This is a genomic window from Methanobrevibacter sp. (genome assembly GCF_045646045.1).
Lineage (GTDB): Archaea > Methanobacteriota > Methanobacteria > Methanobacteriales > Methanobacteriaceae > Methanocatella.
The window spans coordinates 1-57,449 of sequence record NZ_JAZRJY010000026.1 but is presented as its reverse complement, the minus strand read 5'-3'; the positions used below and the strand labels follow the sequence as shown (position 1 = coordinate 57,449).

General features: G+C 31.1%; 61 protein-coding genes (1 of these 61 running past the window's edge). 47 read left to right on the top strand and 14 right to left on the bottom strand.

Annotation, left to right across the window (positions count from 1 at the left end):
* Window positions 1-853 carry the 5' end (the start) of a DEAD/DEAH box helicase gene (locus tag ACKI5C_RS01825; RefSeq protein WP_407431445.1) on the bottom strand. The gene continues 1,229 nt to the left of window position 1, outside the view, so 853 of the gene's 2,082 nt are visible here — the first part of the coding sequence; the start codon lies at window positions 851-853; its stop codon lies beyond the left edge, outside the window.
* Window positions 854-975: 122 nt separating this feature from the next.
* Between ACKI5C_RS01825 and ACKI5C_RS01820 the strand changes: the two genes are divergently transcribed.
* The 11 genes from ACKI5C_RS01820 to ACKI5C_RS01770 all read left to right on the top strand — a co-directional run bounded on the left by ACKI5C_RS01820 (window position 976) and on the right by ACKI5C_RS01770 (window position 10,487).
* A complete protein-coding gene (locus ACKI5C_RS01820) occupies window positions 976-1,236 on the top strand; it encodes a thioredoxin family protein (RefSeq protein ID WP_296795613.1) in 261 nt (86 codons plus the stop codon).
* Between the two features lie 25 nt (window positions 1,237-1,261).
* A complete protein-coding gene (gene cbiD, locus ACKI5C_RS01815; protein ID WP_407431443.1) occupies window positions 1,262-2,338 on the top strand; it encodes a cobalt-precorrin-5B (C(1))-methyltransferase CbiD in 1,077 nt (358 codons plus the stop codon).
* Window positions 2,335-3,408: a glycosyltransferase family 4 protein gene (locus ACKI5C_RS01810; RefSeq protein WP_407431441.1), complete on the top strand. Its 1,074-nt coding sequence runs from the start codon at window positions 2,335-2,337 to the stop codon at window positions 3,406-3,408. The genes cbiD and ACKI5C_RS01810 overlap by 4 nt, the downstream gene beginning before the upstream one ends.
* Window positions 3,405-4,271 (top strand): shikimate kinase, encoded by an 867-nt coding sequence (locus tag ACKI5C_RS01805; protein ID WP_407431439.1) that lies wholly within the window; start codon window positions 3,405-3,407, stop codon window positions 4,269-4,271. Before ACKI5C_RS01810 ends, ACKI5C_RS01805 begins: the two co-directional genes overlap by 4 nt.
* Before the next feature lie 118 nt (window positions 4,272-4,389).
* Window positions 4,390-4,725: a chorismate mutase gene (locus tag ACKI5C_RS01800; protein WP_407431437.1), complete on the top strand. Its 336-nt coding sequence runs from the start codon at window positions 4,390-4,392 to the stop codon at window positions 4,723-4,725.
* Entirely contained in the window at window positions 4,718-4,915 is a 198-nt protein-coding gene (locus tag ACKI5C_RS01795) for a 30S ribosomal protein S17e (protein WP_296795628.1), read from the top strand. Before ACKI5C_RS01800 ends, ACKI5C_RS01795 begins: the two co-directional genes overlap by 8 nt.
* Before the next feature lie 180 nt (window positions 4,916-5,095).
* The gene (locus ACKI5C_RS01790; protein WP_407431435.1) at window positions 5,096-6,319 is read left to right on the top strand and encodes an aspartate kinase; all 1,224 of its coding nucleotides are present in this window, start codon (window positions 5,096-5,098) and stop codon (window positions 6,317-6,319) included.
* Window positions 6,316-7,209 (top strand): 4-hydroxy-tetrahydrodipicolinate synthase, encoded by an 894-nt coding sequence (gene dapA, locus ACKI5C_RS01785; protein WP_407431433.1) that lies wholly within the window; start codon window positions 6,316-6,318, stop codon window positions 7,207-7,209. Before ACKI5C_RS01790 ends, dapA begins: the two co-directional genes overlap by 4 nt.
* A 9-nt stretch (window positions 7,210-7,218) precedes the next feature.
* Window positions 7,219-8,040, top strand: coding sequence for a 4-hydroxy-tetrahydrodipicolinate reductase (gene dapB / locus ACKI5C_RS01780; RefSeq protein ID WP_407431431.1), 822 nt, complete (start codon window positions 7,219-7,221; stop codon window positions 8,038-8,040).
* An 8-nt stretch (window positions 8,041-8,048) separates the two neighbouring features.
* Window positions 8,049-9,098, top strand: a complete 1,050-nt coding sequence (gene asd, locus ACKI5C_RS01775; RefSeq protein WP_407431429.1) for an aspartate-semialdehyde dehydrogenase — start codon at window positions 8,049-8,051, stop codon at window positions 9,096-9,098.
* Window positions 9,099-9,329: 231 nt separating this feature from the next.
* The gene (locus ACKI5C_RS01770; RefSeq protein ID WP_407431427.1) at window positions 9,330-10,487 is read left to right on the top strand and encodes a hypothetical protein; all 1,158 of its coding nucleotides are present in this window, start codon (window positions 9,330-9,332) and stop codon (window positions 10,485-10,487) included.
* 65 nt (window positions 10,488-10,552) lie between these two features.
* Here the strand turns inward: ACKI5C_RS01770 and ACKI5C_RS01765 are convergent, their stop codons facing one another.
* Window positions 10,553-11,842, bottom strand: a complete 1,290-nt coding sequence (locus tag ACKI5C_RS01765; protein ID WP_407431425.1) for a dicarboxylate/amino acid:cation symporter — start codon at window positions 11,840-11,842, stop codon at window positions 10,553-10,555.
* Between the two features lie 466 nt (window positions 11,843-12,308).
* Between ACKI5C_RS01765 and thsA the strand changes: the two genes are divergently transcribed.
* From thsA to ACKI5C_RS01740, 5 genes are read left to right on the top strand one after another with little or no spacing between them, the layout of a single operon-like run.
* Window positions 12,309-13,919 (top strand): thermosome subunit alpha, encoded by a 1,611-nt coding sequence (gene thsA, locus ACKI5C_RS01760; protein WP_407431423.1) that lies wholly within the window; start codon window positions 12,309-12,311, stop codon window positions 13,917-13,919.
* A 31-nt stretch (window positions 13,920-13,950) separates the two neighbouring features.
* Complete coding sequence (locus ACKI5C_RS01755) at window positions 13,951-14,967, top strand: adenosylcobinamide amidohydrolase (RefSeq protein ID WP_407431421.1); 1,017 nt, start codon at window positions 13,951-13,953, stop codon at window positions 14,965-14,967.
* 46 nt (window positions 14,968-15,013) lie between these two features.
* Window positions 15,014-15,241, top strand: coding sequence for a PRC-barrel domain-containing protein (locus ACKI5C_RS01750; protein ID WP_296795661.1), 228 nt, complete (start codon window positions 15,014-15,016; stop codon window positions 15,239-15,241).
* Window positions 15,241-15,762 (top strand): orotate phosphoribosyltransferase, encoded by a 522-nt coding sequence (gene pyrE / locus ACKI5C_RS01745; protein ID WP_407431419.1) that lies wholly within the window; start codon window positions 15,241-15,243, stop codon window positions 15,760-15,762. The genes ACKI5C_RS01750 and pyrE overlap by 1 nt, the downstream gene beginning before the upstream one ends.
* On the top strand, window positions 15,762-16,367 hold the full coding sequence (locus tag ACKI5C_RS01740) for a stage II sporulation protein M (protein ID WP_407431417.1): 606 nt from the start codon (window positions 15,762-15,764) through the stop codon (window positions 16,365-16,367). Before pyrE ends, ACKI5C_RS01740 begins: the two co-directional genes overlap by 1 nt.
* 40 nt (window positions 16,368-16,407) lie before the next feature.
* Here ACKI5C_RS01740 and ACKI5C_RS01735 read toward each other — a convergent pair whose 3' ends face one another.
* Genes ACKI5C_RS01735 through ACKI5C_RS01720 form a run of 4 tightly spaced genes read right to left on the bottom strand, consistent with a single transcriptional unit; the run spans window position 16,408 to window position 18,847 of the window.
* Window positions 16,408-16,911, bottom strand: coding sequence for a molybdenum cofactor biosynthesis protein B (locus tag ACKI5C_RS01735; RefSeq protein ID WP_407431415.1), 504 nt, complete (start codon window positions 16,909-16,911; stop codon window positions 16,408-16,410).
* Window positions 16,912-16,959: 48 nt separating this feature from the next.
* A complete protein-coding gene (locus tag ACKI5C_RS01730) occupies window positions 16,960-17,250 on the bottom strand; it encodes a winged helix-turn-helix domain-containing protein (protein WP_407431413.1) in 291 nt (96 codons plus the stop codon).
* Window positions 17,234-18,055, bottom strand: a complete 822-nt coding sequence (locus ACKI5C_RS01725; RefSeq protein WP_407431411.1) for a helix-turn-helix transcriptional regulator — start codon at window positions 18,053-18,055, stop codon at window positions 17,234-17,236. Before ACKI5C_RS01725 ends, ACKI5C_RS01730 begins: the two co-directional genes overlap by 17 nt.
* Window positions 18,056-18,847 (bottom strand): helix-turn-helix transcriptional regulator, encoded by a 792-nt coding sequence (locus ACKI5C_RS01720; RefSeq protein WP_407431409.1) that lies wholly within the window; start codon window positions 18,845-18,847, stop codon window positions 18,056-18,058.
* A gap of 360 nt (window positions 18,848-19,207) precedes the next feature.
* Here ACKI5C_RS01720 and ACKI5C_RS01715 point away from each other — a divergent pair, with 360 nt between their 5' ends.
* The 9 genes from ACKI5C_RS01715 (at window position 19,208) to ACKI5C_RS01675 (ending at window position 27,225) form a co-directional block, all read left to right on the top strand.
* Window positions 19,208-19,714 (top strand): type II toxin-antitoxin system VapC family toxin, encoded by a 507-nt coding sequence (locus ACKI5C_RS01715; RefSeq protein ID WP_407431407.1) that lies wholly within the window; start codon window positions 19,208-19,210, stop codon window positions 19,712-19,714.
* Complete coding sequence (locus tag ACKI5C_RS01710; protein ID WP_407431405.1) at window positions 19,711-20,832, top strand: DUF2117 domain-containing protein; 1,122 nt, start codon at window positions 19,711-19,713, stop codon at window positions 20,830-20,832. The genes ACKI5C_RS01715 and ACKI5C_RS01710 overlap by 4 nt, the downstream gene beginning before the upstream one ends.
* Window positions 20,833-20,866: 34 nt before the next feature.
* Complete coding sequence (locus ACKI5C_RS01705; RefSeq protein WP_407431403.1) at window positions 20,867-21,820, top strand: methanogenesis marker 2 protein; 954 nt, start codon at window positions 20,867-20,869, stop codon at window positions 21,818-21,820.
* Window positions 21,821-22,023: 203 nt separating this feature from the next.
* Complete coding sequence (locus ACKI5C_RS01700; protein WP_407431401.1) at window positions 22,024-23,565, top strand: methanogenesis marker 3 protein; 1,542 nt, start codon at window positions 22,024-22,026, stop codon at window positions 23,563-23,565.
* Window positions 23,543-24,010, top strand: a complete 468-nt coding sequence (locus tag ACKI5C_RS01695; RefSeq protein ID WP_407431399.1) for a methanogenesis marker 6 protein — start codon at window positions 23,543-23,545, stop codon at window positions 24,008-24,010. The genes ACKI5C_RS01700 and ACKI5C_RS01695 overlap by 23 nt, the downstream gene beginning before the upstream one ends.
* Window positions 24,011-24,025: 15 nt before the next feature.
* Complete coding sequence (locus ACKI5C_RS01690) at window positions 24,026-24,481, top strand: methanogenesis marker 5 protein (protein WP_407431397.1); 456 nt, start codon at window positions 24,026-24,028, stop codon at window positions 24,479-24,481.
* A gap of 3 nt (window positions 24,482-24,484) precedes the next feature.
* Window positions 24,485-25,726 carry a methanogenesis marker 15 protein gene (locus ACKI5C_RS01685; RefSeq protein WP_407431395.1) on the top strand — a complete coding sequence of 414 codons (1,242 nt, stop codon included), beginning with the start codon at window positions 24,485-24,487 and terminating at the stop codon, window positions 25,724-25,726.
* A gap of 11 nt (window positions 25,727-25,737) precedes the next feature.
* Window positions 25,738-26,298 carry a methanogenesis marker 17 protein gene (locus ACKI5C_RS01680; RefSeq protein ID WP_407431393.1) on the top strand — a complete coding sequence of 187 codons (561 nt, stop codon included), beginning with the start codon at window positions 25,738-25,740 and terminating at the stop codon, window positions 26,296-26,298.
* A 60-nt stretch (window positions 26,299-26,358) separates the two neighbouring features.
* Entirely contained in the window at window positions 26,359-27,225 is an 867-nt protein-coding gene (locus ACKI5C_RS01675) for a radical SAM protein (RefSeq protein ID WP_407431391.1), read from the top strand.
* An 11-nt stretch (window positions 27,226-27,236) separates the two neighbouring features.
* Here ACKI5C_RS01675 and ACKI5C_RS01670 read toward each other — a convergent pair whose 3' ends face one another.
* The 5 genes from ACKI5C_RS01670 to ACKI5C_RS01650 form a co-directional block, all read right to left on the bottom strand.
* Window positions 27,237-28,679: a DUF6056 family protein gene (locus ACKI5C_RS01670; protein WP_407431389.1), complete on the bottom strand. Its 1,443-nt coding sequence runs from the start codon at window positions 28,677-28,679 to the stop codon at window positions 27,237-27,239.
* Window positions 28,680-29,127: 448 nt separating this feature from the next.
* Window positions 29,128-29,607, bottom strand: a complete 480-nt coding sequence (locus ACKI5C_RS01665; RefSeq protein WP_407431387.1) for a hypothetical protein — start codon at window positions 29,605-29,607, stop codon at window positions 29,128-29,130.
* A 174-nt stretch (window positions 29,608-29,781) separates the two neighbouring features.
* On the bottom strand, window positions 29,782-30,375 hold the full coding sequence (locus tag ACKI5C_RS01660; protein ID WP_407431385.1) for a TetR/AcrR family transcriptional regulator: 594 nt from the start codon (window positions 30,373-30,375) through the stop codon (window positions 29,782-29,784).
* Window positions 30,376-30,483: 108 nt separating this feature from the next.
* Complete coding sequence (locus tag ACKI5C_RS01655; protein ID WP_407431383.1) at window positions 30,484-31,893, bottom strand: radical SAM protein; 1,410 nt, start codon at window positions 31,891-31,893, stop codon at window positions 30,484-30,486.
* Between the two features lie 61 nt (window positions 31,894-31,954).
* Window positions 31,955-32,605: a hypothetical protein gene (locus ACKI5C_RS01650; RefSeq protein ID WP_407431381.1), complete on the bottom strand. Its 651-nt coding sequence runs from the start codon at window positions 32,603-32,605 to the stop codon at window positions 31,955-31,957.
* 128 nt (window positions 32,606-32,733) lie between these two features.
* Between ACKI5C_RS01650 and xseA the strand changes: the two genes are divergently transcribed.
* The 3 genes from xseA (at window position 32,734) to ACKI5C_RS01635 (ending at window position 35,548) form a co-directional block, all read left to right on the top strand.
* Window positions 32,734-33,984: an exodeoxyribonuclease VII large subunit gene (xseA, locus tag ACKI5C_RS01645; protein WP_407431379.1), complete on the top strand. Its 1,251-nt coding sequence runs from the start codon at window positions 32,734-32,736 to the stop codon at window positions 33,982-33,984.
* Window position 33,985: 1 nt separating this feature from the next.
* Window positions 33,986-34,207, top strand: coding sequence for an exodeoxyribonuclease VII small subunit (locus ACKI5C_RS01640; RefSeq protein WP_407431377.1), 222 nt, complete (start codon window positions 33,986-33,988; stop codon window positions 34,205-34,207).
* A 351-nt stretch (window positions 34,208-34,558) separates the two neighbouring features.
* Window positions 34,559-35,548 (top strand): beta-ribofuranosylaminobenzene 5'-phosphate synthase, encoded by a 990-nt coding sequence (locus tag ACKI5C_RS01635; protein ID WP_407431375.1) that lies wholly within the window; start codon window positions 34,559-34,561, stop codon window positions 35,546-35,548.
* A 22-nt stretch (window positions 35,549-35,570) separates the two neighbouring features.
* Here ACKI5C_RS01635 and ACKI5C_RS01630 read toward each other — a convergent pair whose 3' ends face one another.
* Complete coding sequence (locus ACKI5C_RS01630; protein ID WP_407431373.1) at window positions 35,571-36,284, bottom strand: PD-(D/E)XK nuclease family protein; 714 nt, start codon at window positions 36,282-36,284, stop codon at window positions 35,571-35,573.
* Window positions 36,285-36,371: 87 nt separating this feature from the next.
* Here ACKI5C_RS01630 and mtnA point away from each other — a divergent pair, with 87 nt between their 5' ends.
* The 7 genes from mtnA (at window position 36,372) to ACKI5C_RS01595 (ending at window position 46,202) form a co-directional block, all read left to right on the top strand.
* Complete coding sequence (mtnA, locus tag ACKI5C_RS01625; RefSeq protein WP_407431371.1) at window positions 36,372-37,301, top strand: S-methyl-5-thioribose-1-phosphate isomerase; 930 nt, start codon at window positions 36,372-36,374, stop codon at window positions 37,299-37,301.
* 369 nt (window positions 37,302-37,670) lie between these two features.
* Window positions 37,671-39,008, top strand: a complete 1,338-nt coding sequence (gene glnA, locus ACKI5C_RS01620; RefSeq protein WP_407431369.1) for a type I glutamate--ammonia ligase — start codon at window positions 37,671-37,673, stop codon at window positions 39,006-39,008.
* Between the two features lie 303 nt (window positions 39,009-39,311).
* Complete coding sequence (locus ACKI5C_RS01615) at window positions 39,312-40,229, top strand: glutamine amidotransferase (protein WP_407431367.1); 918 nt, start codon at window positions 39,312-39,314, stop codon at window positions 40,227-40,229.
* 15 nt (window positions 40,230-40,244) lie between these two features.
* The gene (locus ACKI5C_RS01610) at window positions 40,245-40,898 is read left to right on the top strand and encodes a tributyrin esterase (RefSeq protein ID WP_407431365.1); all 654 of its coding nucleotides are present in this window, start codon (window positions 40,245-40,247) and stop codon (window positions 40,896-40,898) included.
* Window positions 40,899-40,909: 11 nt separating this feature from the next.
* Window positions 40,910-41,983 (top strand): Coenzyme F420 hydrogenase/dehydrogenase, beta subunit C-terminal domain, encoded by a 1,074-nt coding sequence (locus ACKI5C_RS01605; protein ID WP_407431363.1) that lies wholly within the window; start codon window positions 40,910-40,912, stop codon window positions 41,981-41,983.
* Window positions 41,984-43,471: a glutamate synthase-related protein gene (locus ACKI5C_RS01600; RefSeq protein ID WP_407431361.1), complete on the top strand. Its 1,488-nt coding sequence runs from the start codon at window positions 41,984-41,986 to the stop codon at window positions 43,469-43,471.
* An 85-nt stretch (window positions 43,472-43,556) separates the two neighbouring features.
* A complete protein-coding gene (locus ACKI5C_RS01595) occupies window positions 43,557-46,202 on the top strand; it encodes a PEP/pyruvate-binding domain-containing protein (protein ID WP_407431359.1) in 2,646 nt (881 codons plus the stop codon).
* A 220-nt stretch (window positions 46,203-46,422) separates the two neighbouring features.
* On the opposite strand, the gene ACKI5C_RS01590 is transcribed toward ACKI5C_RS01595, so the two are convergent.
* The gene (locus tag ACKI5C_RS01590; protein WP_407431357.1) at window positions 46,423-47,424 is read right to left on the bottom strand and encodes a class I SAM-dependent methyltransferase; all 1,002 of its coding nucleotides are present in this window, start codon (window positions 47,422-47,424) and stop codon (window positions 46,423-46,425) included.
* Window positions 47,425-47,462: 38 nt separating this feature from the next.
* Here ACKI5C_RS01590 and dph5 point away from each other — a divergent pair, with 38 nt between their 5' ends.
* From dph5 to ACKI5C_RS01565, 5 genes are all read left to right on the top strand, one after another.
* Window positions 47,463-48,254 (top strand): diphthine synthase, encoded by a 792-nt coding sequence (gene dph5, locus ACKI5C_RS01585; protein ID WP_407431355.1) that lies wholly within the window; start codon window positions 47,463-47,465, stop codon window positions 48,252-48,254.
* Between the two features lie 571 nt (window positions 48,255-48,825).
* On the top strand, window positions 48,826-48,990 hold the full coding sequence (locus tag ACKI5C_RS01580; protein ID WP_407431353.1) for a hypothetical protein: 165 nt from the start codon (window positions 48,826-48,828) through the stop codon (window positions 48,988-48,990).
* 8 nt (window positions 48,991-48,998) lie between these two features.
* Window positions 48,999-49,592 (top strand): zinc ribbon domain-containing protein, encoded by a 594-nt coding sequence (locus tag ACKI5C_RS01575; RefSeq protein WP_407431351.1) that lies wholly within the window; start codon window positions 48,999-49,001, stop codon window positions 49,590-49,592.
* Between the two features lie 392 nt (window positions 49,593-49,984).
* Window positions 49,985-50,944: a hypothetical protein gene (locus tag ACKI5C_RS01570; RefSeq protein ID WP_407431349.1), complete on the top strand. Its 960-nt coding sequence runs from the start codon at window positions 49,985-49,987 to the stop codon at window positions 50,942-50,944.
* Window positions 50,945-51,370, top strand: coding sequence for a hypothetical protein (locus ACKI5C_RS01565; protein WP_407431347.1), 426 nt, complete (start codon window positions 50,945-50,947; stop codon window positions 51,368-51,370).
* Here the strand turns inward: ACKI5C_RS01565 and ACKI5C_RS01560 are convergent.
* Window positions 51,362-52,105: an archaeosine tRNA-ribosyltransferase gene (locus ACKI5C_RS01560; protein WP_407431345.1), complete on the bottom strand. Its 744-nt coding sequence runs from the start codon at window positions 52,103-52,105 to the stop codon at window positions 51,362-51,364. The genes ACKI5C_RS01565 and ACKI5C_RS01560 overlap by 9 nt on opposite strands.
* A gap of 208 nt (window positions 52,106-52,313) precedes the next feature.
* Here ACKI5C_RS01560 and hdrC point away from each other — a divergent pair, with 208 nt between their 5' ends.
* The 7 genes from hdrC (at window position 52,314) to ACKI5C_RS01525 (ending at window position 57,305) form a co-directional block, all read left to right on the top strand.
* The gene (hdrC, locus tag ACKI5C_RS01555; protein ID WP_407431343.1) at window positions 52,314-53,318 is read left to right on the top strand and encodes a CoB--CoM heterodisulfide reductase subunit C; all 1,005 of its coding nucleotides are present in this window, start codon (window positions 52,314-52,316) and stop codon (window positions 53,316-53,318) included.
* A 22-nt stretch (window positions 53,319-53,340) separates the two neighbouring features.
* Window positions 53,341-54,237: a CoB--CoM heterodisulfide reductase subunit B gene (gene hdrB, locus ACKI5C_RS01550; protein WP_407431341.1), complete on the top strand. Its 897-nt coding sequence runs from the start codon at window positions 53,341-53,343 to the stop codon at window positions 54,235-54,237.
* 196 nt (window positions 54,238-54,433) lie between these two features.
* Window positions 54,434-54,700 carry a DUF749 domain-containing protein gene (locus ACKI5C_RS01545; protein ID WP_296798340.1) on the top strand — a complete coding sequence of 89 codons (267 nt, stop codon included), beginning with the start codon at window positions 54,434-54,436 and terminating at the stop codon, window positions 54,698-54,700.
* Entirely contained in the window at window positions 54,697-55,224 is a 528-nt protein-coding gene (locus tag ACKI5C_RS01540) for a DUF2096 domain-containing protein (RefSeq protein ID WP_407431339.1), read from the top strand. The genes ACKI5C_RS01545 and ACKI5C_RS01540 overlap by 4 nt, the downstream gene beginning before the upstream one ends.
* A 12-nt stretch (window positions 55,225-55,236) precedes the next feature.
* Complete coding sequence (locus ACKI5C_RS01535; protein WP_407431337.1) at window positions 55,237-55,926, top strand: metallophosphoesterase; 690 nt, start codon at window positions 55,237-55,239, stop codon at window positions 55,924-55,926.
* 97 nt (window positions 55,927-56,023) lie between these two features.
* Window positions 56,024-56,914: a 2-phosphoglycerate kinase gene (locus ACKI5C_RS01530; protein WP_407431335.1), complete on the top strand. Its 891-nt coding sequence runs from the start codon at window positions 56,024-56,026 to the stop codon at window positions 56,912-56,914.
* 1 nt (window position 56,915) lies between these two features.
* Window positions 56,916-57,305: a CBS domain-containing protein gene (locus ACKI5C_RS01525; protein WP_407431333.1), complete on the top strand. Its 390-nt coding sequence runs from the start codon at window positions 56,916-56,918 to the stop codon at window positions 57,303-57,305.
* Window positions 57,306-57,449 lie beyond the last annotated feature (144 nt).

Genomic DNA, 57,449 nt, shown 5'->3' with positions numbered 1-57,449 from the left:
AGGTTGTTGTTGGGAGTGATCCTTTATTTTTAGGAACTTCAAGTAATTTATTTGCAACTTCTTTAAAATCTTGTTTTTGTTGTTTAGAAAGTTTTTTGTTGATTTTTTTTGCAACATATGTGGCTAAACTTTCTGTGAATCTTCTTGTTGATACAAATGACAGTGCCTGTGAGTTGTCTTTCATTGCTTTTTCAACAATCTTGACAATTATGTCATTTTTATTTTTTGTATTGAACATTTCACCATCTAAAACTTCTTTATTCAATGGAACTGGTCTGTAATCATGTTCAATACATGTTCCTTCAAGCCATCCTTCTATTTCTTCAATATTTCGAAGTGTAGCGGATAATGCTATTATTCTCATTGAGGGGTTAATGATTTTTGCTCTTGTAATAGCTGCTTCAAGTGTAGGTCCTCTGCTATATTCTCCAATCATGTGAAATTCATCGATAATTAATGTATCAACATCACGTAGAGTATCCCAGGAAAAACGTGTAAGGGCATCAAATGATTCAAAAACCATAACGGATAAATCTGCACTTGATGGATGTTTTCCAACACTGATTCCATGTTCTTCAAATGCTTTGAACTCTTGCACTTTTTCGTTTTGAATTGATAATAGAGGTGCTGCATAAACAGCTTTTCCCTTATTCAAAATGGTTTTAAGGGCAGGCAATACTCCCAAAACGGTTTTACCACTTGCTGTTGGAATACAAATAATGTAATTTGATTTATCTTCCAAATACCCTGATTCAATTACTGCTTTTTGTGCCGGGTTAAACTCTTTAATGTATGGGTATGCACTATTAATTATTTTTTTGATATCTTCAGGTAAATTTTCCATTTTAATCAATTAAATATTGATTTTTTATATATTAATATATTTGTAGAGAGCATTTGAATAGTAACCTTAACAATTTATATAGTATAATTAATATAATAGTTACAAAATACAATTTTTTAGGTGTTATGATTATGGTAATTAAAGTTGAAGTATTCAAAACTGATTCATGTCCTCACTGTCCTGCAGCAGTAAGTGCTGCTGAAAGTGCTAAAGCCAAATTAGGTGACCAAATCGATGTTGAAATAGTTAATGCAAATGACCCTGCAAACATTGATAGGGCTAGAGAATACCAAATTATGGCTGTTCCAACTGTTGTTATTGATGGTAACGTTGAATTTATCGGTGCACCTAGCGATAGTGATTTAATTGAAAAACTAGAATCTTTATTATAGATTCTCTCTTTTTTTTATTATAGAAATGTCTGATGAAAATTATACTGGTGTTACTACAGGTACTGTAGCTACAGCTTGTTCTCTTGCAGCTATTGATGCAATTATAGATTCACCAGATATTGTTTGTGTTAATGTTGAAACTCCTAAAAAAACTTTAGGTATTCTTATAGATGATTGTCGTAAGTTATCTGCTGATTCTGCTTGTGCTGTAGCTCATAAAAATCCATATAATGATCCTGATGTTACGGTTAATTTAGATATTGTTGCCCATGTAGAATTAATAAATTTTACAGGTGATAAAGTAATTATATTTGGTGGAGAAGGGGTTGGCGTTATAACAAAACCGGGTCTTCAAATTCCTGTTGGCGATTATGCAATCAATCCTGTTCCTCGAAAGATGATTAAAAAGAATTTGGAAGATAAAGTTCCAGAGGGCAAATCAGCAAAAGTTACTATTTCCATTCCTAAAGGGCGCGAAATTGCCAAAAAAACAATGAATCCTAAATTAGGTATTATTGATGGAATTTCAATATTGGGAACAACCGGAATTGCCCGATCAATGTCCAGTGAAGCCTATAAAAATTCCATAGTTACTCAGATTGATGTTGCAATTGCGTCTGATTTAAAGGATTTGCTTTTTGTTCCAGGTAATATAGGTGAAAAATTGGCCTTAAAAAGACTGAATGTTACAAAAGAACAGATTATTCAAACAGGCAATTATGTTGGATTCATGTTTGAAGAAGCTAAAAAACGTGGAATAGATAAATTTACATATTTTGGCCATATTGGAAAATTAATAAAAGTGGCTGGTGGGATATTCAATACAAAACATGCTGTTGCAGATGGCAGGCGTGAAATAATGATTACTCATGCTGCGATTTGCGGAGCTGAAAAAGAAATATTGGAAAAATTATATGATTCAGCTACAACTGATGATATGCTGGATATTTTAAAGGAAATAAGTCTTCAAAAGGATGTAGCAAACAGCATTGCGGCAGCTATTAAACAAAGATGTATGCAGCGTTTTGAACTGGATATTGATGTAATTTTAGTTGACATGGAAGGTAACTATTTAAACGATAATATGGAAGGATTTTTATGAAAATAGCTATGGTTGGCCAATTTCCCCCGCATTTTGGTGGAGTCGGTGTTCATATTCATACATTATCAAAAGAACTTGTAAAACAGGGTCATGAAGTTTATGTAATAACATACCCCCATTCTGATTTGAAGGATATTGATGGAATTCATGTTATTGGAACTACTGGAATTAACATTCCCGGAATCAGGGGTTTGATGTTTGAAAGAAATGCAAAAAAGGCTTTAAATCAATTATTAAAAGAAGTTGATATTGATATAATTCATGGCCATTATTTATTCCCTGCAGGTGCTGCTGCATGTGATGTAGGTTCAAAGCATAATATAAAAACATATGTTACTGCTCACGGATCAGACATGTTTGAAATGTATAAAAAACAGTCATTTATGAGGCCTTTCATTAAAAATGTATTAAAAAAGGCCGATGTTGTATTTGCAGTAAGTAATGCTTTAAAAGAGGAGATACTTGCTACTGGTGTAGACGGAATTGAAGCTAAAACCAGATTATACTGGAATTCTGTCGATATAAATAAATTTTCTAAGGATAATAAAAATCTGCTTGAAAATCATGGAAAACCTATTGTTTTATTTGTAGGAAATCTTATAAAACGTAAAAATGTAAATTTGATTTTAGAAGCTAAAAAACAGTCAAAGGTTGATTATGAACTGGTTATCGTCGGTGACGGTCCCCTTAAAAAAGACCTGGAGAATAAAGTGAAAAGCGAAAATATTTCTGATGTAAGATTTTTAGGCTCCAGAAATGATGTTGAAAATATAATTCCTGGCTGTGATGTTTTGGTACTGCCGTCATTTTCCGAAAGTTTTGGCCTGGTGTTAATTGAAGCGCTGGCATGTGAAAAACCTGTTATTGGAAGCAATGTGGGAGGAATAACTGAAATCATTACAAATGACGTCGGGTTATTGATTAATCCTTATGATTCTTCAAGCTTAACCAGTGCAATTGATAAAATGATTGGTGATGATAAGTTTAGGCAAGTTTTAGCTTCAAATGCAAGAAAAAGAGCTATTGATTTTAGTAAAGTTGAAATTCCATATGATGAGATGAAACAATGATTAAAAAAATTAAATGTCCCGGTTCTGCAACAATAATTAATGCTATAGCAACAGGCTTCGGATCTGCTTTTGGAATTGGCCTTAATATTAAATGCGAGGCTAAAAGTATTGATTCAGGAATTAAATGTTATAATGATGTTGGAGCAAGTACAGATTTGATGGATTTATGTGTTGATAAGGTTTTTGAAAGATATTCTGTTGATAAAAATGATTTCGGTCTTGAAATAAAAACGGAATCAACATTGCCTATGGCATCCGGTCTTTCAAGCAGCAGTGCTTCTTCCAATGCTATTGTGGCAATTTCTTCTAATATAATCAGTGAAGAATTCAATTTATCTCCATTAACTGATTTGGAAATTATCAATTTAGCTATTGATGCATCTATTGAAGCGGGTGTTACTATAACAGGTTCATTTGATGATGCAACAGCATCCTATTTTGGTGGGGTTGTTGTAACAGATAATAAGAACCGTGAATTTATAATTAAAGAAAAAATGGATGATTATAAGATATTGGTATATATGCCAAATTTCCATGCCAAATCTGGAGACAGTGATGTTAATCGTATGAAAGTCTTAGCACCTCTTGTAGAGACAGCATTTGATTTTGCAAAAAGTAAAGATTATTTTAAAGCTCTTAACTTAAATGGTTTGATTTATGCATCCACATTGGGCTTTGATTCTTCTATTGCAATTGATGCAATTCAATCTGGAGCTATTGCTTCAGGTCTTTCAGGAACAGGTTCTTCATTCGTTGCAGTCTGCGATGATGGCTCTATTGATGATATAAAAGATGTTTGGAGCTCTCGCGAGGGTCGTGTTATTGAAACTGCTGTAGATAATGAAGGATGTGTCTTCTTATAATTTAAATTTTTAATTATTTTTTAAAATTTCTATTTTAGGCTAATTTATGCCATAGTTTATATACTATGATTATTATAAATTATATTATTATCATTATTATCAAATTTTGGTGATTTTTTTGAATGATGAAAATAGTGTAAAAACTTTCAAAAATAAAGAAGAAGCTGAAAATCTTCTTAAAGAATCTAGAAATCGCATTGATGAGATTGATAATGAGTTATTTGATTTAATTTGCCAGAGAACTTTTCTTGCAAAGGATATTGCCCTTGCAAAAGAATATTTGGGTATGCCAATTTATGATAAAAATAGGGAAGAGGTAGTCCATGCAAAAATTGAAGAGTTATCTGAGAAAAACGGTATTGATGCTGAAATAATTGATCAAATCGTTAATATGCTAACTATATTAAGTAAAAATGAACAGAAAGAAATATTGAGGAGGAATGTTGATGGGTAATATTAGAACTTCATTTGTTAAACGTTTAGCAAGAGAACTTATTGATACTCACAAAGGTGTTTTCACTACTGATTTTGAAGAAAACAAAAAATTGGTATCTGAATATTCAACCGTAAGTACTAAACATTTAAGAAATAAAATTGCTGGATATGTTACAAGACTTGTTAAATTAGAACAAGCTCAAGAATAAATTTAATAAATTTTATTCTTTTTTTATATACTTTTTTTTAAAATTATATTTTTTTTTAATAAAATCCTTTTTTTTTAAAAGTTTATTAATATCTTTAAATAAAAATATATATCGTATTTTTATATAATTAAAAATTTTATAAAAACTATTGAATAGTTTTTAGAAATAGGTGTGAATTTGATGGATTTAATAGTAGCAAAATTCGGGGGTACGTCGGTTGGAGATGGCTCTAGAATTAAAAAAGCGGCGCAGTCCGTAGTAAATGAGTATATGAAAGGCAAACAAATAGTAGTTGTAGTTTCTGCAGTTAACAAGACTACTGATGATCTCATTGGTTTATCTAATGAAGCGATTGGTGGAAATTTAACTGATAATCAGAAGGCGGAAATTATGGCTATGGGTGAATTAACTAGTGCTAGATTATTCTCCGCAACTGTTGAATCTTTAGGCGTTAAATCTCAGTTTATTGACCCATATAATGAATTATGGCCAATCATAACAGATTCAAATGCTTTGGAAGCAAGAATTGATTTCGCAACTACTCAAGAAAAATTTAAAGGTATTGAAGACCTTTTAAATCAAGGAATTATTCCTATAATATGTGGATTTTTAGGAAAAGGACCTAGCGGAGAAATCACAACTCTTGGACGAGGTGGAAGTGATATATCTGCATTTTTAATTGGTCACTGTTTGGATGCTAATGAAGTAATTATCGTGACTGATGTTGAAGGTGTAATGTCCACTGATCCTAATAAAATTGAAGAAGCAGAGTTATTAAATGAAATAACTGTTGAAGAACTATGGGATTTAGCTACTCATGGTGCTCAAGTTTTACATCCTCATGCATTAAGATATAAAGACCCATTAATAAATGCAAAAATTATTAATTTTGCTTATGGTGATTTAGCTGTAAAAGGAACCCGTATTACAGGTCCTTTTGAGGGTGATATGATGAAATCCGTATCTCTTTATAAAAATCCTATTTCTCTTATAGCTTTAGTTGGCGATGGTATGCTTAAAAAAGCAGGTTTATTGGCTAAAATAACAACTTGTCTTGCAAGCAATAATATTAATATATTTGGCATTTCAGCAGGACAAAATTCAATGACAGTATTCGTCGAAAGAGATTATTCACAAAAAGCATATCGTTTGTTGCACAGTTTGGTCATTGAGGATGATATTTTGAGTTCATTATCTTTAGCTGGAGATACTTCCATGATTACGGTTGTTAGTCCAGATTTTGCAGATGAAACTCCTGGAATTATTTCAAAAATTACAGAACCGCTAAGGAAAAACCATATAAATATTATAGAAATATCTTCATCCCAAACTGCTATTGTTGTTTATGTTGGTATAGAAGATGGTAAAAAAGCATATGAATTACTTAATGAGGTTTTAAAATGAATTTTGAAGGAACTTATGTTGCAATGGTCACTCCTTTTAATAAAGAAGGAAGTATTGATGAAGAAGGTTTTAGGTCAAATATAAACTATTTGATTGAAAGAGGTGTCAATGGATTGGTTGGTGCTGGTACTACAGGTGAATCAGCCACATTAACTCATGATGAACACAGAGAAATTATAGAGATATTGATTGATGAAGTTGATGGTAGAGTTGAGACTATTGCTGGGTCAGGTAGTAATTCAACTACTGAAGCTTTGGATTTAACAAAATTTGCTCAGGATGTTGGTGCTGATGCTGCATTAGTTATTACTCCTTATTATAACAAACCTCAACAACATGCACTTGTAAACCATTATAGAGTCATTGGAGAAAATAGTGATATTCCTATTATTGCTTATAATGTACCTTCCCGTACTGGAGTAAATATGGATGTCGAAACCATTGTCGAATTAGCTAAAATTGACAATATTGATGCTGTTAAAGAAGCAAGCGGAAGTGTTGATAAAGTTTCAGATATTTACAATGCTCTTTTAGCTGAAAACCTTGAAGATGATTTCAATATTTTATCTGGTGAAGATTCCTTGACCTTACCTCTCATGGCCGTTGGGGCTACCGGTGTAATTTCTGCATCCGCAAACATTGATGCAAAAAGAATGGTTTTAATGGTTGATAGTATTTTAAATGATGATTATGATCGCGCTTTTGAACTTCATAATGCTATGTTGGAATTAATAAGAGCATTATTCATTGAAAGTAATCCGGTTCCTGTAAAAACTGCAATGAATATTATGGGACTTCCGTCCGGACCTTTAAGGGAGCCATTAGCTCCAATGAAAGATGAAAATCTTGAAGTTCTTAAAAAAGCTTTAAAAAATTCAGAATTAATTTAAGGTGTTTAAATGATTAAAGTAGCAGTAACTGGAGCTGCTGGAAGAATGGGCTCCGGTATTATCAGAAAAGTAACTGAGCAAGATGACATGGAAGTTGTTGCAGCTATTGAAATTCCTAATACTCCTTTAGAAGGACAGGATGCTGGTCTTAAAGCTGGTGTTGGGGATTTGGGTGTTAAAATTGTTGGTGCTGAAAAATTAGAAGAAACTTTAAAAGAAACTAAACCTGATGTATTGGTTGATTTCACTATTGCACATGCTGCGGTTGAAACTATAAAAACTGCCACTGCATGTGGTGTTAATATAGTTGTTGGAACAACTGGTTTTTCAGAAGAACAAATGGCATCTAATATTAAAAATGTTGAAGATAATAATGTTGGTGCAGTAATTTCATCAAATATGGCAATTGGAGTAAATGTATTTTTCAATACTTTAAAGAAATTAGCTCCATTATTATATGATTTTGATATTGAAATTATTGAAGCCCACCACAATCAGAAAAAAGATGCTCCGTCCGGAACAGCAATGACTGCATTTGAAGTAATTGCAGAGGCACTTGAACGTGATCCTGAAGAGGTTGGAGTTTATGGAAGACATGGTTTAGTCGGTAAAAGAACTCCTGAAGAAATAGGTGTTCATGCTATCCGTGGTGGAGATATTGTTGGTGACCACACAGTAATGTTTGTTGGTGATGGTGAAAGATTGGAAGTTAAACATCAGGCTCATACCAGGGAAGTTTTCATTGCTGGTGTAATTAGAGCAATAAGATACGTTCCTACTGCCGAAAAAGGTGTTGTAAGTAGTATGAATGATGTTTTAGGATTAGAATAGGTGATTTTATGGTAAATGTTGGTGTACTTGGTGCTACAGGAATGGTTGGTCAAAGATTTATCCAATTATTGGATAATCATCCTGATTTTGAACTCACTGCTCTTGCAGCTTCTTCACGTTCTGCAGGTAAAAGATATGAGGATGCTACTACTTGGTATCTTGATGATGCTATGCCTGAATCTGTAAAAGATATAATTGTATGTGAAACTAATCCTGAAGAAATGGATAATGATGTGGATATTGTATTTTCATCACTTCCTACTGAATTTGCAGCTAAAGTCGAAAAGGATTTTGCAAAAGATTATGTTGTTGCAAGTAATGCAAGTGCTCATAGGATGAAGAAAAATATTCCTTTAGTAATTCCTGAAGTTAATCCTGAGTATTTAGACATGATTGATGCTCAGCAGAAGGAAAATAACTGGGATGGATTTATTGTTACCAATCCTAATTGTTCTACTATTGCTTTAACATTATCATTAAAACCTATAGTTGATAATTTTAATATTAAATCAATCAGGGTATCAACCATGCAAGCAGTTTCCGGTGCGGGTTATAATGGTGTTCCATCAATGGCTATTGTTGATAATCTTGTTCCATATATCGGCAGTGAAGAAGAAAAGATGGAATCTGAAACTTTGCACTTATTGGGGACTTTTGACGGTGAAAAAGTTAACGATGCTGATTTCAAATTAAGTGCTTCATGTCATAGGGTTCCTGTTATTGATGGTCATACTGAGGCAGTATTTATTGAGTTGGGTGATGACTTTGACATTGATGATGTGAAAGAAAAAATGGCAAATTTCAAAGCTCTTCCTCAAGAATTAAATTTATTCTCAGCACCTGAAAATCCAGTTATTATCAAAGAAGAAATAGACAGGCCTCAGCCAAGAATGGATAGAAATGCGGGCAATGGTATGTCTGTTAGTGTTGGTAGATTAAGAAAAGACCAAGCTTTTGATAATAGTTTAAAATATGTTCTTGTTGGACATAATACTATTCGTGGTGCTGCTGGAGCATCAGTATTAAATGCAGAGTTAATTAATGATAAAATACTTTAATTTAACTCATTTATTTTTTTTATTTTTTCTATTTTTTTCTATATTTTTTAACTGGTTTCTATATCTTTTTAGTTTCTATTTTTGGTTAATTTAAGGGTTTAATTTAAATAGTATGACATCAATATTAAATATTAGATAAATATATTATAGTGTATATCATAATTTTTAAATTTAAAAATTAATTATATGCAAATTTCAATATTGAGATAAATTTTAAGTTAAGGGATAGAAATGGTAAATGGAATAGATACTGAAAAAGAGACTTTACAGTCTTTAGTCAGATCTTGTTTATTAGAGCTTAATAAACTTAAATTCGATTTAACACAAATGGAAGTAGAAAAAGCCAATGATAACTCTGCTTCACGAATTCGAGAGCTCGAACAGGATATTGTTGACAAAGAAAAAGAAGTTTCTGTTATTAAATTTAAAGCAGAAGAAGAAGTTAATCAACTCAAAGGTCAATTAGATGAAAAAGATTTATTAATTAAAAATCAAGAAGATAGAATTTATGAACTTGATTATGTAAATAATTCTTTAGATGAAATTAAAACTTATTTTGCAGAACAGTTAAAGGATTATAAGAAGAATGAATTGGCTGAAGTTAATGAAAGATTAAATGAATCATATAAGAGTGTTGCTGAAAAAGAAGCCCAAATCAATAATCTTTCAAGAACCATTGATGAGTATAAGATTCAAGTTATCAAATTGGAAAATGATGCTGGCGCTCAACAGGAAATAATGGAACTTGAAAAGCAATTAGAGTTAAAAAATAGGGAACTTCAGCAAAAAGAAAATGAAATTACTGCAATTGATAATCAAATGGCATTATTAAAAGAACAAACTATCCCAAAACAAGATTATGAAAATTTACAATCCCAATTTGAAAATGAAGTTGCAGCTATGGATAATGAGATTACTACATTAAAAGAACAATCTATCCCAAAACAAGATTATATGAATCTTAAAAAATTATTAGAAAATGAAGTTGCTGCAATGGATAATGAAATCAATGCATTAAAAGAAAATTCTATTCCTCGTGATGAATATGTAAGTCTTCAAAATTATCTGGAAAGTGAAATCTCTGTTCGTGATAGTGAATTAAAATATTTTAAAGAACAAAGTGTTCCTAAGTCAGATTATGTTGATTTACAAAACAAACTTCAAAATGAGATTACCGCAAAAGATAATGAACTCAAATATTTGAAAGAGCAAACTGTTTCACGTGAAGAATTCATCAACCTTCAAAATGAATTAATCCGCAAAAACGATAAAATTAAAAGGTTGGAAGAAATTAACGCATTCTTCAATGAGCTTCAAGAAGAACAGGATTCATATGAAACTATCGAAAGAACTCCTCCTTTCAAATTAGAGAAAAAACAACATAGATAAATATTTTTTTATCTATTCTTTTTTTATATTTTTATTCATCAATTTTTCCCCAATCTCTATTATTTTTAATTTTCGAATTTATTGTATGGTGGGGATTTTTTTCCGTTATAAATGTCAGTATCCAGATAATTATTTTTAAATGAAACACATATTGTACATATTGCATCGCCGACAACGTTGGAAACAATTCTAAACATATTTACAATATGATCTATTCCAAAGAAAAGGCCAACTGTAGTTAATGGTAAACCTACAGAAGCCATTACTGTGTTTAAAGTAATAACCCCAGCACTTGGAACGCCTGGAGTTCCAATGGAAATTAACATAATGGTCATGACTATTAAAAGCATCATGTCAAGTCCGAAATGAATACCAAAGACCTGAGCTGTGAACATCACTGCACATACTTGGAAAATTGAAGTTCCATCCATATTAATCGTAGCTCCCAACGGGATGGAAAAAGATGAAACCTCATTACTGACACCTAATTCATATAATTTTTCTAAATTAATTGGTATTGTCGCATTGGAAGAACATGAATTAAATGCAAATAGCATAACTGGGAAAAATTTCTTGTAGAATATTATTGGGTTTAGTCTTGTTATGGCGACTAGAATTATAGGATATACCACAAACATTTGAATGGCCAGACATACGATTACACATCCAATAAATGAAAGTAATGGAATGATTACATCAAATCCCAGGGAACCGAAAGTTTTTGCTATCAAACAGAAAATTCCAATTGGGGCAAATTTCATTATAAAACCCGTCATTTCCATAAAGAGTTTATTGGCTTCATCAAAAACATGTTTAATATTTTTGGTTTCATCTTTGAATTTTGTTAAAAATATACCTATCAGTACCGCAAAAATAATTATGGGAACCATTTCTCCTTCAGCTAATGACCCAATAATATTTTCGGGAATTATATTTAACAATGTGTCCGCGAATGTCTGGTTAATGGTTGCATTGTTAATTGGCTCGGAATTGGTAAAAGTTAAACCGGAACCTGGTTGCAATATGTTTGATATTATTATTGCTATTATTACTGCTATGGCTGTTGTTATTAGATAAAGGGCAATGGTACTCCCTCCAATTCTGGTTAATTTTTTCATATCCGAAATTGAAGAGACCCCTACAACTAGGGAACAAAAAACAAGGGGTATAACCATCATTCTAATTAATTTAATGAATCCATTACCTCCAATATAAAATATATGGTCCATTAAGATAGTGTTTTTAATAAATGGGTCTTTAACATATAAGTTTAAGGTTAATCCTACAATCAATCCTAAAAACATGGATATTAGCATCCATTGGGTTAGGCTAATGTTTTTCAATCTGTTAATCATTTAAATCATATTTTTTTGTGTTGATTAAAACCTTCTGATAAGTTTTAATTTTTCTAATGCCAAAATATATTTTTTTTTACATTACATTAAATTTTTTCCTATATTAATATATTGTAGTTATTGTTTTTATCTTTTAATATTTTGTTTTGGATTTATTCATGAATTTAAAATAATTGTAATAAATTCTGATTTCCAATTTAAATATTTTGGGAGTGTTCGATAATTATTTGATTTTCGAATCTCCCTTATTTTTATTTTATTTCTAAATTAAAAAAATTCTTTGAAATCATTTATAATCTTTTTTTATGAAATGTTTTTCTTACCAAAATTTACTAAATAGTAAAGTATTTATATAACCTTAAACTCATGTTATATGTAGAAAGGTTTATTCAACAATATAACTTATTTTTTCATGTTGATAACTAAACTGATCTAATTATTTATAAAATTAAAAAAAGGTGATTAAATGGCACAAGGTGGACAACCAATTTTTATTTTACCTGAAGGAACTAACAGATCCATCGGTAGAGACGCACAAAGAAATAACATTTTAGCTGGTAAAGTATTAGCTGAAACTGTAAGAACTACTTTAGGTCCAAAAGGAATGGACAAAATGTTAGTTGATGGTCTTGGAGACATTGTAGTAACTAACGATGGTGTAACAATATTAAAAGAAATGGATATTGAACATCCTGCAGCAAAAATGCTCGTAGAAGTAGCAAAAACCCAAGAAGACGAAGTTGGAGACGGAACTACTACTGCAGTTATTATTGCTGGTGAATTATTAAAAAAATCAGAAAGTTTATTAGATTCAGATATTCACCCAACTATCATTGCAATGGGATACAGAAAAGCAGCTGAAAAAGCTCAAGCAATCTTAGACCAAATTGCAATTGATAAAGTTGATACCGACACTTTAACTAAAGTAGCTATGACTGCTATGACTGGTAAAGGAACTGAAGCAGCACGTGAACCATTAGCAAAATTAATCGTTGAATCAGTACAAAAAGTTGCTGATGGAAATGTAGTTGACACTGATAATATTAAAATTGAGAAAAAAGATGGTGCTGTTGTAGAAGAATCCAACTTAGTTGAAGGAGTAATTGTTGACAAAGAAAGAGTACATCCGGGTATGCCATCTGAAATCAAAGATGCAAAAATCGCTCTTATTAACTCTCCAATTGAAGCTAAAGAAACCGAAATGGATGCTGAAATCAGAATTACTGACCCTGCTCAAATGCAAGCATTCATTGAAAAAGAAGAAAACATGATTAAAGAAATGGTTCAAAAAATAGCTGATTCTGGAGCTAATGTAGTATTCGCACAAAAAGGTATCGATGACTTAGCACAACACTATTTAGCTAAATCCGATATTATGGCTGTAAGAAGAGTTAAAAAATCAGACATTGAAAAATTATCCAGAGCTACTGGTGCAACTGTTGTTACCAATTTAGATGATTTAACTCCTGAAGACTTAGGTCAAGCTGGAACTGTTGAAGAAAGAAAAATCTCCGGCGATGAAATGATCTTTGTTGAAGAATGTAGTGCAGCTAAATCCGTAACTTTATTCGTAAGAGGTAGTACCAAACACATCGTTGATGAAATCGTAAGAGCTATTGAAGACGCAATCGGTGTAGTAGCAGCTACTGTTGAAGATGACCAAGTTGTAGCTGGTGGAGGTGCACCTGAAATCGCTATGGCTAAACAACTCAAAGATTATGCTGAATCCATTTCTGGAAGAGAACAATTAGCTGTAAATGCATTTGCAGAAGCTTTAGAAATTGTACCTAAAACTTTAGCTGAAAATGCAGGTTTAGACAGCATTGACTCTTTAGTAGATTTAAGAGCTGCTCAAGAAGACAGTCCTTACATGGGATTAGATGTATTCACTGGTGAAGTAGCAGATATGAAAGAAGCTGGTGTAATTGAACCTAAACGTGTCAAAAAACAAGCTATCCAATCTGCATCTGAAGCAGCTGAAATGATTTTAAGAATTGATGATGTAATTGCATCCTCTGGTGGCGCTGAAGATATGCCAATGGACCCTGGTATGGGCGGTATGCCTCCAATGATGTAAATTTAATTTACATCTTTTTCTTTTTTTATTTATGTCAAATAATAGACTTATTTTTAAAACTTCAACATCTGATGAAGTGTATTATTTTAAAGATTCGATTTTTATTAAATTTTTCAATAAAAGAAATACTCTTTCTACTTCTGTTTTAAATGGTGGAATTCAAAATGATTTAGATTTTGTTTTCAATCATCATTTGTCTCAGGACAATATTGATTATTTGGAAAATCATGATTTGGATGAATATCTGGTTAAACTGTGCAGTAATTATAATTTTGATCCTTTAAAATCAACAGGTCTTGTTACTCTTGCTTTGATGAAGAATTTATCTATTGTTACTAAAAAGTATAAGCAGCTAGAAGTCACGGCCGTTACAACGGCAGGTGTTCGTGTAAATGCGGTTTGTGCGGGGGATGATGCCTCATATTATGAGGAAAACGGTGAGTTTAACTTTGGAACAATTAATACAATTTTACTTATCAATTCAAAACTTGATGATAATGTCTTGGCTGAAGCTTTTATGGTAGCTAGTGAAGCTAAATCTGTTGCATTGAATAATTTAAAAATTCCTTCTCAGTTTTCAAATAATTTTGCAACTGGTACTGGTACTGATGGACTGATTATTGCTTCTAATTTGGATTCAGGTAATTCAATAACAAATGCTGGAAAACATTCCAAATTAGGTGAACTGATTGGCAAAAGTATAGTTGAATCTATACATGTAGCAATTAAAAAGCAAGTGTGGATTACTGCAAGTTCACAATCTAATGTTTTGGTATTATTAAATAGATATAAATTGGATATCAATGAATTTTATGATAGCATAAATCAAGATAAACATAGCTTTATTTCACAGCTAAAAATTGATTCAAAAATTCAGGAAAATATTGCCGTTACCTCTTCAATTTTAAACCTGGTTGATGATGTGAAAAAAGGTATTCTTAAAAAAGATAATGCTTATAAATTGGCCAATTCATTTTTGCAATATTGTCGGGGCGATACTGTTAAGTATTTATTAGCATTTTGGATTGAAAAATTTCTACAAAACTAAACTATTTAAATTAATAATTTAATAATATTGTATAATAGGTGATTTAATGAGAACTAAAGAATTATTCAACAAGGAAGTTTTGGATGGTAACATAAAAATTATCGGTAAAGTTCAAGAAATTATCTTTGATGAAGATAGCTTTGAAATTACAGATTTGGTAATTAAAAAAATAGGAATTTCAGAACAACTTCGCGATAGTGAAAATGTTATTCCTGTAGAATTGGTAAAAACTGTGGGAGATAAAGTTTTACTTAAAAGTGATGATGATATATAATGACATCTAAAGAACATTTAATCCAATTATTAAAAGAAAATGAAGTTTTCCTTAAAGGGGATTTCACATTATCTTCAGGTAAAAAAAGCGATTACTATATTAATATGAAAAAAGCTATTACAGAGCCTGAAATATTATCATCAATTGCTAAATTAATCACAGAACTGATTGCAGAAGATAATGTTGATAAAGTTGCAGGACCTGCTTTAGGTGCAGTTCCAATTGCAACTGCAGTATCTCTTGAAAGTAAAATTCCATTATTAATGATTAGAAAAGAAAAGAAAGGTTACGGCACCTCTAAATTAATTGAAGGGGAGTTAAACTCTGGAGATAATGTCATTGTCGTTGAAGATGTAACAACAACTGGAGGATCTTTGCTTAAAGCTATTAAAGCCATTCAGGAAAATGGCGGCAATGTAACAAGAGCTTTTGTTGTTGTGGACAGACAAGAAGGTGCTAGTGAAGCATTTGAAAAAGAAGGAATTGTCTTAGAACCTTTAATTAAAGTGGATGAGTTCTAATGGTTGAAATTTTCACAAAAGAGTATATAAAAGGATATTTTTCTAGAAATAAAAAAGTGATACTGGTCGCTTTGGCAATTTTTCTAGTATTTTTCGTCATTGGTATTATTGTGGGTAATATTCAGACTGGAGATAATTATGGCAGTATTACTAAAGAATTGAGTAAAAGTAATGTGTCAATCCCTTTTTCTGAAGTTAGTGGTGGTGCTATAGGATTATTCATCCATAATTTATCAGTTGATTTAATGATTTTTATTGGTGGATTTTTATTTTCAATAATTTCAGTGTTGCTAATAATATTTAATGCTGTAGCTATTGGCGTACCATTCGGTGGCGATTTTTATTTTGCTTGTTTGTCAATTATTCCTCATTTCATCTTTGAATATTTGGGAGGAAGTGTTTTCACATTAACTGGTGCATTTTTAATTACAAAATTGGAAATTGATGTTATTAAAAAAAGAAGTTTTAAAGAAGCTGTTTCAGATTCTTATATTCTAAAAGACATTCTTTTTTCACTGATATTGACTGTGATTTTTTTATTGATTGCAGCAGTTATCGAAGCATATGTTACTCCAGGTATTGTAATTGCGGCATTCAGCAAATGATTAAAAAAAATGATGGATGTTGAATCCATCTAAAATTATTTTATTTTTTGGCATGATGAACGATGTGTGGTAGTTCATCAATAATTATTTTTAAAGCTGTTTTAACTGCATTAGGTGACCCTGGCATGGAAAATATGCAACATTTTTTATAAACACCTGCAGTTGCACGTGAAAGCAGTGCTCCTGAACCAATTTCGATATATGATTGATTTCTAAATATTTCACCAAATCCATCAATTTTTTTGTCGAATAACTCTTCAACTGTTTCTACAGTGATGTCTCTATCACTAAGGCCAGTTCCTCCATTAGTTAATATGACATCAATACCTTCATCAGCCATTTCTTCAATGGCCTTTAAAAGATCATCCTTTTCGTCTTTGATGATGCATCTAGATTTTAAGATATATCTTTTTTCAATTTCTTTTTCTATATAATCTCCGGATAAATCCTCCTTTTTGCTTCTGCTATCACTTAATGTAATGATGGCGCAGGATATATCTGAAGAGGATTCATTTTGATGTTCTTTCGTTGTTTTACTTCCCATTCAATCACCTGAATTTTTACTTTATAATAGTTTATATTTAATTGATATTTAAATTAACTCTTTAATTCGATAAAATTCCTCCTTTTCATTTAACAGTGATTTGGTTGCAGAATAACAGGCGCCATATTTTACCTCGCTTTTTTCGACTATATGGTGTTTTAACATTATCTGAAAATGACGATATGCCGTGTTGTAACTAATATTTAGTATATTAGACATTTGATTTGGATTATATGGCCTTTCTAGTATTTGCTCTATTATTCTGGCTGATGTTTTTCCACCTTTTCTCTGTAAGAGAATCATTTCCAAAGCTATTATCGTTTTATTCTTTTCTCTCATTATTATCACTTTCCATATAATGTTTGAAAAGTTCCTTACTCCACTTTATTGCACTTTTATCTGTAGCTATGATAATTTGTGAGTCATCATAGTGATTATCTTTAAAAAATAATGTCAGTGCCATAAAATCAGGGGAGTAGGTTAAGAATATTTTAAGATTTTTTTCTGTTTCAATTATTCTTACATTTTCATTCTCAATCAAAGATTTTTTCAGATATCTGCTTTGTTTCATGGTTTGTAGTATTTTAGTATTGATTAATATTGTCAATTGTGTTATTTCATTGTTTTTCAATTGTTTTATCAAATATTTGAAATGATTTTCTGAATATATTGGTAGTATTATTGTCAATTCATTTGACGTTGATATTAACTCAACGTATTTGTTGAAAGCATTTGATAAATCACTTGTCGTTGATGAAATGAACTGAGCATCCTTTAAAAGATATAACTTGTTTAAAAAATTTTCTGGAATTCCGCTTAAATCGTGGTTATTCCAGAAAAGTTTATTTTTTTCAATTGAATGCCAGTTTTCAATCAATTTTATTACATTTGTTGCAAGCAAATATCCGTTTGATGTTAATTCGTAGTATTTTCTATCTTTTTTGATTAAATTATTTTCTTCAAGTTCTTTTAAGCCATGCAATATGGTTGCTGAAGGCTTTTGCAATTCATTTCTGATTTCATTAAGGTTTTTTTTATTATCATATAATACCACTAGGATTAATGTTCTCATTGATGATGTTAAAAGGTATTTGACATTTTTGAATTCCTGTGTATTGTTATTTTTAGCAGTATCCGCAGTCATTTAAATCACTTTCATTTTCATCGTTTCAAATAAGTCATTTGCCCATTTAACTGATTCGGGAGTATTTGAATTTAGAATTCTATTTTGATCGTAACTTCCGTCAGTTTTAAATAATCCCAAATTCATTGATTCATCGCAGATTAACAGGTATATATCTAATTTTTCTTTTAGGATATGAATTTTTAAAGAAGAGTTTTTTATGCATCTGTTCTTTAAATCCTTATCTATCTGGGATATTAATCCTTTATAGATATCCTTTCCCATTATCAATTCAATTTTTCCATCATTTTGCATTATGTTTTCAATTAATTTTGGATAATCCGGATGTATGTAGGGCAGAATTCCCCTAATATTTTTGGAATTTTCCAGCTGTTTCTTGATATTGTTGTGAGTTTTGTAAATATCAATAGGGTCAGTTTCTATCAATTTTGATTCATATAACTCAGTAATATTTTTAATCAGCTCAGTATTGATGTTATTTATGTCATGTTTGTACCATAGACTGTCAAAATTTTTTATCACATCAACGCTTTTTTTAAATTCCATAAGCTGGTTAAAATATAGTTTTGTCATGGGGGTCATTGTATAAACTCTGTTTTCTTTAGTAACATGGTTTTTGTATTCCAATTTATTCATATTGTTTGAAACGGAGGAATATGCAATATTTGTCTTATTTACAATGTCTTTAATTGTTTGAGGTTCATCATTCAGTTCCGTTAGTATTTTTAACCTGATTTCTGATTTGACAATAAATAACATGTCCTTTTCAATATAATTTTTCTCTAAAATCATTTTATCACAGCATTAATTTTTTTCTTTTTTTAGATATTATTCATGTTCTATGGAAATATGTTCCTACTATTACATTTTTTCCATCAAATTAATATAAATATATGAAAATTTGGTGAATATTCTATGAATATTACCGGAATATTGGGTGAAAATCTTATGTATAATGGTGGGATAATTAATTTAACGATGGTTTAAAATGATTTTATCATGATAATGAGGGATGAAGAATTGTGAAATACTACATATATTACAATTAAAAATTTCATCTAAGTAAAAAAAATTATGTGGCTGTTTCTGATTATGATTGGGTTTAAATCAATTTTCAAAAAATATTATAAACTGTTAAGTTAAAGTATATTCATGGAAATTTATTATGTTTTAGATGCTTCAGCATTCATTAATGGTTTTAAACCAGTATCAAAAAATAATTTCACTGTTCCCGAAATCACTGCAGAAATTAAGGATTTTGAATCAAGATTGCTCTATGATAGTGCAGTTGATGACGGTATATTAATAGTGCAGGATGTTACAAAGGATTATATTGATAAAACAGATGAAATCATATCCAAATCCGGAGACATTTTAAGACTTTCAGTTCCGGATAAAAAGATAATAGCTTTGGCATTGATGCTTATGGATGAGGGTAAATCTGTAAAAGTTATCAGTGATGATTATACGATTCAAAATACTTTAAAAATAATGAATATTCCATATTCTGGAATTATAACTGAAGGAATTAAAGAAATATACAATTGGAAAAAGGTCTGTCAGGGATGTAAAAAGGAATTTGATGAGGATTATCCTTTTGATGATTGTGATGTTTGCGGATCTAAAATATTTAAAAAGAGAATTAAGGTGGCTAAATGAAAATTGGTGTAGTTGTCCACGGTCCCAATATTATTGATTCGGGGTATGCATTAAAATTAATTGATTTAATAAGTGAATATGGGGACGTTTCTGCAAGGCTTGGTGGAACAATGGGCCGTACTGCGGTTATTGATTCGTCTTTGGAGGATGTCATTGACATTTCAAAAAAACTTGTTCCAAGCGATTCCTTAAAAATTTTTCATGATAATGGTTCAGATATCATATTCCTTTTAAATTATGGTAAATCTTCCACTACTGGTCAGGTTTTTGGCTATAAAGTATATAATCACTATAAAAATAAGATTGATGAAAACAATATTCCGATTATTCAGATTGAAAGGCCTGGTGAAGAAGATGGCAGCATCATTAACTGGGCAGTTAAAAGCGATTTGGCCGAGGAGTTTGCTAATAAACTAGATTTAAACATCGTAACGCCTGAAGAAATCTATGAAACCCACATTAAAGATGATGAAAAAAGCCGGCAAAGACGTACTATTCACGGAGTCAGTCCTGGTGAAAACATTATGGTCAATGGTGTTGTCATTGGAAAATCAACATCAGACAAACTTGTTCTGGTTTCAAAGGACAATCAGATAGTCGATATTGTTGGTGGCAGGATAAAGGAACATGGTGTTGAAAAACTGGGCTCTATTGATTTAAAAACTGCCATAGTAAAAACAGGACTTTTAAGAAAAGCAAAAGTGACTCCAAGGGTTTTAGACAGTGATGTTTCAAAGGATTTTAAAGTAGCATTTCTTGATCATGCCGGGGAGGATGTTTATCAGTTCAGAGATTCTTCTGTGGTAATTACAATTGGTGATGATACCACATTGATTGCATCAGATATTTTATATCGTTTTAATATTCCAATCATAGGTATTACAGACGGAGATTTGGATAAAGTAGTTGAAGACGGATTCAAATCTAAAAATTCCTTAATTTTTGAAGTTGAAAGTGGAAACGATGATATTATTGGTGGAGAAATTCATAAAGTAATTTTCAACAATAAAAAGGAATTAATTAACTCAAATGAATTTAAATCAATCACTGATTTGGAAAATAAAATTATTGAAATAATAAATAATAGAAATATTAAATATAAAATTAATAAAATTTAAGGAAGTGGGGTTTATTTTAGACTTTGAAAAACTCATGAAAGAAGTGCAGGAATTTGAAGGGGTTACACGTAAAAGCTCTATAGATAATGTAATAAATCTTTTAAGTGAAGCATATAATGTTTCCGGTGATGTTATTATTGATATAGGTGACGACGCATCTGCTGTTGATATTGGGAACAATCAGGTCATGCTGATTGCTGCTGATGGAATATGGGGGCAAATTATGAATGTCAATCCATATTGGGCAGGGTACTGTTCAGTTCTTGTAAATGTAAATGATATTGCTGCAATGGGCGGAAAGCCACTGGCCATGGTTAATATAATGTCAATTAATCATGATGAGATTTATGAAGATTTACTGACTGGAATAAAGGACGGTTGTTTAAAATTTGGTGTTCCGATGGTTGGAGGACACCTACATCCTGATGGTGGTTGTGATTCTGTAGGTGTGGCAATTGTTGGAATTGCACAAAAAGATAAGTTAATTACTAGTTTTGATGCGAAAACTGGAGATAAAGTTATTGTAGCTATTGATCTGGATGGTAAGCCTCATGAAATGTTTAGCCTAAACTGGGATACCACTTATGATAAAGATGCTAAACTGGTTCAGGATCAAATTACAGCAGTTCAGTATTTGGCCGAACATGATTATGTTAAGGCGGGCAAGGATATTTCAAATCCAGGAATTTTGGGAACCTTGGAAATGCTTCTGGAAACATCTGGCAAGGGAGCAAATGTCAACCTCTTGGATATTCCAAAAAATGAAAATATGGATTGGGCTGACTGGTTAAAATCATACCCAGGTTCTGGATTTGTTTTTACGGCTCCTGAAGATAAATGTGACTTTATTAAAGAGTATTTGGCAAAATATTCAATAGAGGCTAATGTTGTCGGTGAAGTAACTGATGATTTAACATTAAATGTTACTTATGAAGACCAGACAATTGAAGTCTTCAATCAGAATAAAAATCCTGTTTTTAAATTATGATGTGGTTAATTAATCACACCTATTTTAATTTTTTTTGTAAAAATTGATTAGAAACTTATTTTAAAAAAGAGGACTAAAAATCCTCTATTTTCTATTTTTTAGGGTATTTTTAATTACGTATTTTAAGATAAATATTTAAATGAATAACTATTTTTATATTGAAAAACATAATTAACATATTAAACAATATATTAGGAGATTGTATGTTAATTAAAGTTAATGGCAAAGAGATTGATGTGGCTGAGGGGTCTACAATTCAAGATGTAATTGGAGAAACTAATGCCCCATATACTCCTGGTAGTATTATTTGTCTAATTAAAGGTAAAAAAGAACTGGAAAAGAATATTACTAAATATAAAATCAAAACAACAAAAGGTTCTATTATTATTGAGTTGGTTGATAATGATGAAGCAAAGCCTATGATTGATGTATGGAAAAATCAATATGAGGAGTTTGTGGATTTATCTATTAGGTGGTCTACTTCCAATGAAGTTGCTATCGGACCTATTGTAACTGACTTGGAGCCCACTCATGACGAATTCAAATATTATGAGGGGGATGTTGTTTTAAGTTTATCTAGTTTTAGTAATGAATCAACACATTTAATTCTTCTTAAAGAAAATATTACTAATGTATTCAGTGTACCTCCATACAATAAAGGTATTTTTGCAAATGTTATTGGTGGTAGAAAGACTTTAAGTGAATTAACTGATGATGATAAAGTAACTTCTATTGAACCGATTATTGAGAGAAGTACAACAACAGACAGTGCATCTATTTCTGATTTAAGTACTGTTTTGGAAGAAGGTAATGAGTTATACACTTATATTTCTTTTGAAATAGATGAAGATTCACCAATTTGTGTTGAACATTTGTTTTCAATAATTAAGGATAATAGAATTAAGGTTAATTTTGATTCAAATTCTTTTTTAGGTTTTTATGAATTAGAGGGTATTGATAAACCTAAAGAAGATACTACTCAAAGAGTTAGAGGAACAATAACTATTAGAAACGCTGGTAATGGTGTAGGTAGGATGTATGTTTACCGTGAAAACAGAGTATTGACTCCAAATCATACTACTGTCGGTAAAGTCACTGCTGGAATGGAAATAATAGATATTGCGAAAAAAGATGATTTTATAACTGTTAAATCAGAACAACAAAGATTATTATTACTGTCTAAATCTCAAAGCGAAGCAAGTAAAATACTGGCAGAGGCGGGTATTGAGCATGTTCGTGAGGGCGTAACCGATGATGATGGATTAATTGTCGAGCAATCTCCTAGACATACTATTGATATTTTAAAAGAAGGAAAAGTTGTAACAACAGCTATTAATCCTAATGAGTTACGCGATGTTAAATTTGTTGATAATGCTCCAAGGTCAGTTAAATACTTTAAATTAATTTCTGGTCTTTTGGAAAATCCTGTTGGTAAGATTAAAGTTCACTTTGCAGTTCCGGGAATGCATATTACTATTTTTGAAGGAAATAAAAAATTGGCTAAAGGTCTTGTCCCTGAAAATAATCCCGTTGACGTTGTAAATGAATGTGAGATTGGTATTACCAATATGGCTTCAAAAAGTGCTGGTTTGATAGGTATTAGATTCGAACCTAATCGGGAATTTGGACCGACTGCAGAAACATTTAATGCAACAAATATTGTTGGTAAAATGGTTACTAATACTGAAGGTTTAGAAGAATTAAAAGAAGGAGTTGTAGTATATGTCAGAGAATCTATGTCCTAAAGTTGACATGAGTAGTGAAGACTGGGATCCGGATGTAATTACTCGTATGATTATTCTTGGACCGGGAGCCCATGTAAGCGAAAGTGAAATCGTTGGTGAATTCCACATGCTTGGATTGCCTTTAACAATTAAAAACACCTGTTACGGATCAATGATTAGTGGAAAAAAGGATGATGTTTTAAAAGCTATTGAAGAGATTAGAAAACTTGATCCTGCACATATATTCACTAAAGAGAGAGGATTTGCTCCAGGCGATCCTAGAAGATGCAGAGGTCATAGATTTGGGCCTAGAGAAGGATTCCATCAAATGGAAAAAGAATATACAATACTTGGTTATGTTGCTGAAGCGTTAGAAAATCCTAAAGATGTTACAGTTGAAAAGAAAAAACCAGTTAAAGTTGATGATTTTAAAGAAATTATGAATGAATGTTTAGAAAACAAATAAATTATAGGTGAAAATATGGTGAAAGTAGCTATTTATCCTCCAAATTCATTAATCTTGGCAGATTTAATTGAAAGGAAAGGTCATACTCCTTTAGTTCTTCAAAAACAAATTAGACAAAAAATCAAAGATCCGGAGATTGATTCTCCTCCAATGAACATTACTGAAGAAGATCCAATTAAAGGTCTTAAATATGCGGCAATTGAGGTTCCATCAGGGGTTCGTGGTAGAATGTCAATTATAGGACCATTAATAGATGAAGCCGAAGCAGCTATTATTGTTGATGGTGCACCGTTCGGATTTGGTTGTATTGGATGTGCGAGAACTAATGAATTATCAATATTCTTACTTAGAAATCGTGATATTCCTGTTTTAGAAATAACTTATCCGACAAATCAGGATGAAACATATGTAATGGTTAATGAAATTAATGATTTCATTGATTCACTTGAAGAAAAATCAGAGGAGGAATAAAATATGGTAAAAATTGCTTTAGTTTCATGTGGAACTGAATATAGTGGAATTCAAAAGGAAATTGAAAAAGCAGCTAATAAATTTGGTGCAGAAATTATTCTTCCAGAAATTGATTTGGATTACATTGATGAAGCATATGAGAAATTTGGTTTTTCTGCTCAAAGTTCAAGTTTAAAATTAATGATTGCAAGAGCTATGGCTATTGTTGAAGGTAGATCAAAACCTGATGCAGTATTTATTGCTACTTGTTTTAGATGTGCTGAAGCAGCACTTGTAAGAAATGAAGTAAGACGTTTCATACAACATAATACTCGTATACCTGTAGTTACCTATTCATTTACTGAAAGGACAAAAGCTGATGAATTATTCATCCGTATGGAAGCATTAGCTACTACTGTAACTCGTAGAAGTATTCTTGCTCGTGAAAAACAAGAAGGTCTTACTCTTGGTCTAGACTCAGGTTCAACTACTACAAAAGCTGTTCTGATGGAAAACAATAAGGTTATTGGAACCGGTTGGACATCAACTAAGGATATCATAGAATCTGCAAAAATTGCGGCTACTGAAGCATTTGGACAGACTGATTATGACTGGGATGATGTGGATGGTATTGGAACTACTGGTTATGGTAGATTTACTATGGGTCAGGAATTTGGTGCCGAACTTATTCAGGAGGAATTATCCGTCAATGCTAAAGGTGCAGTTTATTTAGCTGACTGTCAAAAAGGTGAAGCTACTGTATTGGATATTGGTGGTATGGATAACAAAGTAATTACCGTTAATAACGGTATTCCTGATAACTTTACCATGGGTGGTATTTGTGCCGGTGCATCCGGAAGATTTTTGGATATGACTTCACGCAGACTGGATGTTGACATTACTGAACTCGGTCCTTTAGCTGTTCAGGGGGATTGGAGAAAGGCAATGTTAAACTCATACTGTATTGTATTTGGTATTCAGGACCTTGTTACTACTCTTGCAGCAGGCGGATCTAAAGCAGATGTTGCAGCTGCTGCATGTCACTCTGTATCAGAGCAAGTTTACGAGCAACAACTTCAGGAAATTGATATTCGTGAACCATTGATACAAGTTGGAGGAACAAGCTTAATTTCAGGTCTTGTAGAAGCTGTAAGTGAAACTTTAGGTGGAATTGAAGTTATCGTTCCTGAATATTCCCAACACATTGGTGCTGTAGGTGCAGCTCTTCTTGTATCAGGAATGGGACACAGAAATGATAATAAATAAAGAGTGGTTTGATGTTAGTTGAATGCTATGATAAGAAAGGTGCGGAAGTTTATGAAATCATCATTAAACAAATCTTTCAGGATTTGGTGTTAGGTCCATCTGTTGATGATTTAAAGGCTTTTGTAAATCCTGATGATCCTGTATTTATATTAGCTATTAAAATGAAAAAGACTTCTACTGTTGTTGAATTCAAAGATGTTGCTTCATTAACTTATAATAAAGCAGATGATGTAACTATGATTCTTGTTGATGATGAAAATTACCTCCCTAATATTTTAAATAAATTATGGAGAATGTTTTCAAGAGATGAAATATACCAGCCAAACAGATACCAACTAGAAATTTCAGGAAACCAAACGAATTTAGAAACTTTGGTCATTGATGACCCTCACTCTAATCTTCAAAGAAGAATTTATGATGCAATATTTAGAATTTTGCCTGAAGGATTTAAAATTATAAAGGACATGTCTACTGAAGATATTGTAGCAGTTGTTGCTACTGATGAGCTAATCATGGATGCATGGATTGAAAAAGCAAATGAATATATTGCTGAATTGGAAAGCGGAATGTAGAAAAATATATATAACACTTGTTATAAAATAACTATAAATAAATGGGGAGAAGTGGTTTTTATGAATGAACATAAAGGTTCAAGATTTGCTCATATCACTAAAGCACATCCTTGCTTTAATGAAAAAATGCATGATAAAGTTGGTAGAGCTCACGTACCCGTTGCACCTAAGTGCAATATCTTCTGTAATTTCTGTACAAGGGATATTAACAATGAAGAGGATAGGCCGGGTGTAGCAAGTTGTATAATGAATCCTGATGATGCAATTGCTCATATTGATGATGTAACTGCTGATGGTCCAATTTCAGTTGTTGGAGTAGCAGGTCCTGGTGATTCTCTTGCTAACGAAGCAACATTTGAATTCTTTGAAAAAATGGCTGATAAACATCCTGATTTGATTAAATGTATGAGTACAAACGGGCTTTTACTTCCAAAATATGCTGATAGACTTGCAGAACTTGGAGTAAATTCAGTTACTGTTACAATCAATGCAATTGATCCGGATATTGCTGTAGATATTTATTCATTCATTAAATATGAAGGAAAAGTATATAAGGATTATGAGGCTGTTGAAATCTTAATCAAAAATCAGTTGGATGGTGTTGAAAAGGCAGCAGCTAATGGTATGGTTGTAAAAGTTAACTCTGTTTTAATTCCAGGTTTAAACGATGAACACATTGTTGAAATTGCAAAAGAAGTTAAAAAAAGAGGGGCTTCTTTAATGAATATTTTGCCGTTAATACCATTAGGTAAAATGAAGCATTATTCACGTCCTGATTGTTCAATGATGGAAAGTGTTCGTGAGCAAGTAGAAGAAATAATACCGGTATTTAGGGCATGTACTCAATGTAGGGCGGATGCTTATGGAATTCCTGGTAAAAAAAGCGAAGATCATCATTTAGGAATGACTCCACAAAGTCATTACTAAATCTATTTTTTTTAAAACATAACAAAAACAATTGCAAATACTCCCATATAAGTAAATAATCCTAAAATGGCTAATATTATTGTTATTCGTTTTTCTGAAGTTTTACTGAGGGTATTTTCATCAAAAAGTTTCTTAATTAGCATAAGAGTAACTGCAATTATTGTTGTATAGAAGAAAAATGCGGTTCTGGATCCTGATGCAAAGATTGTTGGTGAAAATCCAACAGCTAATCTGGTTATAAATCCTACAATAAATAAAATTAATGGGAATATTTGTTCTTTTCCAAATGTTTTAAATATCATCCAACAGCTGCTTAATATTAGATAAATACTAATCAGAATTGCTAATACTGTAGAGGCTGTAACAGCGTTTGGCAGTCCTTTATATGTAAATAAATGGATGGTGTCGTTTATTAGAGGCATACTTTTAGTAATTGAATCCACTGTGGAAAATGCTGATACAACAATAGGGTTATGCATTAATCCAATTTTTAAATAGTTTGGAATGCTTGTAATATCAATCAATGTTTTAAAAAATACTAAAAAAAGTATTAATATGATATTAAAGTATAAGATGTATTTTAGATTTTTATTTTTTGTTTTAAGTAATGTCGATGCACTTAGAATTATGTAAAATACTGTAAATAATACTTTATCTTTTAATAGAATTCCAATTGTTGGGATTGTACCTAAATATAGTTTTTCAATTATTCCGAAGTTTGCATATTCTACATAAAATCTTGCAGTTTCGACAATCATTCTTTTATCATTACCTGGAGAAGTTAAAATCATTGTAAATGTTAATGCGGATATTATTACAATTAAAACATTATATTTGCTGATATTTTTCTTTTTGATTATGCAATAAATTAAATATGATGCGTTAATTCCTAAAATCAAAAGGCAGGATTGTTCTTGATTTACCGCATAGATTAAACTTAATATTGATATAATATAAATGAATATATTTGTTTTTTTACCATTTATTTCATTGATTAATGGTATAAATGATATCATTGCAAAAACAAAACACCATAAATAGTTTAAAGTTGTAGCTATCCATCCAGCACTCGCCATATCAAAGAATGGGTACATTAAGAATAATGACACTCCAATTAATGTAATATACTTATTATTGTCTTTATTGATGAATTTTATAAGTAGATAAACGCCAAGGGTATAGAGTATTATATCAAGTAGTTTCCAGATAAGGTAGTTTTCTTTAGCTAAAATTACTGTAATGCAGTCTATAAGTAGTCTACTGGACCATTCATAGTATCTAAAAGATATGAAATTGCCTAATGATTGATCTGATAAAACCTTTGCATACCAAATATCGTCACCCACGAATGACATAATTTTGTGGAGTGCCAGCATCAGTATAAAAAAGCCGATAATGGGCAGATTATTTTTGATGAATTGAGTTAATTTAGATTTATCAATATTCATATTCATTCAACCATTTTCGCTTGTAACATTGATCAATTTTAATTTCATCCGTTTTTTTTTGTTGTATGTGAGTTTAAGGACATATTTTGGGATTTGAAATTAATGCTAAAACCTTATTATTTTTTCATGTTCTACATAATGTTATTCAAGCATACTTTTTTAGCATTTGATGTGATTTATTAAACAATGATGCATTTTATCACATATAATATATGGAAGTAATGATATAAATAATTTAAAACTTTAAAAAGAAGTTTGGATGAATTTTTTTGAACTATATTTTCATGAAGTATCATTTAATGAATATTTGTTAAAATATTCAAAACTTAACAAAGTTCAATAAGGTCCTAGCATCGAATAAAAAAATATTCATAATAAGTAAAATTATTAAATTAAGGATTTATTGACAAAACCTTTAAAAAAAGAAAAGATTAATATCAAAAAATGATATTAATTAGAATGCAAGTACTTTTACTTGATTATTGTGGTTAAATTCAGCTAATTTTAAAGCTAAATCGGAATTTTGAATGTTACTTGAATCTTTTGCCCATGCTACAACAACAAATTGTTGACCGTCAACTTCTACAAGTTCTGAGATACCATGTGTTGCATGATCTCTATCGGTGAAATTAGCAGTATTATCTGAATTTTTATCGATTTTCATGTCATTGTCAGCTTTTAAGTAGTCCTTACCTTCATCTTTAATAAGGTGGTCATAACGATCATTGTCTTTGTGATTATCGTCATCTACATTTTTATAGATTGTGATTCCTGAATCTTGTTTATCATCAATATTTATTGAATAATAATCGTCACCGAATACATGTTTATATGCATCGTTTACTTTGAAATCATTTACACTTTTGGCTGCAAAAGCACCACCTATTAATAGTGTAGAAATGATAAATATGAAAAAAATTTTTTTTCCATCCATTTTTTATCGCCTCTAATTTAATTTAACCTCAGAGAAATTATTTTCTATTTATCTCTGTGGTTTAATTTGTTATATGGAATAAATTAGTATATAAAGATTTTTGAATGTAAGTACTAACTTTCATGTTCAAATAATTAAATAAAAGGAAAGAAATAAGGATATTTTTAAAAAAAATTATTTTTTCTTTATTCCATTATATAATATGTCTAAAAATGCATCCGCATATTTTTGTGAGTCCAGTTCTGCATTTTCATCGTAAACTTTTCTTAAAACAATGGATTGGAATGTTACACTAAAACAATTTATACTCAATACTCGAGTATCAACATTTCTGATTTCGCCTTTTTCAATTTGTAATTTGAAAAATTCCTCAAGTTTGTTGAGCATAGTATTTGTAATTACTGAAATTAAACGCTTTTTTTCTGGAATTTCACGAACTTCTTCCATAGAAATCTTAATTATACTAAAATCTTTGTCTTTTAGTTCAAAAAGTCCTTCAAAGTTTTTACCAAGATATTCTTCAATTGTTTCATCACCAGTGAAATCAAAAATTGATTCAATTTTTTCAAGAAATTCATTGAAATAATGCTCTTTTGTAGTTTCGATTAAATTTTTTTTAGTATCAAACTTTCTAAAAATAGTTACTTCATTAACGCCAGCTTCACTGGCAATTCTTTTTGTTGTAGCCTTATCAATACCTTCTTTTTGAAGAATTTTAAATGTGGCATTAATAATTTTTTCTTCAGTGCTATCAAATTCACTTTGCATATAAATATCCCCATAATAAAATCTATTCATTAGATATAATTCATTATATAGATATGGATGTTATTGATTTTAAACTTGTCTATTTTTTCTGAAAAAAAAATGAAAAAATTAATCAGTTAATATTCCATTTTCCCACCTATATATAACATGTTCATTGGAATCATGGTTATAAATGAAATCTATATAATATTTATTGTCTTTTAACTGTGTTTTGTCGATGTATGTTGTAAATCCTCCGCACCAGCCCTTTTCTTTTCCTTTAAATTCATCTGCATCAAATCTTTTTTTTGTTGATGTATAATAATATTTGATATCTCCATTTAAACCGGTTAATTTTATAATAAGATTGTCAGTATTAACTTTTCTATCTGGACAACACCATCCGCTCAATTCGATGTATGCATCATTTTCACTTAATTTATCTATTAAAATAAATCCATCACCTAAAGTTTGTTTCTTTTCATTATAATCTATGCAGTTTGCAATTTCGGCTCTATATGAATATAATTCATAGAGTTTGTCTTTAAAGAATTTTTCCGGATTTTCGAGAGATATTTTTTCGGGGGTGTTATTTTTTTTATCAATGCATGTTCCATCAGAATCTATTCTTAAAAATAAATATTCATAATCTTCTACGATTTCAAAATTGTTTATGGCCTTTTTAAAAATGTCTAATTCTGCGTTCTGATTATTATTTTCATTTTCAAATTCATCCAAGTCATCACAGGATAAAATATTTATATCAACATGACAGTCTAATTCATTTAGCTGAGATATTATTTTTTCAGTTTCTTTTTTTGATAAGAATTGCTTTTTATTCCATTCCATATTTTCATAATCATTAAGATAAGGGGTTCTTATTTCATGTGATTCAATAGGAAAATGCTTGCAGGTATATTTTACCAAATCAATAATTTCGTCTTTATTCTCTTTTAGTAATATTGTAATGAATCTTAAATTTGGAATATCCAGGTTATTTTCATTAATCACTTTTTCCAATGTATCCAAATTATTTTTATAATGGTGGAATTTGCTGTTTTGTGTAATATCCTCAAATTTGGCTGGATTTAAACTTTCTATTGAAATATTAACTAAACGGATATTTGAGGACAATATATCTTTGATAAATTCTTCATCCATTGGTCTTGCAAGATTGGTTGTTAAGAAACATTTGTTTTTAGCTATCGGGGGCAATAATTTTAAACATTTTAAAAATAACGGATTTATGGTTGGTTCATATATGCATGAAAAGTAAAACCCATATCCTCCGCCAGCATAATCTTTAACCATTGGCAATACTTCAAGCACTGCTTTAAATGTATCTAAATCCATATTAACTGGTTTTTCATCAAATGGGGTAAAGCAAAAACGGCATCTTTGATTACATGTGTTGTTTGTATCTATATTAACCGCATCGTACATCATTATTTCTTTTTGAGGGCGAATAAATTCGATTTCATTATCTTTTTTTGCAATTTTTTCCTTGAATTTATCAAGATATTGATTTAAACCCGGCATATTTTATTCCCTATTTTTATATTATGGTAAAAGTTATGTCCCAATTATAATATCTATTTTACTAATATAGTTTTTCGCCACTATATTCATTCTCTTCAGTATATATTCTGATTAATGTGTCTAGAGTATCATCATACATTAATCTATAGCCAATGGCTCCTCCATTTGGTGTTTCTACATTGTTTAGGCTTAAATCACTATGTTCTCCACAATTGTTAATGATGTACCACATTCCGTGAGGGGTGTAAATGAATAGAGTTCCTTCACCATTTTCATTGCCTATTTTAAAACTATCTTCGGGGTCATATATTTTGGTTGAATGGATTGCCAATCGACTTAAATTCTGTTTTGGTCGTGTCCCACCATTTTTAAAAAGAGTATTGAGCCATTCATATGTTTTATCTTTGAGATTTGCTTTTTTAATAGGATCTTTAAATGCTTCTTTAATTTTGTTTTGTCTTTTTTCCAGGGTGTTTTCTATTCCCAGGATTTCTTCAACTTTTGGCACATCTTCTTCTAGGCATCTATATCCTTCTGGTCTTCCGGTGACTTTTATTATTCCGTCTAAAAAATCTTTTCTTCTAAAATTTCTCATATATGGTTTTACTTTTTCAAATTCCTCATCAGGAATTTTTTTGTTTAATCCATATAAATATCCATATTCATTTGCATCATAGCATTTTGTTTCAAGTTTTAAATCTTTATCTATCATAAAAAAGCCTTTTGTGATTGGATAGTTGTAATTTAATTTTAATTAAATAAAAATTTTGTGATGTTTGTTAATTTCACAAAAAAATTATTTACTTGTTATCAACAAAATATTACCTATGGTGATATTTTATGGTTGAGGAATATATCACTGTATCCAAAGTAACTGACTATATTAGTGAGTTATTTCGCAGTGATTCAAATTTGAAGCATATTCTTATTAAAGGAGAATTGTCGAATGTTAAATTATATCCTAGTGGACATTTATATTTCACTTTAAAAGATGAAGAAAGTCAAATTAAGGGAGTAATGTTTGGGGCGAAATATAAACTTAAATCCAAACCTGAAAGCGGTACGAAAGTTCTCATTAAAGGAAAAATTGAAGTTTATAAAAATTATGGTAATTATCAATTATATGCTGATGAAATCCTTAAAGATGGTATCGGCGATTTGCACAGAAAATTTGAGGAATTAAAAGAGAAACTTAATAAAGAGGGGTTGTTTGAACAGGACCATAAAAAGAAAATCCCAAAATTTCCAAAAAGAATTGGCGTTGTTACTGCAGCTAATGGTGCAGCAATTCGTGATATCATAACGACAATTAAAAGAAGATGGCCTTTATGTGAGGTAATGCTTTTTCCATCATTGGTTCAGGGTGATAGGGCTGGTGAAAATATTGTTCGCCAAATTAAACGTTCTGAAAATTTTAATCTTGATACCTTGATTGTTGGAAGGGGTGGCGGAAGCATTGAAGATTTGTGGGCCTTTAATGAGGAAATTGTTGCAAGAGCCATTTATATGTGCAATACTCCTGTTATCAGTGCCGTTGGTCATGAAATAGATTTTACAATAGCAGATTTTGTTGCGGATTTGAGGGCACCAACACCAACTGCCGCTGCTGAATTGGCAGTTCCTCAATTTAAAGAAATTAGAAATGATGTTGATCAGTTTAATTCAAGAGCTAATTTGGCTATTAATAAAACTTTAAATGAAAATATGGCTAGATTGGACAATATTATTTCAAAAAAATTATTCACATCTCCTGGTGAAATCTATGCTCCAAAGGAAATGCAGCTCGATTTAACGGTAAATCGTTTAGTACACTCTTCCAAGTCTTTAATAATGAAAAATCAAAGCAGACTGGATTTGGTTAAAAGTTCGTCTGTTTTTAAAAATCCTGGAAGTATTATTAAGGCTAAAAGGGAAAATTATTTGTTGCAATTTTCAAAGTTGGAACTTTTAAATCCTTTAAATACATTAAAAAGAGGTTATACTTTAGCTAAAAGTGAAGGTAAAGTTATTTCCAGTTCTAAGGATTTGAAGTCTGGTGATGAGTTGGAAGTTGAATTTAATGATGGTAATGTTAACACAAAGGTGATTTAGTATGGTAGATGAAAATGTCAGTTTTGAAGATAATTTAAAAGAATTAGAAGAAATTGTTGAAAAATTAGAAAAAGGTGATGTTCCTTTAGATAATGCAATTGAAGAGTTTAAAAAAGCGATGGATTTAGTTAAAGCTTGTGATGATAAACTTAAGGATGCACAAGAGACTATTGCAAAAATTGTTAATGAAAATGGTGAAATAGTCGAATTCAATGTTGATTAAAAAATTTGAAAGTAGTGTATGGATAACAATTTTAAAGTTAACAATGTGCTGATTTTTACTGTAATTGTTTCTGAAAAATGTGTTTAACTATTAATTGTGAAAATCTAATCTTTAATGTTTGTTGTATGTTCTATGTGCTGCTGATGAAATTGGGTTGATATATTGAATATTAACTTAATTTCTGGGATATATCATTACCCGTTTTTGGGATGCTTATTCAATTGCCAATAAAATTGCAATAAGTTAAAATTAATATTTTAACTTTTTTTTTAATATATGCATATAAAAGTTTTTATATTTAAATTTAAAGAAATTATATTGTAATAAAATATATTTTTTTGGGCGATAATGATGATAATAAGAACACCTGCTAGAATCCATATAACCTTATTGGATTTAAATGGTTCATATGGAAGAATTGATGGGGGAATCGGATTTTCTCTACAAAACCCACAATTCATTTTAGAAAGTACTCAAACAGAAAGTGGAGTAACAGTGGAATTTGATGAAAGTATTACAGATGAAGAAGCAATTGAAGAATGTAATTTAAAAATAAAACAGGCTTATGAAGATATCTGTAATAATTTTGATTTGGATATCGGTTTTGATTTTAAAGTTCACAATGCATTTTCAGCACATTCCGGATTTGGATCCGGTACTCAAATTGCTCTTGCAACTGCTAAATTAATGTGTGAAACTGTTGGAATTGAAAAAAATTCTGTTGAACTGTCCTCAATTGTTGGAAGAGGTGGTACTTCAGGAATCGGAACTTATGGTTTCGAAGAAGGAGGTTTTATTGCTGATGGAGGACACAGTTTAAAGGAAAAAGCTACGTTTTTACCTTCTTCAGCATCAAGTGCATGTCCGCCTCCACTTATTGGAAGATATGAGTTTCCTCAGGAATGGGATGTGTTAATTGCAATACCTCCATACGGATTATCCATTCATGATGGTGAAGAAGTTAACTTATTCCAGAGATTCTGTCCGCTCCCTCAAAGAGAAGTGGAACAACTGTCTCATATTGTATTTATGAATCTGATTCCTGCAATGCTTGAAAAAGATATTGAAGAATTCGGAAAATGTATCGATGAGATTCATAAAAGAGGATTCCAAAAAGCAGAATTAACATTATATGATGAAAGAATGCATAATTTAATGCAGCATTTACGTGATAATGGTGCATATGGTGTTGGAATGAGTTCTTTCGGACCAACTATTTATTCTGTAGTCGATGAAAGAAATAAGGAATCCGTATTAAAAGCAACTCGCGAATTTTTAGGTGAAGATGCACCTATATTTATAACTAAAGGTCAAAACAGTGGTTATGTAATTGAAAAATAATCACTTTTTTAATTTCTTTTTTTTAATCTCTATCGTTAAAGCAGATATCTGAATATGTGCAGTATCTACATAAAAATTGTTCTTTTTTAGGAAATTTTCTGGCATTTATATTTTCTCTGACTTTGTATAATGTATCAAGGCCATCATTTAATTCCTGATTGCAAATATATTTCCTTTTATTGTCTTCATCTTTAAATTCCAATAATCTTAATTTCTTGTCTTTTGTAAAAAATATTCCTGCACTTATTACGGGCTTATTATAATTGCTTTCGACAAGCATTTTATAATATCCAAGTTCCAATCTGCATTTGCTAAAAGATGATGATGATCCAGTTTTATAATCAATAACCACCAGTTCTCCTTCAGGATTTTCTAAAATAATGTCTGTAATTCCACTAAAATTGTGAGTATCATCGGTCAGATATTCTTCCTGGCTGAAAACTTTATAATCATTTTCTATAAATGCTTTTTCAAAAAAAGAAGCCAAACTATCCAAATGAACATCAATATCGTTAATATTCATGTTTTTTTGTTTAGCTATTAAATCAAGATAATATCTCGGATTTTCCTGGGGATTATCACCGTAAATTTTAACATAATCTTCAGCTATTGAATGAACATTGCTTCCCAGTTCCATATATTCATTTGGGGGCATTTCAATTTCATCAATATACTGGTATTTAAATTCACGCGGGCATTTGAGATAGCTATTGATTTTTGACTTTGATAACTTCATGATTTTAATTTATACTTATTAAAATAAATATTCTTTTGTATAGTGTAAGATTAAATTTTTATATTATTTTAAATTAAATTATTATCTATGAGAACTATTGAATGGGAAGATAATAAATTAAAATTAATTGATCAGACTAAACTTCCGGATGAATTAACTTATGTTTATTGTGAAAATTACCGGGAAGTTATTGTAGCAATCAAGGACATGATTGTTAGGGGCGCACCGGCCATAGGTGTTGCAGCAGGATTTGGAATGGCTTTAGCTTATTTGAATGATGAAGATTTGGATAAGGCTGCAGAAGAAATTAAAGCTGCAAGACCAACTGCAATTAATCTGTTCTGGGCAGTGGATAGGGTATTAAATAGTGATAATCCATTAGAAGAAGCATTAAAAATGTATCAGGAAGATATTGATACTAACATGGCTATTGGAAAATATGGTTCTGAGATTATTGATGATGGAGATACTGTTTTAACTCATTGTAATGCTGGAGCACTGGCATGTGTTGATTATGGAACTGCATTGGGTGTTTTTAGAGCAGCCCGTGATGCAGGTAAAAATATTAATGTAATCTGTGATGAAACAAGACCTAGGGGTCAGGGAGCCAGTTTAAGTGTTTGGGAAATGCAGCAGGAAAATATTCCGGTTAAATTAATTCCGGATGTCGCCTCAGGATTTTTAATGTCACAGGGAAAAATTGATAAAGTTGTTATTGGTGCTGATAGAATAGCTAAAGGTGGTGTTGTCAATAAAATCGGTTCATTTATGGTTGCAATGGCTGCCAAACAACATGATGTCCCATTTTATGTGGCCGCTCCATTATCCACATTTGATATGGAAGCATCTATCTTTGATACTATCATTGAAGAGAGGGACGGTGATGAAGTAAGATATTACGGCGGAGCCAGAATATGTCCTGAAGGTACTGAAGTGATAAATCCGGCATTTGATATTACTCCTAGTGAATTTATTACTGGTATCATTACTGAAAATGGTATTATAGACCCAATTTAGTTTTTTTGTGTTAATGTTGGATTTCAACAAATTAAATGGTGCTAAACATATCATTGTTTAGATGCCATGGTTTTTATTTTTTAAATTCTTTTTATCTTAATTTAATATTCTTTTTTTTCATTTATTTGACTTTAAATTCATACAAATAGCTATTTTTGAGTAATATTATTTAATAATTTATGTTCAATTTTTGTTCAATTTTCATGTTCTATTCAAAATATTTATATATTAATACTAATAAATTATTTAATCGGAAGGAACATTCCTTCCGACTATATATTATTGTTATATTCATTTAGTCGAAAGGCTTTTCCAAGTTCCATATTATTCAGATTATGGGTAATATAGTTAAAAAAATGATGTGAAAAAATGTCAGCAAAAGATAATAAATTAGACCAAATTATAAAGACCGTTGAGGTAAATGATATAAAATTTTTGAAATTAGAATTTTCAGATATACATGGATTACCAAAAAGCATGGCAGTCCCTCTTAAAAAAGCAAATGATATTGAAGATATAGTAAATGACGGATTATTATTTGACGGATCATCAGTAGCAGGATTAGCTTCAATTAATGATAGTGATTTACTTGCAAAACCGGATATTGACACATTTTCAACAATTCCATGGAGACCTGAATCAAAAGGTACAAGTAGGTTTATATGTGATATTTTCACTACCGATGGAAAACCATATGATGGAGACCCAAGGGGAGTACTTAAAAAATCTTTACAATTAGCAGAAAAAAGAGGATACCAATTTAATATGGGTCCGGAACCAGAATTCTTTATTATAAAAGAGGATGAAGACGGAAATTACATCCCTGCAGATGAAGCAGAATACTTTGATGTAGAACCATTAGACCAAGGTACTGATATTAGAAGAGAAATTGTATTAGGTTTAGAAAAATTAGACTTTAATGTTGAAGTAAGCCACCATGAAGTCGCAGCAGGTCAGCATGAAGTGGACTTCAAATATGCGGATGCTTTAAAAACAGCTGATGCAGTTATTACATTTAAAGAAGCTGTTAAAGCATTAGTTAATCAATTAGGTTTTAAAGCAACATTCATGCCAAAACCATTCTTGGGAATTAATGGTAGTGGAATGCACTGTAATCAGAGTTTATTTAAAAATGGAGAAAATATTTTCTATGACCCGGACACTGAAACTCAAATATCACAGGATGCATTATACTTCATTGGAGGATTATTGGAACATGCACCAGCATTATCATCAATTTTATCACCAACAGTCAACTCCTATAAACGTTTAGTACCAGGTTATGAAGCTCCATGTTACATCGCTTATGGTTTCAAAAACAGGTCAACATTATTAAGGATTCCTGCATCTCGTGGATTAGGTACCAGAATTGAGTGCAGATCAGCTGATCCATCATGTAACCCATACTTAGCATTTGCAGTATTGCTTGAAGCTGGTTTAGATGGTATGGATAATAAAATCGACCCTGGTGAACCTACAGAAGAAAACTTGTTTGCATACAGTGAAGATGAAATTATGCAAAAAGGAATTTGCAGTTTACCAACCAGTTTATGGGAAGCATATCATTCATTAGAGGAAGATGAAGTAATTAAAAATGCTCTTGGTGAAAAAGTATTTAATCAATTCTATAACATCAAAAGAGCAGAATGGGATTCTTATAGAATACAAGTATTCGATTATGAAAGAGATGAGTATTTAAACGTATAAATTATTTCTTTATTGGTAGTTTAATTTAAATTATTCTACCAATTGATTTTAGTTTTTCGGAGGTGTAAATTGAGGAGTCGGGTATTTAATTATTATTTTAAGGCATATGGTAATTTTAGTATAGGCATATAGGAAATTTAAAATTAAAATCTCATGATTATTATTTTAAGGCATATGGTAATTTTAGGATTTTATAAAGGCATATGAAGAATTAAAACTAGGATTAAGTTAAGTTAATGGTTGGGTTTGTTTCATTAACTTAAATATGTGTATTAACCGTTTATTTTATTTGGAGGTAGAAAAATGTGTGGAATAGCAGGTGTAATATACAAAGATAAAAAAACTCACCCCGTAGGAGAGGCATTAACAGCAATGTTGGAATCATTACAACATAGAGGTCCGGATTCAGCAGGTTATGCAATCTACGGCAGTTTGAATTTTCCTGATAATTATTATCAATTAAATGTTGAAGTAAAAAGAAAAAGAGGTGTATTAGACAATTTAAAATCATTATTAACCCAGGTAAGTCCAATATTTGAAGAACAATTAATTGAGTCTGTAGGGGACTCTGATGTATATAAATGTAAAATATTGTTGGATGAGTATTCTCTTTTGCCGCCATTCATAGGAGAAATTGATGAATTGGAAAATGTAAGGGTTATCAACGGTTCACATTCCTTTGAAATGATAAAAGACACTGGAAAAGTAAAAGACATTGCAGAACGTTTTGATGTTCAAAACAGGATGGGAACACATGGAATAGGACATACCCGTTTTGCTACGGAAAGTGGTGTAGACCGTTATCATGCACATCCTTATCAGAGTTACATAATACCTGATATAACTGTAGTGCATAATGGCCAAATCACCAATTACTGGAAAATAAGAGATCCATTGGAGAGAAAAGGACATACTTTTGAATCATTTAATGATACTGAATGTATTGTTCATTACATGGCAGATAAACTCAATCAGGGTTACAAATTAGAAGAAGCTTTGGATCAAGCAGTAATTGATTTGGATGGTCCATTTTCAATATTGGTGGGGACTCCTAATGGTATTGGTATTGCAAAGGATAAACTTGGTCTCAGACCTGGGGTAATGGTTGAAACTGATGAAATTTTTGCTATTGCTTCAGAAGAAATGGCATTGCATGATGTCATCGATTCTAATAAAATAGAACAAATCGCTCCTGGTGAAACAAGGGCTTATACGATTTAATGGGGAGTTTTGTCTATGAAAGAATATGTTATCGATGCAAAATACATGGATGAAAAAGAATTAAATCGTACCGTAAAAGAACTGGCTATATCTCATGATAAACTCATTATTGACAATCCTGAGTCTAAACACAATATCTGTGCCGGTTTGACTGAAGATGTGGACATAGAGATTAATGGTTCTGCAGGTTATTTTGTTGGAACAATGGTTAACGGACCAAGAATACACATCAATGGAAATGCCGGATGGTTTGCTGGAGATAATATGACTGAAGGTGAATTGATTATTGAAGGTACAGCCGGTGATGGTGCAGGACAGGGAATCTATGGTGGAACTGTAATAGTAAAAGGAAGTACCGGTTCAAGAACTGGAGAAATCATGAAAGGCGGAACAGTAATAATCGGCGGAAATAGCGGATTCATGACTGGACTGCTTATGATGGGTGGTAAACTCATAATTTTGGGTGATGTGACTGATGATGTCGGCGAATCAATTATGAGAGGAAGCATATTTGTTCTTGGAAATGTGAAAAGTTTAGGAAAAAATGCTGTTATGGAAGAATGCACACCTGAAGATCAAAAAGAGCTTAAAGAAATTTTAACTGAATATGGCTTTGAACTGACGGATACGGATTATACGAATTTTAAAAAAATTGTTAATATACAATAGGGGCTAAAAAAATGAGCGAACATAGAATAGCTATGGTTGGAACACCATGTGAAATTATGGCAGCATCCAAACTGCAATATTATACGGACAGCTCTATTGATGTTAAACTGGGCTTATTTTGTATGGAGAATTTTTCATATAAATACTTTGTACATCTTTTGGAAGAGTATGACTTAAAAATGGATGATATTGAAAAATTCCAGGTAGATAAGGGATTTGTATTTTTATTATTAAAAAATAGACAAAGCGTTAAAATACCTTTATCTGTAGCTAAAAGGATTATTAGAAAAAACTGTAATATTTGTGTTGAATTAACATCAGAAACTTCTGATATTTCAATAGGTTCTATCGGATCAGAAAATGGTTGGTCAACATTAATAATAAGAACTAAAAAAGGTGAAGAAATAGTTGATGGAGCAATAAAAGAAAAATTCATTGAAGCTAAAGATTTTACCGAATCACAATTTGATTTGCTAAATAAACTAGCCGAAAATAAAATTAATAAAAATCTGGAACATATAGAAAGAAGAGAATTTCTGGCCAGACCTGTCTTATATCAAAGGAAAAAATCAGATAATGGTATTGATGAGGAAATTTCAGTATCTAACTTCTCAGATTTAAAATCAAATGTTATAGATATTGGAGCATGTGTGCTCTGTGGAGCATGTGAATATGCATGTCCGGATAATTTAATTATAATTGATGATACAAAACCAAGAATGAAAGGCGAATGCCCTCCTGACTGTCATGCATGCTTTGCGGTTTGTCCTAGGACTTTCATACCTGAAGATTTACGAAATGACAATTCAAAGGCAATTGGTGACTTCATAAAAGTATTGTCAGTTAAATCTTTAAAACACACTCAGGGACAAGACGGATCCATTGTTACAACATTAATTGACTATTTATTGACTAAAGATATTGTAACGGATGCACTTATTGTTGATAAAAAAGATGACCTTGCCTGGAAACCTTACGCAAAATTAACAAACCAGATTGATGATGTTGTTAAATCCGGAGGAACAAAATATTCAGTCTGTCCTGTTTTCAAACCGTTAAAAAATATAAAAGAGGAGGGTAATTAAATGTCATTTACTGTTGAAAGAAAACTGGAAATATGTAAACAGAATAATGATAGGCCTGGCTGCTGCTGGTATTTGTGTGATAATCCTAAAAAATCATCATGTAAAAACTGTTATAGCTGTTATTCAAATTGCCCTCACGGAGTTTATGAAGTAATTAATGATGAACCGCTACCAATTCACCAGGAAAATTGTGTAGGATGTAAAATCTGTGAAGAAATGTGTCCAACACATGCAATATATGTCAGACCTCTTGTTGATGAAGGCAGAGGAATATGGTCAAATTCAACAATGGTGGAAATTAAACGTAAAAGTCAAAGTGGAGTATATAAAGTCCGTGGTTGTGGTTTAACCAGAAAAATCCCATCATTCGATGATTTAAGTTTACTGCCGGCACAGGTGTCAAGACCTCCAATAGATTCATACAGAGAAACATGTAAAACTTCAGTAGTGCTTGGGGATAGATTTGCAGAAAATCCTATAGAAATTGATACTCCTATCATGATTGGAGCAATGTCTTTTGGTGCATTAAGTAAAGAAGCTAAAATTGCATTAGCTATTGGAAGCAGTAAAGTGGGTACAATAACCAATACTGGTGAAGGAGGAATGCTTCCTGAAGAAAGAAAATATGCTGATAAATTAATCGCACAGTATGCATCAGGCCGTTTTGGAGTTTCAGCAAGCTATTTAAACAATGCAGAAGCTGTTGAAATTAAAATTGGTCAGGGTGCAAAATCAGGTATGGGCGGACATTTGCTTGCACATAAAGTTACTGCAGAAGTTGCAAGAGTTAGAAATATTCCTGAAGGAACCTCTGCATTAAGTCCTGCTAGACATATGGATATTGTCGGACCTGAAGATTTGGGTATGAAAATTAATCAGTTAAGAGAAATCACTGACTGGAAAGTACCTATTATTGTAAAATTCGCATCAGGAAGAGTTGAACAGGATGTAAAAATTGCAGCAAAAGCCGGTGCAGATATAATTGTGGTTGATGGTATGCAGGGAGGAACCGGTGCTGGACCTGAGGTTGTTACAGAGCATGCCGGAATTCCTACAATAGAAGCAATAGTAAAAGCAGATGATGCTCTTAAAGAAATTAATTTAAGAAGTGAAGTAAGTCTTGTTGCCGCAGGTGGAATAAGATCTGGTGCGGATGTTGCAAAAGCAATAGCTTTAGGTGCAGATGCAGTATATATCGCTACCTCTGCATTAATTTCTGTAGGCTGTAAGGTCTGCCAGTCCTGTTCTGAAGGTATTTGTCCTAAAGGAATCGCAACACAGGAAAGAGCACTTAGAAGAAGACTGGATCCAATAAGAAAAGGTCAGCAGGTTGCAAATTACATAGAGGCAATGACTCAGGAAGTAACGTCTTTAACTCAGCAGGCAGGAAATACAGATATAGAAAATCTTGAACGTCAGGATCTCGTTGCATTGACTATGGAAGCTTCACAATTAACTGGAGTGCCTATGGTGAGCAAAAAATATTAATGATAGTATATGGTGGTTGAATATAAAATTCAAGATAAAATTGGGTTTTTTAAAAAATTAAAAATAAATATTCGGAGATAATATTATGGTCGCATTCGATAGAGTTAAATCTGGAATTCCTGGGCTTGACAAAGCTTTGGATAATATTCGTTTGGGAGATAATGTAGTATGGAATGTTACAAATTTAAATGAATTTTCTTACTTTGTCAATCCTTATGTAAAACAAGCAAAAGAAGATAATCGAAACTTAATATACATTCGATTTGCCAATCATCCTCCATTAATAGAAATGACTGATGAAGATTTTAAATTGCTTGAAATTGAAGAGAATAATCCTGACATGGAGTTTTGTATGATAGAACGTGACGGGATTAAAATATATAAGGTAAATCCGTACAATCAGTTTGAGACATTTACTTTAGAAGTTCACAGAATTATAGAAAAGGAAGGATTCGATGCATTTTATGTTTTTGACTGTTTAAGTGATCTTCAGGCCGTATGGTCAACAGATTTGATGATGGGAAATTTCTTTAAGGTTACCTGTCCATTTTTATTCCAGCTGGATACTGTTGCATATTTCCCAATTATTCGTGGAAGACATTCCTATGATGCTATAGCTAAAATTCGTGAAACTACGCAGTTGTTATTAAATGTATACTCTAATTCTCCTGAGGAGGTTTATGTTTCTCCATTAAAGGTATGGAACAGGTATTCTCAAACCATGTTTTTAGGGCATAAATTTAATCCTAAAATTGGTTCCGTTAAAGTTCTGCAGGAGGGTCAGGAGGTTAGCAGATATTATAAAATTATCAATGACTCCAACAAATCTCCTGACGGACAGACATTGGACAGCTGGGAAAGATATATGCTTCATGTTAGGATGAAGTATGATGAAGGTAAAAACATCGATGATGAGTGCGATAAGATTTGCGAGCTAATGATGACGAAAGATGAAAAAATGCTTTCTAAAATCAAGGAATACTTTAATTTTGAAGATTATATCACAATTTATGACCGTCGTGTAGGTAGTGGACTGGTAGGTGGAAAAACATGCGGTATGCTTTTGGCAAGAAAGATAATTGAAAAAAATTGTCCGGATATATACAATAATATTTTTGAGCCAGATGATTCATTTTATATAGGTTCAGATTTATTTTATACGTATATTGTTTCAAATGGCCTGTGGGATCTTCGTGTAAAACAAAGAACAAAAGAAGGTTATTATAAATATGGAAAAGAGTTGGAAGAGGCTCTTAAAAATGGTACTTTTTCAGATGAAATTAAAAAAGATTTTATCCACATATTAGATTATTTTGGACAAAACCCTATTATTGTCAGGTCAAGTAGTTTCCTTGAGGACGGATACGGAAATGCATTTGCAGGAAAATATGAATCAGTATTTTGTGCAAACAGAGGTTCTCTTGAAGAACGTTTGGCTGCTTTTGAGGAAGCGGTAAAAATAGTATATTCAAGTACTATGAATATTTCTGCTTTAGAATATAGGAAGATAAATGATTTGGACGATACTGATGAGCAAATGGCTCTTTTAGTTCAAAGAGTTTCCGGTTCTTATTATGGGGACTATTTCTTCCCAACCGCTGCAGGTGTAGGATTTTCATACAGTCCATATTCCCCTCTTCCTGATATGGACAACAGCAAGGGTATGCTGAGACTTGTAATGGGTCTTGGTACAAAGGCTGTTGACAGGACAAAAAAAGACTATCCTAGAATTATTAATCTTGATAAGCCTGAAGTAACTTTAATGAAAGACATAAAAGAAAAACACAGATATTCCCAACATTATTTGGATGTAATTGATTTAAAGAATGTTAATTTGCATGATATTCCTGTCGATGAAGGTCTGGATATAATTCCAAGATATTCAAAAAAAGTTTTAGTTGAACATGACCGTGAAGCAGAAAGAATGTTTCGTGAACGTGGCCAGCGCCGTGAAATAGTCTTTGTCAATTGTGAGGGAGTTGTGAAAAATCATGAATTCATTGATGTGATGAAGGAAATTCTAAACACATTGGAAACCGCATATGAATATCCTGTTGATATTGAATATACGGTTAATGTTGGAGAAAATAACTCTTTTAATGTAAACTTATTGCAATGTCGTCCTCTTCAGGTATCAATAAATAATGAAAATATTGAAATGCCGGAAGATAAAAATGTCTTCTTCCATATTAAGGAATCTTCTATGGGTATGTCACGAAAAAATAAGATAGATACAATATGCTATGTCGACCCGCATAAGTATTATGAATATCCATATGCTCAGAAAGGTTCATTGTCCAGAGTAATTAGTGATGTAAATTCCTATTGTAAAGATAATGATAAAACTGCTATTTTAATAGTTCCGGGAAGAATTGGTACGTCTTCTCCGGAATTGGGTATTCCTGTAGTATTTGCAGATATCAGCCATTTTTCCGCAATTTTGGAGGAATCCTATAGTGAAGTTGGTTATATGCCAGAATTGTCTTTTGGAAGCCATATGTTTCAGGACCTGGTAGAGGCGGAAATATACTATGGAGCATTATTTGAAAATGAGAAAAAAATAGAGTTCAACAAAGATATGATGTTTGATCATCCAAATATCTTAAAAGATATAAATCCTAAGTTAAATGAGGAAATATATGATATGGTACATGTTATAGACTTTGATGAGAATAAAGCGGAATTTTATCATGATATGAATAAGGATGAAACAGTCTGTATTTTCAAATAGTTGGTATATGTTTAAATTATAATGAAAAATATTTCATTATTTAGGGCGGAAGGGTGGGACATATGCCTTTTTTATTTGTATTGATTTTTGCAAATAAAAACAAATGTATGACAAAATCCGTGTGATTAATAACCCTATTTGAGTTTTTTTGATTTCATTTTTACAAGAGGGTTATTTTTCACATTTTTTTTTAAATAGCTATTGAAAATGCTGTGATTAATTATTTTGAGGTTATTTTAGCATCTATGGATATATGCCATTCGTTAGGGGATGTTGATTTAACTTTTCTTGTATTGAGTATCTCCACATTTTTATTTTCTTTTGAAGCAGCATCAATTAATCTTCTTTTTCCTTGTTCATATCCATCAGAGAATTCATAATAATTAATTATGCCATCATCTTCAATTAAATTCATTGCAATATCAAGAAAATCATAGGCAAGACCTGGAAGGTTCATAATTATTCTATCGAATTTCATTTTAAATGATGTTGAAACTTCCATCACATCTCCGCATATTGCCTCAATATTTTTGAGTTTGTTGAGTTTTATATTTTCCTTAAAATATTTTATTGCATTTTCATTAATATCTACACCGATAATATTAACATTATTATTTTTAGCTATAACAATTGGAAATGGTCCTATTCCACAAAACATGTCTAAAATATTTTCATTATCACGAACACTGTCACTTACACGTTTTCGCTCTGTTGCAAGTCTTGGGGAAAAGTATACTTCCTTAACATTCAGCTTTAATCTGGCGCCGTGTTCCTTGTGGATTGTTACCGGGTCATCTTCACCTGCAATTAGCTCCAAGTCTCTTATTCTGATTGTGCCATGGACTGCACTTTTTTTCATGTAAATTGCTTTTCTTTTAGTAAAATCAAGGGTTGCTTTTCCAATAATTTTCTTTTTAGGTATTAAATCATCAGGAATTTCCAGAATTACAATATCGCCTATTGTATCAAAGGATGTTTTCAAATTTTCGATTTCTTCAGAGGTCAATTCATCTTCAAGCAGCTCTGAAAAATTATGTGGGTGGGTGTTGAGTTCTTCCAAATCAACATCTACTATTTCATAGTCATCAATATCTTCTTTTATTGGAATATAACCATAATCAGCTTCAGCTTTAATCCTATAATCCATTCTCATTAATTCTTTTGCCATTAATTCTTTTCTTACATCATTAAGCTTTTTTAATGGAACCTTGACTGATTTCATAATAACTTTTTTATGTTTTATTTCATATATATTATATCATGTTTTATTTAGTAGGTTTAGGTTTATTTGATGAAAAAGACATTTCTCTAAAAGGTTTGGAATGTTTAAAAAATGTAGATAAAATTTATGCTGAATTTTTCACTTCCCGTTTATTTGGTTCCAGTTTTGAAAAAATTGAAGAGTTAATCGGTAAAGAAATTGAAGTCCTGGTTAGAAATGAGGTTGAAGAGGAACATAAATTTATTGAGGAAGCTAAAGAATCTGATGTTGCATTAATTACTGGTGGTGATCCTTTGATTGCAACCACTCATAGTGATTTTTTAGTTCAATGTGCTAGAAAAGGAATTGAATATGAGGTTATTCACGGATCATCTATTCTATCTTCAGCACCAGCTATTTCAGGTCTTCAGGGTTATAAATTCGGTAAGGTAACTACAATTCCATTTCCGGATTATAATTTTTATCCAAAATCTCCCTATGTTGCAATTGAAGAAAATTTAAAATCAAACTTACATACCTTAGTTTTATTGGATATTCAGGCCCATAAAGATAGATATATGACTGTTAATGAAGGTTTGGAGTATTTGATGAATATCAAAGAATCTTTGGATTATGATGGGTTAATAACAGAAAATACATTGGCTGTTGGTATTGCACGTGTAGGCTCAAAAGATGTTGTAGTAAAGGCTGGTGAAATATCTGAGCTGATTGATTATGATTTTGGAGGACCTCTTCATTGCATAGTTATTCCTGCAGATTTACATATTGTTGAAGCAGAATATCTTGTTGAAGTTGCAGGAGCAGATTCAAAAATATTGGATGATGTTTAACATTATGAGGGGGGTAAAGTAAAGGAATTTTCCTTTACTCTACTTGATAAACATTCTTTGGAGAAAAAAATATATTTTTCTAATGTTTATTTGATATGATATTAAATTCATATCATATATTATTTTATTTTCTAGATATATAAATTTTTTTTATCATATTTTTTCACATTTTAATAAGATTGAATAAATTTTTCTTTTATATGATATTTTAGTAATATGTTTTAAGTTATATTGGATTTTATATCTATAGTAACTTTATTTATTAAATTGCTTAATATAATTTATATTTAATTTCTTAAATTTTTATTATTTTAATTAAATTATTTTTTTAAAAGGTTTTAAATAATTTGGTGGTGGATTTCGTAAAATTAAATATAAGGGGGGTATGAAGTAGAATTTTTATTGATCTACTTCATTTTATTGGATACAATGATTCATTTTGGAGATTATAAAATGATTGACTGATATCATTGTAGAAATGAATTTCAATTCACATCGTATATTATTATGTTTTACTGATATATAAATCTTTTCAAAAATTATATAAACAACTTAATAACAATCATTATTCATGAGAATATTATATACTTGTCCAAGATGCGTGTCTGTAATGGGTGTAAACCAGTTATGGTGTGAAGGATGCGGATTTCAACTGGATATTGAAGGATATAAAAGTTGGGAAGAAGCAGAGAAGAAAGATAAAGATGATGGCTACGATTGGGATGATGACTTTTAGGTGATAGAATGCCGACATGTCCGAATTGTGGTGAAATTCTTATGACCGGCGACCCTTATTGTACTCATTGCGGTGCTACCATAAGATGGTATGATGATGAGGAGGATGGGGGAGGTCCCAGTGAAGTTGATGTATCCGAATTATTGGGTAATGAAATTCTTGTTGATTTGTATAAACAGGGAATTTTCCTGCCTGAAGTTTTGAACATGAAAAAAGAAGTAAATCAATTTATGGATGAGTTTTCATGCGAATTAATTGGTGCTGAACCTTATAATGGCATAGTTCTTTTTAATTTTTTAAAAGAAGAAAATTACTGGAGTACTATACTTCGAGTAACATATGATCCTAATGCGCCTGTTTGGTTTTTAACTTTTCATGAAGACTTGATTCGAGGAAACTTTGAAAAATTATATGCTGATGAAAAATTTCGCGAATTAATCAGAAAAGAAGAAAAAGAAAGAAACATTAAAGCAGAAAGATGTAAATTATCTTTTTTTAGACCAAATATTTTTGTTGTATCTGTTATATTCGATAAGTGTGAGGCAGAATTGGACTGTGATACAATGTCTTTCATATCCTGGACTGATTATATAATTATTTGAAGTCAATATTATAATAAAATAGTTCTAATTTTGTTCAATTTAACCTTTTAGGATAAATATTATAATTTAACCTTAAAAATAAGCTCATATAACACTGATTAATTTATTTACTAGAAGTATACTAATAATTAACTATGACAAAAAGTAGAAGAGTTACAATTATTGTCAATAATGACGTTGACATGTATTTTCGTAAATTAGCCTCTTCTAAGTTATTGTTCACCAAAGGTTGGTATTCGAAAGCTATTGAAGAAGCTATGGTGTTGTGGATTGAAAATGAGGAGAAGTAATAATAATCTATTAATCTCCTCAAATATTATTTTTTTAAATCATTTTTAGATAAACTATTTAAATTATAAGCTATCTAGATATAAGTAAGTAGGTGTTTGGAAATGGATAGCGAAGAATTTAGAACTGTTCGAGTGTATACTAAAAAGTACACGTCTAAAGATAAAGATGGTAACTCTGTTGAAAAGGAATCTAAACAAAAACAGGTCAGTCTTAAAAAAGAAGATCCTTTTGAAGATAATGACTTGGTTAAAGTTATTCCTAAAGAAGAATATGAAAATCTAATTAACAATGCTTCTGATGTTAATGAGGAGGTATTGGCTGAAAAAGATGCCAAAATAGCTGAATTGCAAGAACAGTTGGATACATTAAAAAGTTCTTTTTTCGATGATGTGGGTTCACTTAAAGATCAGATATCAGATAAGGAAGAATTAATTAAAGCCAAAGACGAAATTCATGAGTTAAATAAAAAGCTTGTCAGTGTGGATGAAGAAAGAGTTGCTATTTTTAAAGAACTAGATTATAAAAATAAAATGATTCTCGCTTATAATGTGGAGTTAAATAAATCCATATTGAATGCCATTAATGTTGTTATTGATGAGGCTCGTGACAATATCAATAGAAGAAATTCTGAACTGATAAGCAATTTGGAAAAATCCATTTCAAAAGCTAAACAAGAGGTAAATGAAAAGAATAAAGCTATAGCATATGATATAAATAGCACTATTGATGACATGAACGAACAGATTAGAAACACAAGCACCCTTAAAATGATACTCAACAAGAAAAAAATTAATTTAAGAGTACCTACTGACGATTTACTTAAACCTTTTGAATTTGACTTTGATGCTCAACAAATGCTTTCGGGTCAGGCATTGGAATTGGATGCCGGTGAAATATTAAAAGAAGTAATGCCTAAGCTTCCGGAACCATTTTCCAAATATATTGATACGTTGGAAGATGAGGATGCTCCGGATACTATTGAGATTAATTCTTCAAAAGATGATGATTCAAAAGAAGATTCTGAGACTGTAGATATTGATTCTTCAAAAGAGGATGAGTAAATGGAAACGAAACTGTTCCAATCAGGCAATGTCAGTTTTGAATATATAGACACTTGGGAAGTTGAAAAAGCAGATACCTTTTCCAATCCTGATTGCATTGCTACATTGTCCAAGGGGGAATTAAATCTTTTAAATGTTGTTGCTTTTCCAACAGAAACTAATCTAGATAGCTATAAGGAATTCATGGAAAAATGCATAGTTGATGATGGTGGGATAATTTTAGAATCTGATTTTACACAAATCGCTTCAATGGATGCAATCCGTCTTCATGGAAATATCAAGACTCCTGAAATAACTTTTGATATTCATACTTTTGTATTTATAGAAAAAGGTAATATCTATATTTTTGAATTGAGAACTGCAGAATATTCTTCTATAACTATAAAAGAATATTATAATTTAGTTTCTTCATTAAAATTAGAATAATTGGTTATATTCTAAAATAAAATCCATATATTTTTTATCCAATATTTTTAATGTAGAAATGTTTTGCGGAGAGGTAGTTGAGCGCTCTTCGACCAGATTTCTTAAGGAATTATTTTCCATATGTGTCTGTATCTCACGAATGACAAATTCCAAACACTCAATATTTTTTTCTTCCAATTTTTCCTGTGTTATTCCATCAAATAATTTGTATGTATTCAAGTCATATGCTTTTGTTGGAGTTTGCAGTACATTTAAATGACTATAATAATTACTTGCATCAGTTAAAAATCCATCAATTCCCATATATGCTAAAATTGGCATGAATGAAGCTTCCGCAAAAGTAAATATCAGCATGCTTGTAGGATGCGCATTTTTTCTTAAATTTACGATTATGTCAACCAATTCTCTAGGGTTTGTTAGAAGTTCGTCTCCATTTGCAATGATAAATACATTATATCCTATTTCTTCAAGCTGTTTTAAACATTCAATTCTCAGATTAATGTATTTTGATCCCTGTATCACAGCAGCATCGCATTTATCAACATTTTCACGAGCAAGCTTTATGCTTTCATTAAGGTTAAATTTGGCTATTTCCTTATCGATGTTATATGCTGAACCTTCTGATGGTGAAATTTTCAAATCATTTTTGTAAAATAATTTTGGAGTTTTATTTTCATCTAGTTTTCCAATCCTTCCAGGTCCGTCATGTGATTTTATTTCGAATTTTTTTATCATTTAATTCTTCCCTTTTTCTATTGGTTATCCATTTGTATATTATTATTTATTAAATTATTAAATTTTAGGTTATCCTAAAAAAATATTTTAGTGTAACCTTTTTGATTACACTTTCAAAAAATTTAGTAAGCTTTATATAGGATTTTCAGATAAATTATAATTAAGGATTCGAGGAAATATTCCTATGAAAATCCGAGGTGTGTTTTCAATGTCTATTATAAATCGTCTTAAATCCTTATTCAAAGAAGAAAAGGATGTAATAGAAAAGGACACTGAAGAAAAAATTTCTAACAGTGTCGATGAAACATCTTCAGATTTTAATGATCCGATAGTTTCTGGAACTAAAATAACGGTATCACGTGAGGCCAGTGTTTCTAAAGATTCAGAAAGCGGAACTATAGAATTAAAATTCAAAAAAGATGTTCATACAATTGAGGAAGAAAGTGTTGAAGAAGATCTTCCTGCAATAGAAGAAGACAAAGCTTCTAATGATGAAGAAATTCCTGAGGTAGAAGAGGCTCCTGTGGAAGAATCTTTAGATGTTGAAGAAAATACTTCTTCAGAAGAGGAAGATATTGACACTGATGATGAAGTCGAATCAGTTGAGAAAGCTGACGACGAAGAAAAAGATCAAAAAGATAAAAAGAGAGATAATATGACTTTATTGACTGATAAAGAATTATTAACAGATGCAAATCGTGACCCAGAATTTACTGCTGAGTTTATTGATGCAGGAATTGAAACTGTTAAACACTGTTTCCAATGTGGTACTTGTGGTGGAGGATGTCCTTCAGGAAGAAGAACTCCTTATAAAGTAAGACAAATTGTCAGAAAATGTTTACTCGGATTAAAAGAAGAAGTAATCTCTGATGACGCATTATGGATGTGTACTACCTGTTACACTTGCCAAGAAAGATGTCCTAGAAGCGTAAAAATTGTGGAAATTATCAAAAAAGCACGTAACGTTGCTGCTCACGCTGGATACATGGCAAAACCACACAAAATGACAGGTGTATTTGTAATTAACACAGGTCATGCTGTACCAATTAACGATGCTGCTAAAGCATTAAGAACTCAAATTGGTCTTTCCGAAGTACCTGCAACTACTCATGCTGATGCTGGAGCATTAGAAGAAGTACAAAAATTATGTAAAATTACCGCATTTGATGAATTAATCGGTTACGATGAAGCAACCGGCGGATTAAAAGAATAATTTAATTTAGGAGAGTTTTAGTATGGAAATCGCATATTTCTTAGGTTGTATCATGCCTAACCGTTATCCTGGTATTGAAAAAGCAACCCGTATATTATTTGACGCATTAGATATTGAATTAAAAGATATGGAAGGAGCTTCCTGTTGTCCTGCTCCTGGTGTATTCGGTTCTTTCGATGAAGAAACCTGGGCTACTATTGCTGCACGTAATTTAACTCTTGCAGAAGACATGGGTGCTGACATCATGACCGAATGTAACGGATGTTTTGGTTCATTATTTGAAGCTAACCACATGTTAAAAGATGACGAAGACAAAAGAGCTAAAATTAATGCAAACTTAGCTGAAATCGGTAAAGAATTCAAAGGAACTACTAACGTTAAACATTTAGCACAAATCTTAAGAGATGACGTTGGATACGAAAAATTAGCATCCCTCATTGAAAAACCTTTAGATTTAAATGTTGCTGTTCACTACGGATGCCACTTCTTAAAACCTACTGCTGAAATCGGTATTGAAGATCAAGCTGAAAACCCAGCTATTTTAGATGACCTTGTAGAAATCACTGGTGCAAAATCCATTGACTACAAAGACAAAATGATGTGCTGTGGTGCTGGTGGAGGTTTAAGAGCTAGAGATTTAGATGTTACTGCAAGTTACACTAAAGAAAAACTCGACCACATGTCCGAAGCTGGCGTAGATGCTATTATCGATGTATGTCCATTCTGTCACATGCAATTTGACCAAGGTCAAACTGAAGTTAACGAAAGATATGGAACTGACTTCGCAATCCCTGTATTCCACTTAGCTCAATTATACGGATTAGCTATGGGATTAAGTGCTGAAGAATTAACTTTAACCGCACAAAAAATCGATGCTGCACCTGCTTTAGCTAAAGCTTTAGGTGAAAATGCTAAATAAGTTTAAGGATTAATTCCTTATTCTTTTTTTTATTTTTTAGGCATTGAAAACACATTTCGGATTAATTGTTACATCAAAGTAACAATTTTTTTTTAAAATTTTATTTTGTTTGATTGAATACGAATAATTTTCAATTAATTTTATATATAATAAATTTAAAAAATTTAAATGTTATATAAATATTTGAGGTAATAATATGTTTGTAGCAACTTTAGATGGAATATTTAGATATGAAGACCTTCCAGAAGAATATGAGCCTTATGTTCAATTTAAAGCAACAATTGATAAAAGGGAACTCAAACCTGATGATGAATTGGCTATTTTAAACATTGCGGGTACTTCAACTCATCATGTATTATTCTTAGATTCATATAAAAATACTAGAGAAATCGAAAAAGAATTAAAAGAAGCTGATGCTAAAATCAACCACACTACTTTAAAAATTATAGGTGGACACTTATGAGTTTACCGTCTGAACAAAATTGGTTAGTTCTTTATAATTTAATTACGGATTTAAGTAAAAAGGGATATGAAATTCCTTCAGGAATTAACCCTGAGATGGGAATAATCAGATCATCTATTAGTTCATATAAAAAAGATCCATCCCATCCAGATTTAATTAATGGTTTTGCAAAAGCAGAGATGTCTTTAAGTACTATACAAGGAACAATATTAACAATTGCAGAAGAAGAAGGAGAAGAATACACTGAGTTTTGGCTTGATTTATTTAAAAGAGCTATGAAGGGTGAAGAAATGTTCGAATTTCCAAAATCCCGTTCAACATTCTTGCCGAATACTCCTCCAGGATTAACAACTGGAAGAATAAATTTAAAAGTTCCATTAGCAGAAGAAAGAGTTCAGGAAATTGCCGAATGGCATGGTCTTATAATAGAATTTGATGATGATGTTACTGTTGCACTTCATGGAGATAAACCTGATTTGCAAATTGGTTTAAGAGAAATGGGTTCTTTCTTTTTAGAAGAATAGTGGGTAGATAATATGAAAATTTTAGCTATTAGTGACGTTCATGGTGAAGATAACGAAAATTTATATAAATATTTAGATAATAATGATATTGATTTAGTTATAATAACCGGTGATATTACAAATTTCGGTCCTTTGGAATTTGTCGGTGAATTCATTGGCAAAATATTTGAATATGATTGTGATGTAATAGCAATTCCAGGAAATTGTGACCCTGCAGGAATTTGTAATGCTATCGGCGAATCTGGTGCATTTTGTTTACATAATGAAATTATTGGTTATGGAGATGCTATTTTATTCGGATATGGTGGTTCCAACCCTACACCATTCAATACTCCTGGTGAAATCGATGATTTAAAAATATATGGTGATGTTTTTGAATTAATGGCCAACTATGATTATGTTTACAATAAGGAGATTCCTAAAGTAAGAATTCTTGTTACTCATGCTCCACCTTTCAATACAGATGCAGATTTGACTGCAGGTGGTGACCATGTTGGAAGTTCAGGAATTTTAAAATCAATTCATGAATTTGAACCTGAAATTAATATCTGTGGACACATTCATGAAGCAAAATCCCTTAGTAAAATTGGTAAAACTACTGATGTAGCAAATCCTGGTATGTTAAAAGATAATGGTGCAGTTTTAATCGATATTACTGATGGGTCAACTTATGATATTAGTATTATTCAATTAGATGAATAATCTATTTTTTTCTCTTTTTTTTAAAAAATTAAATAACAAATTTTATTTATTATTATTTTAAAATATTTTTTTAACGAATATTTTATTATGGGATATTATGATTTGGGTTGTTGGAAATGTTGATGGTAATTCGTATAAAGAACCTTTTTCAAAAGGGGTTTTAGCCCGTTCATTAAGAGTTTCAAATCTAAGTTTAGATGAATCATATGAAATTGCTAGTGATATTGAAAATAAACTCATTGAAAAAAAAGTTACTGAAATAACAGTTAATGAATTAGCAGATTTTGTAGCAAAACATTTAATGGAGATGGATCCTTCCATTTCTGTTAAATATGAAAGATGGAGGGATGTTAGGAAGTCTGATGAACCGTTAATTATATTAATTGGTGGTGCTTCTGGTGTTGGAACCTCTTCAATGGCTTTTGAACTTGCTAATCGTTTAGGTTTAAAAAATATTATAAGTACAGATATGATACGTGAAGTAATGCGTAAAATCGTTTCCAAAGAATTAAATCCCGTTATTCATAAATCCAGTTTTGATGCATATGAAAGTATCAGAACTCCAGCAATTCGTGTTGATGCAGTAATTGAAGGTTTTATTAGTCATGTTGATGTTGTTAATGTTGGTATTGAAGCTATCATTGAAAGATCCATAAAAGAGGGTATTAGTGTTATTATAGAAGGAGTCCATATAGTTCCGGGATTCATACGTGAGGATTTAATTAACAAAAGTAATGCAATCATGTTTACATTAATAGTTGAAGATGAAGAAACCCATAAACAAAGGTTTTACACTCGTTGCCGACAACCTTGGGTAAAAAGGTCTCTTGACCATTATATGGAAAATTTTAATGCTATCAGGAAAACACAGGATTTTTTAATTGATCAGGCTAATATTCATGGAACTCCGGTTATTAATAATATAGATTTTAGAAATACGATTGATTTGATGGTAAATGAAATTATTGAACAATTTGGAGGTGAATAAGATGACAGCAAGGAAGGTATCTGAAATAATGACTAGTGATGTTATTACAACCACTCCAGATATTGATGTTGTATATGCATTTGAAAAGTTAATGGAACATAAAATAAGTTCTCTGCCTGTTGTTGAGGATGATAAATTAGTTGGTATTATTACTGCAACAGATGTTGGCCATAATCTGATATTGGATAAATATGAATTAGGAACTAAAGTGGAAGAAATTATGGTTAAAGATGTTATTACAATATCTCCTGAAGATAGCTTGGAAACTGCTATTAAAGTAATGAAAGAGGCTATTTCGGGTTCTGGAATTTTAAATCAATTGCCTATTGTTGAAGGTGATAAATTGGTTGGAATTATTTCTGATGGGGATATTATTCAAGAGGTATTTTAATATTATCCTCTTTTATTAATTTTTTTTTAATTTAACCAATTTTTTATTAGTTACTGTAAACCAGATTTTTTTCTAGTAATGAATTATTAGTATTTTTTATATTTTTTATTAGAAATTTTAGTTTTTATTATTGGATTTTATTTT

Excerpts from the sequence above, each read along its gene's own strand:
- ACKI5C_RS01820 (WP_296795613.1), top strand. The coding sequence starts at position 976 with ATGGTAATTAAAGTTGAAGTATTCAAAACTGATTCATGTCCTCACTGT.
- cbiD (WP_407431443.1), top strand. The coding sequence starts at position 1,262 with ATGTCTGATGAAAATTATACTGGTGTTACTACAGGTACTGTAGCTACA.
- ACKI5C_RS01810 (WP_407431441.1), top strand. The coding sequence starts at position 2,335 with ATGAAAATAGCTATGGTTGGCCAATTTCCCCCGCATTTTGGTGGAGTC.
- ACKI5C_RS01805 (WP_407431439.1), top strand. The coding sequence starts at position 3,405 with ATGATTAAAAAAATTAAATGTCCCGGTTCTGCAACAATAATTAATGCT.
- ACKI5C_RS01795 (WP_296795628.1), top strand. The coding sequence starts at position 4,718 with ATGGGTAATATTAGAACTTCATTTGTTAAACGTTTAGCAAGAGAACTT.
- ACKI5C_RS01790 (WP_407431435.1), top strand. The coding sequence starts at position 5,096 with ATGGATTTAATAGTAGCAAAATTCGGGGGTACGTCGGTTGGAGATGGC.
- dapA (WP_407431433.1), top strand. The coding sequence starts at position 6,316 with ATGAATTTTGAAGGAACTTATGTTGCAATGGTCACTCCTTTTAATAAA.
- dapB (WP_407431431.1), top strand. The coding sequence starts at position 7,219 with ATGATTAAAGTAGCAGTAACTGGAGCTGCTGGAAGAATGGGCTCCGGT.
- asd (WP_407431429.1), top strand. The coding sequence starts at position 8,049 with ATGGTAAATGTTGGTGTACTTGGTGCTACAGGAATGGTTGGTCAAAGA.
- ACKI5C_RS01770 (WP_407431427.1), top strand. The coding sequence starts at position 9,330 with ATGGTAAATGGAATAGATACTGAAAAAGAGACTTTACAGTCTTTAGTC.
- ACKI5C_RS01765 (WP_407431425.1), bottom strand. The coding sequence starts at position 11,842 with ATGATTAACAGATTGAAAAACATTAGCCTAACCCAATGGATGCTAATA.
- thsA (WP_407431423.1), top strand. The coding sequence starts at position 12,309 with ATGGCACAAGGTGGACAACCAATTTTTATTTTACCTGAAGGAACTAAC.
- ACKI5C_RS01755 (WP_407431421.1), top strand. The coding sequence starts at position 13,951 with ATGTCAAATAATAGACTTATTTTTAAAACTTCAACATCTGATGAAGTG.
- ACKI5C_RS01750 (WP_296795661.1), top strand. The coding sequence starts at position 15,014 with ATGAGAACTAAAGAATTATTCAACAAGGAAGTTTTGGATGGTAACATA.
- pyrE (WP_407431419.1), top strand. The coding sequence starts at position 15,241 with ATGACATCTAAAGAACATTTAATCCAATTATTAAAAGAAAATGAAGTT.
- ACKI5C_RS01740 (WP_407431417.1), top strand. The coding sequence starts at position 15,762 with ATGGTTGAAATTTTCACAAAAGAGTATATAAAAGGATATTTTTCTAGA.
- ACKI5C_RS01735 (WP_407431415.1), bottom strand. The coding sequence starts at position 16,911 with ATGGGAAGTAAAACAACGAAAGAACATCAAAATGAATCCTCTTCAGAT.
- ACKI5C_RS01730 (WP_407431413.1), bottom strand. The coding sequence starts at position 17,250 with ATGAGAGAAAAGAATAAAACGATAATAGCTTTGGAAATGATTCTCTTA.
- ACKI5C_RS01725 (WP_407431411.1), bottom strand. The coding sequence starts at position 18,055 with ATGACTGCGGATACTGCTAAAAATAACAATACACAGGAATTCAAAAAT.
- ACKI5C_RS01720 (WP_407431409.1), bottom strand. The coding sequence starts at position 18,847 with ATGATTTTAGAGAAAAATTATATTGAAAAGGACATGTTATTTATTGTC.
- ACKI5C_RS01715 (WP_407431407.1), top strand. The coding sequence starts at position 19,208 with ATGGAAATTTATTATGTTTTAGATGCTTCAGCATTCATTAATGGTTTT.
- ACKI5C_RS01710 (WP_407431405.1), top strand. The coding sequence starts at position 19,711 with ATGAAAATTGGTGTAGTTGTCCACGGTCCCAATATTATTGATTCGGGG.
- ACKI5C_RS01705 (WP_407431403.1), top strand. The coding sequence starts at position 20,867 with ATGAAAGAAGTGCAGGAATTTGAAGGGGTTACACGTAAAAGCTCTATA.
- ACKI5C_RS01700 (WP_407431401.1), top strand. The coding sequence starts at position 22,024 with ATGTTAATTAAAGTTAATGGCAAAGAGATTGATGTGGCTGAGGGGTCT.
- ACKI5C_RS01695 (WP_407431399.1), top strand. The coding sequence starts at position 23,543 with ATGTCAGAGAATCTATGTCCTAAAGTTGACATGAGTAGTGAAGACTGG.
- ACKI5C_RS01690 (WP_407431397.1), top strand. The coding sequence starts at position 24,026 with ATGGTGAAAGTAGCTATTTATCCTCCAAATTCATTAATCTTGGCAGAT.
- ACKI5C_RS01685 (WP_407431395.1), top strand. The coding sequence starts at position 24,485 with ATGGTAAAAATTGCTTTAGTTTCATGTGGAACTGAATATAGTGGAATT.
- ACKI5C_RS01680 (WP_407431393.1), top strand. The coding sequence starts at position 25,738 with ATGTTAGTTGAATGCTATGATAAGAAAGGTGCGGAAGTTTATGAAATC.
- ACKI5C_RS01675 (WP_407431391.1), top strand. The coding sequence starts at position 26,359 with ATGAATGAACATAAAGGTTCAAGATTTGCTCATATCACTAAAGCACAT.
- ACKI5C_RS01670 (WP_407431389.1), bottom strand. The coding sequence starts at position 28,679 with ATGAATATGAATATTGATAAATCTAAATTAACTCAATTCATCAAAAAT.
- ACKI5C_RS01665 (WP_407431387.1), bottom strand. The coding sequence starts at position 29,607 with ATGGATGGAAAAAAAATTTTTTTCATATTTATCATTTCTACACTATTA.
- ACKI5C_RS01660 (WP_407431385.1), bottom strand. The coding sequence starts at position 30,375 with ATGCAAAGTGAATTTGATAGCACTGAAGAAAAAATTATTAATGCCACA.
- ACKI5C_RS01655 (WP_407431383.1), bottom strand. The coding sequence starts at position 31,893 with ATGCCGGGTTTAAATCAATATCTTGATAAATTCAAGGAAAAAATTGCA.
- ACKI5C_RS01650 (WP_407431381.1), bottom strand. The coding sequence starts at position 32,605 with ATGATAGATAAAGATTTAAAACTTGAAACAAAATGCTATGATGCAAAT.
- xseA (WP_407431379.1), top strand. The coding sequence starts at position 32,734 with ATGGTTGAGGAATATATCACTGTATCCAAAGTAACTGACTATATTAGT.
- ACKI5C_RS01640 (WP_407431377.1), top strand. The coding sequence starts at position 33,986 with ATGGTAGATGAAAATGTCAGTTTTGAAGATAATTTAAAAGAATTAGAA.
- ACKI5C_RS01635 (WP_407431375.1), top strand. The coding sequence starts at position 34,559 with ATGATAATAAGAACACCTGCTAGAATCCATATAACCTTATTGGATTTA.
- ACKI5C_RS01630 (WP_407431373.1), bottom strand. The coding sequence starts at position 36,284 with ATGAAGTTATCAAAGTCAAAAATCAATAGCTATCTCAAATGCCCGCGT.
- mtnA (WP_407431371.1), top strand. The coding sequence starts at position 36,372 with ATGAGAACTATTGAATGGGAAGATAATAAATTAAAATTAATTGATCAG.
- glnA (WP_407431369.1), top strand. The coding sequence starts at position 37,671 with ATGTCAGCAAAAGATAATAAATTAGACCAAATTATAAAGACCGTTGAG.
- ACKI5C_RS01615 (WP_407431367.1), top strand. The coding sequence starts at position 39,312 with ATGTGTGGAATAGCAGGTGTAATATACAAAGATAAAAAAACTCACCCC.
- ACKI5C_RS01610 (WP_407431365.1), top strand. The coding sequence starts at position 40,245 with ATGAAAGAATATGTTATCGATGCAAAATACATGGATGAAAAAGAATTA.
- ACKI5C_RS01605 (WP_407431363.1), top strand. The coding sequence starts at position 40,910 with ATGAGCGAACATAGAATAGCTATGGTTGGAACACCATGTGAAATTATG.
- ACKI5C_RS01600 (WP_407431361.1), top strand. The coding sequence starts at position 41,984 with ATGTCATTTACTGTTGAAAGAAAACTGGAAATATGTAAACAGAATAAT.
- ACKI5C_RS01595 (WP_407431359.1), top strand. The coding sequence starts at position 43,557 with ATGGTCGCATTCGATAGAGTTAAATCTGGAATTCCTGGGCTTGACAAA.
- ACKI5C_RS01590 (WP_407431357.1), bottom strand. The coding sequence starts at position 47,424 with ATGAAATCAGTCAAGGTTCCATTAAAAAAGCTTAATGATGTAAGAAAA.
- dph5 (WP_407431355.1), top strand. The coding sequence starts at position 47,463 with ATGTTTTATTTAGTAGGTTTAGGTTTATTTGATGAAAAAGACATTTCT.
- ACKI5C_RS01580 (WP_407431353.1), top strand. The coding sequence starts at position 48,826 with ATGAGAATATTATATACTTGTCCAAGATGCGTGTCTGTAATGGGTGTA.
- ACKI5C_RS01575 (WP_407431351.1), top strand. The coding sequence starts at position 48,999 with ATGCCGACATGTCCGAATTGTGGTGAAATTCTTATGACCGGCGACCCT.
- ACKI5C_RS01570 (WP_407431349.1), top strand. The coding sequence starts at position 49,985 with ATGGATAGCGAAGAATTTAGAACTGTTCGAGTGTATACTAAAAAGTAC.
- ACKI5C_RS01565 (WP_407431347.1), top strand. The coding sequence starts at position 50,945 with ATGGAAACGAAACTGTTCCAATCAGGCAATGTCAGTTTTGAATATATA.
- ACKI5C_RS01560 (WP_407431345.1), bottom strand. The coding sequence starts at position 52,105 with ATGATAAAAAAATTCGAAATAAAATCACATGACGGACCTGGAAGGATT.
- hdrC (WP_407431343.1), top strand. The coding sequence starts at position 52,314 with ATGTCTATTATAAATCGTCTTAAATCCTTATTCAAAGAAGAAAAGGAT.
- hdrB (WP_407431341.1), top strand. The coding sequence starts at position 53,341 with ATGGAAATCGCATATTTCTTAGGTTGTATCATGCCTAACCGTTATCCT.
- ACKI5C_RS01545 (WP_296798340.1), top strand. The coding sequence starts at position 54,434 with ATGTTTGTAGCAACTTTAGATGGAATATTTAGATATGAAGACCTTCCA.
- ACKI5C_RS01540 (WP_407431339.1), top strand. The coding sequence starts at position 54,697 with ATGAGTTTACCGTCTGAACAAAATTGGTTAGTTCTTTATAATTTAATT.
- ACKI5C_RS01535 (WP_407431337.1), top strand. The coding sequence starts at position 55,237 with ATGAAAATTTTAGCTATTAGTGACGTTCATGGTGAAGATAACGAAAAT.
- ACKI5C_RS01530 (WP_407431335.1), top strand. The coding sequence starts at position 56,024 with ATGATTTGGGTTGTTGGAAATGTTGATGGTAATTCGTATAAAGAACCT.
- ACKI5C_RS01525 (WP_407431333.1), top strand. The coding sequence starts at position 56,916 with ATGACAGCAAGGAAGGTATCTGAAATAATGACTAGTGATGTTATTACA.